This window comes from Pseudomonas sp. UBA5706, from assembly GCF_002419965.1.
GTDB lineage: Bacteria > Pseudomonadota > Gammaproteobacteria > Pseudomonadales > Pseudomonadaceae > Aquipseudomonas.
Genome location: NZ_DIHC01000036.1, coordinates 118,347 through 171,078, shown reverse-complemented (window position 1 = coordinate 171,078; position 52,732 = coordinate 118,347). Strand labels below are relative to the sequence as shown.

Below are 52,732 nucleotides of genomic sequence, written 5' to 3'. Positions count from 1 at the left end.
ACTTTTCGTACAAAACCTAGATCCGAACGTGCTCAATGACAGATAAATCGGGGCAATGCTCGGTTGGCTTGGAAACGAGATAATCGCGTCCTGGTAATCCGGCGGATACGCCGGATAATCAGAATCTGCTCTGTTTTCGGGCCGGGTGGGTACACCCAAACCGCAGGCTTGAGCGTCACACCCTCGAGCGCCGGAATGCCCAGCACCGCATTGGGATCAGCCGCCGGTGTCCAAATAATTTCAATACCGTTGCCCATATCCGCGACCACCTGGTCGCCTCGGGGCTTGGCTTCGATGACCGGCACATTCTGCCAATCCGCTTTACCCCCGGTATAAAACCCGTACAGGTCAACTGAGCCGTCTGGAAGTTGCTTAAGCGTCACCCTAGCGCGGGTGTTGCTTTGAGTCAGTTCGACATATTGCGCCGATGAATAAAACGCGCTGTCGGGTGTGGTCCTGTTTGGCAACACCATGCCAATCATGATTTTCACATTCGGCGGGGCCAGCGCCGACAAGCTGCCCCCCAAGCGCTTTGCCAGCTCAATCGAGCTTCCAGAACCGCCAATCCACTCCAGCACGGTGCCCGCAGCGGAGACCGCGCTACCCGTGCCCAATACCTCGTAACTACCGTACTGCTTCAACGACTCCACAGGCACAAAGCCACTGTGATCGGTCACCCCATCCGGCAACGCGCAGGACTTCGCAAAAACGTAGCCCTTTTGCTCACCCTGCTCCCTCTTCTGCGCCTTCTCCCAGCGCTCATCAGCTTCCCGATCATTGCGCTCGCCTTTGGGCGCCTCTACGCCAGCGGCGCTCCGCTTCCCGCCAGTTGAAAGCAAGCCGTGAACCATCGTCTTTGCCTTCTCCCGGACCGTCCGCCATCACCAAATCAGCGTCCGGCTCTGCATCGACCCGCAACACGTTTTTCAACGTTCCTCCCGTAGCTACGAACCGGCGTTTGTGCGCTTGCCAGGTCAGCTCAAGAAACCATTCAGCATCCGCCGTCATGTCTCCCGGCTTGACGCTGTACTTCAGCGTTTCCGCCACCGCTCGCTGAAGCGCAAAGCCCATCGCATCCAATGACGTCTGGGAACCGTTGGGGATCGTTGCCTTAACCACTCGGACGTCCACAACTGGCACATAGTCCAATGTCATACACTCAGCCCATAGCTCAACCCAACGGACCTGCTTGACGTACTGACGAGTGAACCAACTAGGCGGAACCATCAACGTCCGTGCAAATGCGGATGTGCACTACCATCGCGGCCTCGTGTCACCTCTGTTGTGCGTACCCAGCCGAACACTGGCTTGAACTCGTTACGATCCTTCAATCGCTGCCAACCGGCACTCAAAGCCGTCAGCGTCTCTCCAAGCAATTGCGTACGGTTAGGGTGATGAACAGCCATATGGATGCTCCTGAACGATCCTGGGGAAGGATTGGTGGAACCGGGCTTGCCACATGAGTGAGTGTCTCCGATGGTGAAACAAGTGGGGGACGTGGGAAGACGCTAGTAAGGAAGCTCCTAAATTTTCCCCGCCGATTCACGCGGTAAACAAGGCCTCAGTCGAGGCCTTTTCTATGGATCATCGAACCCGCTCCTTCAGCGTTTCGGCGCCACGCTCCCTGACCCAGAACAATGTCGCTCCAGCCACCGCCGCAGGCATCATCAAGAGATTGACCACCGGGATCAGCAGCACCAGATAAACGATCCCGCCAAAGCTCATGCTTTGCCAGCGCTTGGCGCGCAGCCAGGCGAGCATGTCTTGCCAGCTCATTTTGTGGTTATCCGCAGGGTAGTCGATGTACTGAATGGCCATCATCCACACCCCGAACAACAACCAGAGCGGTGCGGCGATGATATTGACCACCGGGATCCAGGACAGGATGAACAGCCCCGTGGCGCGAGGCAGGAAGTAACCCAGCTTGCGCATTTCCCGGCTCAGGGTGCGAGGGATCATTTCGATCAGCTCACCCCAACTGAATGCGGGAAAGTCATCAGTGCCACGCAGCACCACTTCGACTTTTTCCGAGAGAAAGCCGTTGAAAGGTGCGGCAATGACGTTGGCGATCATGGTGAAGGTGAAGAACACCATCAGAATGACGAGCACCACGAACAGTGGCCAGAGAATGTAATTGAGAAAGCTCAGCCAGCCGGGCAGGGTCGGCATGAATGAGTCGACCCAGAGCCGGAATTCATGACCGGCGAAATAGATCAACGCGCTGAACAGCACCAGATTGATGGTCAGCGGCAGCAGGACGAACACGCGCAAGCCCGGGCTAAGGACCAGTTTCAGGCCCTCGCGCAGGTATTGCGGGCCAGACAGAGCAGGTGCAGGCATGGGGGTCTCCGAGCGATGAAAACGCGCCGACCATACCGGCTTTGCGACAACGGCGGTAGGCGGTTCCGGTCTGTGACATTCGCCGAAACAATCTTGCGTCGGTAAAGTCTATCGACCATACGTCAGCATGTGGATTGCCGGAATAGGGTCAGCCTATGAGCTGGATAATGAAACGGTATTTCCTTAATGTTCGCCGCCCCGATAAGCTTGCGGGCAACTTTTAGACCTATTCCATTCACTTTGAACCTCGAAGGAGTCGTAATGAGCGTTCTGGTAAACAAACAGGCCCCTGATTTCACCGCAGCGGCAGTCCTGGGTGACGGTTCGATCGTCGACAGCTTCCAGCTGTCTTCCCTGCGCGGCAAATACGTCGTGCTGTTCTTCTGGCCACTGGATTTCACCTTCGTGTGCCCCTCGGAAATCATCGCGCACAACAACCGCATCGCCAAATTCCGCGAGCTGGGCGTTGAGGTCGTTGGCGTTTCCATCGACTCTCACTTCACCCACGCTGCATGGCGTAACACGCCGGTCGAGAAGGGCGGTATCGGTGAAGTTGAATTCACCATGGTTGCCGACATCAAGCACGAGATCACTCGCGCTTACGGTATCGAACACGACGACGGCGTGGCGCTGCGTGGTTCGTTCCTGATCGACCAGGCTGGCGTGGTTCAGCACCAAGTGGTGAACAACCTGCCACTGGGCCGTGATGTGGACGATATGGTGCGTCTGGTCGAGGCGCTGCAATTCACTGAAGAGCACGGCGAAGTGTGCCCTGCCGGTTGGCGTCCAGGCCAGAAAGGCATGAAGGCTGACGCCTCAGGCGTTGCCGGCTATCTGGCAGAAAACGCCAAGAGCTTGTAATACCGTTGCTGCGACTGATGTCGCAGCTTCAGGATTTCAGGATGGGTGAGCGATTCTTTTCCTGCCCATCCGTTTATTCCAGCCGGTACGCCGGTTTAGACCACAGTAACTCCGACCACATGTCACGATGGCCGGTCGATAGGAGTGTGTCATGTCTGATGTACGTCATTCCCGAGTGATTATTCTCGGCTCCGGCCCTGCCGGTTACAGCGCTGCGGTCTATGCGGCCCGTGCCAACCTCAAGCCACTGCTGATCACTGGCATGCAGGCTGGCGGTCAATTGACCACTACCACCGAAGTCGACAACTGGCCGGGCGACCCCCATGGCCTGACCGGCCCGGTACTGATGGAGCGCATGCGTGAGCACGCTGAGCGTTTCGAGACCGAGATCGTGTTCGATCACATCAATGCCGTCGATCTGGCCGGTAAACCGTTCAGTCTCAAGGGCGATAGTGCTACCTATACCTGTGACGCGCTGATCATCGCCACAGGCGCCAGCGCGCGCTACCTGGGCCTGCCGTCCGAAGAGGCATTCATGGGCAAGGGCGTTTCCGCCTGCGCGACCTGCGATGGTTTCTTCTATCGCAACAAGCCTGTGGCGGTGATTGGTGGTGGCAACACGGCTGTGGAGGAGGCGCTGTACCTGGCCAACATCGCGAGCAAAGTGACGCTGGTCCACCGTCGTGACACATTCCGCGCCGAGAAGATCCTGATCGACAAGCTGCATGCACGTGTGGCCGAAGGCAAGATCGAGCTCAAGCTTAACGCGACGCTGGATGAAGTATTGGGCGACAACATGGGTGTGACCGGCGCGCGCCTGAAGAACAATGACGGCAGCGCTTCGGAGCTCAAAGTCGACGGCGTGTTCATCGCCATCGGCCATACCCCGAACACATCGCTGTTCGAAGGCCAGTTGGCCCTTAAGGATGGCTACATGGTCGTTCAGGGCGGTCGCGAAGGTAATGCGACGGCAACCAGTGTCAAAGGCGTGTTTGCTGCGGGGGACGTGGCTGACCACGTGTACCGTCAGGCCATTACCTCGGCAGGTGCCGGCTGCATGGCGGCGCTGGACGTTGAGCGTTATCTGGATGGGCTGGCGAACGCCTCGTTCTGATCAGACGCTGCACAGAAAAAAACCGGCTTTCATAGCCGGTTTTTTTTGGACTGCCGGATTGCTCCTTTCAGCGTTTGCGTGTCAGGGGGTTGGCACTGAATTTCACGCCTGCCAGCCCATGGGCAATTAGCGCACGGATATTGCCATGGTCACTTCCCTCAGGGGTCGCTGCTACCGAGCGATAGTGCTCGCCGAACGCCAGCAGGGCTTGTTCATCACTCAAGCCTTCCAGCAGGGCCAGGCCCAGCGTCTTGCAGGATCCTTCATTCTGTCCTGCGGCGTTGTCCAGCGGTCCGTTGCTGAAGGCTTGCGGCTGATAATCGTAGTTTGCCGCCACGAATGCCAAGGTATTGGCAAAAGCGTGGTCGCCGGTGTTCAGGCTGGCGCGCAGGGTGGTCAGGTCAGTCATGTTTCTGTTCCTTGGCGAACGCTGCTTGTTGCTCGGCGCTGGCTTCTTTCTGGTAGAGGGTTTTCCACTCGCTGTAGGGCATCCCGTAAACTACCTCTCGGGCGTCGTCGAGGCTGATGTCGATCTGCTTTTCATCGGCGGCGGCCTTGTACCATTTGGACAGGCAATTGCGGCAGAAACCGGAGAGGTTCATCAGGTCGATATTCTGCACGTCCTTGCGGCTGTCCAGATGTGCGACCAGGCGACGAAAGGCGGCGGCTTCAAGTTCCAGGCGTTGTTGCTCGGTCATGACGGGCTCCGTGCAAATGAAAGATGGGCGGATGATAAGAGTGCAAGGCGGGGTGGGCAAGGTCGGTTCGTCTCGCTCCGGCTTGCGCCAGGGCCGGCAGCCTTCGAGATCGTTATCTGCGGCTACCATACGGCCGCCAGGCAAGCGAACCTAGCGCTGTGCGGCCAGCGTAATCGACACCGAATCGGCAAAGCGCAGTGCATGGGGCTTGTCGACTTCCACTTCAGCGTATTGCACGGCCTTGTGACTCATGACCAGATCGAGCACTTCCTGAGTCAGGCGTTCGAGCAACGCGAAGCGATTGCTTTCCACGTGCTGGATGATCGTCTTGGTAATGGTGCGGTAGTTGAGTGCGTGATCGATATCGTTGTCGCGAACCGCTTCCTGAGCCGCGTACAGGATCGTCAGATTGATCAACACGTCCTGCTTGTTAAGGATTTCGTCTTCGTTGATACCGATGTAAGTGCGCAGGCACAGGTCCTTGACCCGGATGCGCGCGGTGCCTGGTTCGAGTCTAGGCATGGCCTACTTGCTCCGTCCGATCAGTTGCAGAAATTCCATTCGTGTCGTAGTCGATTCGCGGAAAGCACCCAGCATGACCGAGGTGTTCATGGTCGAATTCTGCTTTTCGACACCGCGCATCATCATGCACATGTGCTGCGCTTCGATGACCACCGCCACACCCGCTGCGCCGGTCACCCCTTGAAGGGCATCGGCGATCTGGCGCGTCAGGTTTTCCTGAATCTGCAAACGGCGGGCGAACATGTCGACGATCCGCGCAATCTTCGACAGGCCGAGCACTTTTCCCGTCGGAATGTAGGCGACATGGGCTTTGCCGATGAAGGGCAGCAGGTGGTGCTCGCACAGTGAATACAGCTCGATGTCCTTGACGATGACGATCTCATCGCTGTCCGAGGCAAACAGCGCTCCGTTGACGAGTTCTTCAAGCGTCTGGTCATAGCCATGACACAGGTACTGCATGGCCTTGGCTGCGCGTTTGGGCGTATCCAGCAAACCCTCGCGATCCGGGTCTTCACCCAGGCCAACAAGGATTTCACGATAGTGCTGTGGCAGTGACAGGGTCATCAAAGGTTCCTCGGGGCGGCTTACTTAATGTGCCGTCCGCCGTTTACGGTCAATGTTGTGCCGGTGATGTAAGGGTTATCCAGCAAATAACGCAGGCTTTGGTAAATCACCTCCGGGCCGGGCTCGATCCCCAAGGCCGATTTGGCCAGCGTGCGGGCGCGGTATGCCGCGTCGTCGTCAGGTTGAAACATCAGCATGGCCGCAGCGATGCCGTTGACCTTGATCTTCGGTGCGAATCTGGCGGCAAACGACAGCGTCAGGTTATCCATTCCTGCTTTGCTGGCACAGTAGGCGATGTGCTTGCTGCTGCCCTTGCGCGTGACGTCGTCACCGATGTGGATAATGTCCGCCTGCGCCGAGCGCTGCAACAGGTCAGCGCAATGCAGGTTGATGAGATAAGGCGCGAGCATATGCACATTGAACATACGCATGAACACATCCCCCTCGTCGCCTTCGGTCTCCGCTAGCCATTCGGAAGCGTTGTGTACGATGGCACGCAGTGTATCGGTCTGCTCCTTGAGGCGCGCTATGAAGCCCAGCACGCTGTCCTGCGATGAAAAGTCCGCCTGAATCGTGATCGCCCCCAGGGCCTCCAGCTGTTTTACACCAGGGCGTTCGGAGCGGTAGCTGATGATCACCGGCTGACCTTCACCCAACAACCGTTCTGCGCAATGCAGGCCAATGCGCTGGCTGGCGCCAGTGATCAGGACGGGGGCAAGGGCAGGGGAGGAGGCCATGGCAGCTCGCGCATAATCAGGGAAGAAAAAAACCGAAAGACCACGGGCGTATCGGCTCTGGATCGGAGCGCCGGTTGCTTGCATTGGGCCATCAGAGCTCGAACGCCGAGGGCAAAGTTAACCCAACGGTCAATGGTGCACAACATTTCGCATCGCTCCACGACTATTGCGCGTGACACGGTGCGTGCGAAGGGCTGCGGGTTTACCAGGTCACAGAAAGCGCTGTGCCCACTCTAAAAGATGGATGATCCGTCGTCCCTGGCTGGCTACCGCCGTGTGTACGGTGGGCCACGCTCATGGCCCGTGAAAGAAGCGGTGTCAGCGCGTAGAGGCAGGCTCGGTGGAAGCCGTCGGGAGTGGCGTGCTGCTGTGCAGCCAGCCGGACAACAAATGGGTCGATAGCGGGATGAACCAGAACACCATCAGCGGCGTGAGGATCAGGGTGCTGATCATGATCCGCGGCAGCAGTTCCAGCTGGCCCAGCAGCGGCCCCAGCACATAGTTGAAGATCAGCGACACCGGAAAGAATGCCAGCCAGATGGCGACAGCCTGTTTCCAGCGCGGCGGGCGTTGACCTGCGGTGCCGAACCAGCCATCCAGGCCGCGCGCGCGATGCACCGAGTTGTTCGCAAAAAGTCCGCAACCGCGCACCAACCAGGAGCGCCGGGATGCAGAATGCTCCCATGCGTGCATGGTGGCTTCGTCGGTGAAGCGAAATATTATCTGGAATTCGTCGTCTCCCGGAGGCGGGGCGAGGACGCCGGAACCCAGGTAGCCGGGGAAATCGGTCGCCAGCTGTTCGCCTTCATGCAACCAGGCAATGAGCTCCTGATAACGGCCATGGGCGACGCGACGGGCAACCATCAGCGTGACGGGTGAGGTAGACATTGTGTATCTCCGATAGACGAGTGAGCTTCCCGGGTAGGGAAATCACAGGCGCAACGCCGGGGTGGTGGCGCTGCGTCAGCTTCGCTGGAAGAAGCAAGCAAGGATTATTCCTGAATCCGCGCACAAAGCGAGAAGTCTTTGTCGATCCCGGTCCTCCTGCGTCCGATGGCAGATGTACAATCGAGGCTCCATGACTTCACGACGGACAACTCGATGAACCAGCTGCTCAGCGCTCCGAGCGATGGCAATGACGAACTGCTCCCCATTCGCGAAGTATCGCGCCTGACCGGCGTTAATTCGGTGACGCTGCGGGCTTGGGAGCGTCGTTACGGCTTGATCACGCCGACGCGTACCGAGGGCGGGCATCGCCTATACACCCGGGCCGATGTCGACACCGTGCGCAGCATCCTGTTGTGGAACGAGCGTGGGGTCGCCGTCAGCAAGGTCGGTAAGGTCTTGGCAGGTGCGCGCGCCCTCGATGCCAAGGTGATGGGGCCGCTCAGCGTGGTAGAAGGCGCCGAAGAGCGCAGCTGGCAGGCGCAGATACGGCAAGCGGTCAACGAATTCGATGAACACACGCTGCATGGGATTTACAGCCAACTGCTTTCACTCTATCCGCTGCCAGTGGTGTTCGAGGACGTGTTGATGCCCATATGGCAGGACTTCGTCTTGCGCCACGACGCGTTCGGGCAGGTCAGCGAGTGGTTGTTTTTGGACAGTTTCCTGCGGGTGCGCGCAATTCAGTGCCTAAAGCCGGCCTGTGAGGCTGGTGAATATCGCGTGCTGCTGGCGGCCATTCCCGGCGCTTGTCGGGAGCTGGAGTTATGGGTCGCCGCGCTGCTGATGGCTTCTGACAAAACCTCGGTCAGTGTACTGGCGCCCGGGCAGCCGCTGGAGGAGTTGGGCCTTGTCTGCGGGAAAATGAAGCCCGATGCCCTCGTGCTTTTTTCCGATCAAATGCCTTCGGCGGATCTGACCCGACGCTTGAAGCGCGTCGGTATGGGACTGGGTTGCCCACTGTTGCTGGCTGGAAAAACAGCCGAATTGGCTCAGGACAGTCTGCAAGGCTCGGTCATTGGCTGTCTGGGCAGTGACGCTGTGGTCATGCAAAGGCGTTTGCAGCAATTCCTGGCAGGACGGCTGGATACCTGATCGTCTGCAACGCGTAGGCGCACGGCCAGTGCGTTAAAGATGCATGGAAGGATGGATCTTGCGATGTTCCTGAAGGATGTACTGGCGCAGGCGCTCGGTGTCTTCCTTGCTGTGCTGGCTGAGTCGGTAGGCCGCCAGGCCCTGTTCCGTAAGGCGTTCAAAAGTGCCGCGCAGGGCGATGGGCGCAAGGCCTGCGGGCGTGAACCAGGCGGAAAACATTTTCGGCGGTTTGGTCTGCTTGCGAATTTCCAGCAGGATGCCCTTGAACGAAATTTCATGAACCCACAACGCAGTCAGCGCGCCTTTTTCGGTCTCCAGCGCGACGGGCTCAGGCAACGTCAGACGCCAGGGGCGAATGCGCGGGCCTTCTTCGAAAATGCTGGGAGCACCTAGCTCCAGGTGCAGCGCATGGAACTCGTCCTCAACCAGGTGCAGCGGAAAAGTCATCTGCTGGTTGTCAAATTGTGCCTGCAGGGTGACCTGCTCATGGGCCGCCAAACGCGTCAGCAGATCCTGAATCTGCACACCGCCATTCACCATCAAGCTACGGGAGCGGGATTTTTCCCGAACGTTGAGCTTGGGGTTGCGCTGCATGTTCTGGATGAAGGTGAGCTCATCCTGCGTGAGGATATCGTCGCGCTGCATGATCAAGCTCGATTAGGCGGTTATTAAGAAGATGACATCACGGCCGTTCATTGGTTACTGCCACTCGTCAGTTACAGAATGTTAGCGCTTTAACGCCTCAATCTCTAATCGGGCTTGTGCCAGTTCTGCCTGCAGTTTGACAACCTTCTGTTGCGTCAGCACGTGTTCGGTCACGTCTTTCTGAATACCAATGAAGTACATGAGCTTTTCAGCGTCGTTCAGCACCGGTGTGATCGACAGCTCATTCCAGAAAGAGCTTCCGTCCTTGCGATAGTTGCGCAGAATCTGACGACAGGGTTCACCTTTGTTCAACGCCTCGCGAATAACCCGCCGTGCGAACTGATCGCGATCGTCGCCCTGCAGCATCCGGCAGTCCTGATAAAGCACCTCGTCAGCGCTGTAGCCGGTCAGGCGCTCGAAGGCTTTATTGGCGTAAATGAGAATATTATCGTCACCCTCATGCTCAGCGATCACAATTCCATCGTTCGAGGCATCGACTGCCATTTGCATTAGCTTTGCGTTGATCATCGGAGGCTTCCGTGCGGTTTTGCAGAGCTGGCATTCTAAGACATTGTGTCGGTCTGGGGCATAATGCCGCACGATTTCAATCAGCCACAGGATCACACAATGAAAGTCGCCATTGTCTCGGGCTCGGTATACGGCTCTGCCGAAGAAGTTGCCCGACATGCCCAGCAGATCATCAGCAACGCCGGTCACGAGGTGCTGTTCAATCCGCGCGCAACGCTGGCCGATCTGCGCGCTTTTACGCCTGAAGCGTTTCTCGCCGTGACCTCGACCACGGGCCTGGGCGAGTTGCCGGATAACATTCTGGCGTTGTACTCGCAAATTCGTGACGTGCTGCCGGCTGAGTGGCGTGGTCTGCCTGGCGGTGTCATCGCGCTGGGAGATGCCAGCTACGGCGACACATTTTGTGGCGGTGGCGAGCAGATGCGCGAGTTGTTCATGGAGTCGGGCATTGAACAAGTACAGGAAATGCTGCGTCTGGACGCCAGCGAGACGGTCACACCGGAAAGCGACGCAGAACCTTGGCTGGCCGAATTCATCGTTAAAATCGGCGCCTGAGCCCCCGTGCCGGCGTTGTTCACGTGCAGGCTACTGACGAACGAGGGCCAGCCAGGCCTGCGCGGCTTTGGACAGATACGCGCCTTCGCGCCAGATAAAGGCGATGTCCCAGCGCAGGTTTGCCGGCGCCTTGAGCGTCACATGAACAACCCCGGGCCGAACCAGCGCGCGTGCCACTACCTGAGGCAACAGCACCACACCTTGCCCGGCAGCGACCAGCGCCGCCAAAAAGTCTGCCTGCCCGCTGCGTCCGCCCTCGCGAGGCGTGAAACCGACCTGCTGGCAGGCCTGAAGCAAGCGGTCGTTGAGCACGAAGCTGCGCTGATAAAGAAGAAAAGGTGTATCGGCGAGCTCACTCAACGCCACTTGCTTTGAATGTGCAAGCGGGTGGTCGGCGGGAAGCAGCGCATCCAAGGGTTCATCGCAAAAGGGCTGTGAAGCGAAGACCGGGTCATCCGGAGTCAGGCTCGCGCCCAGCTCCAGTTCGCCACTCATGACCGCCTGCTCGATGGCCCGGCTGCCGCCTTCGATCAAATGTACAGTGACGTTCGGGTACAGCCGTCGATACTCGGCGAAGGCCTTGGCGAATAGCGTGTCACTGCCCAGCATAGGCAAGCCCAGGCGCAGCTCGCCTCTTGCGAGATTGCTGAGATCGTCCAGTTCACGAAGCAAGCCATTGCGCAGGATGAGCATTTCTTCGGCGCGATGAAGCACCACCTTGCCCGCCGCAGTCAGGGCAACATGTGAGCCCTGCCGATCGAGCAGGGTCACGCCCAGGCTGTCCTCAAGTTGCGCGACCTGCTTGCTGACAGCCGACTGACTGATGAACAACGTTCTGGCCGCCTGGGTAAAACCACCCTCGCGGACCACCTCGATGAAACTGCGCAGCTGTTTGAATTCCACGTGAACACCGCTCCACTGAACTGCAGGATAAAGAGAGTCTGGAAGATAAAATTCCATTTTGGAATAGGGCCAAGTCTAACAATTCGTTTTTGGGATGGATCGTCAGTGGATAAACTGCGATTCCTGGAGGACTGAATGATCATGAAACGTTTGTATCGTCTCGCTCGGTTGATCGGTGAACTTGTTGCCTTGGTAGCGATTTACCAAGTGGGCTGCGAGATCGCACTGTGGCTGAGCCTGCCGATTCCCGGCGGGGTCATCGGCCTTGCGTTGCTGTTACTGGTTTTCGCCACCGGCTTGGTCAAGCCCTCGGCCTTGCAGACTGGTGCCGGTTTGCTATTGGCAGAAATGCTGCTGTTTTTCATACCGCCACTCATGAGTCTGCTGGACTACGGAACGCTGGTGCGCAACGAGGGCTGGAGGATCATGCTGGTGATCGGCTGCAGCACGCTGATGGTCATGCTGGTGACGGCATTCACCGTTGAGCTGGTATGCCGCATGAAGGATTCTTCGTCGCAGAGCGACGCATGAAATTCGAGCTGATGCCGATTTTCTGGCTCGTTGTGACCATCGCCGCTTACCTCTGTAGTCGCTGGCTGTATCGGCGCACGGGCCGCTATTTGCTGTCACCGTTGATTTTGGTCCCGACCGTGCTACTGGCCATTGCCGCACCGATGCACACCGCCTATGCCGAATACTCCACCAATACCCATTGGCTGATGCTGGTGCTTGGGCCGGTCACGGTCGCGTTCGCCGTTCCGATCTGGCAGCAGCGCGCGTTGCTCGCGCGCCACTGGCCGGCACTATTGGTCGGCATGCTGGCGGGCAGCGCGGCGTCCATTGCCACCTCGTTCGGGCTTTCCAAGGTGTTGTCGCTGGACACCTCGGTGGTGATGTCGCTGGTGCCGCGTTCCATTACCACGCCGTTCGCCATGCCGCTGGCCCATGATTTGGGCGGTGTGCCTGAGTTGACCGCCGTGTTCGTGATGTGCACCGGCGTATTCGGCGCGGCGCTGGGTGGCGTGCTGCTCAAATGGCTGCCGCTGCGTACGGCGCTGGCTCGCGGCGCTCTGTTCGGCGTCGGCGCGCACGGGGCCGGTGTGAGCCGCGCCCGGGAAGTGGGCGGCGAGGAGGGGTCTGTAGCCGGGCTGGTCATGGTGCTTACCGGCCTGCTCAACCTGTTCGCGGCCCCGCTGTTGGTCTGGATGCTCTAACGGACGTGCGATAGGGCCTTCTCGCTGCGTCTGACCCGGCAGGTCACTAAGCTGGCTGCCAAGGCAAGTACCGCTTTTATCCCGGCTGGCTAGACTGCTGATCCACTAGAGCAGAACAAGTGCCGGGGAACGTCGATCGTGAAAGTCGTGCAGGTAGCTACCGATACTGTCAGTTACATCAAGCGGATCGTGAAGGATCGGGTCAGCGCCGCTGAAGGGCAGGCGGACACCCCCTTGCCGGGGCGCACGCCATGATCGCAGGCGTCACCTGCAGCGTCGGAGACAGGGGTGGGCAGTCGGCATGGCCGGCGTTGTTGCGCAAACTCGAGCAGTCTTCGCCGCGGTACGCCCAGTAATGCGGCTTGCGGAAATACCCCTCTGCGTCTGGCGCACCCGCGGCCATGACTTTATGTTTCGCGGGCAGAAAATTCGTTATTGGACGGCGGGGCACGGCGCCCCCTTGCTGCTGATACACGGTTTTCCTACCGCCAGTTGGGATTGGCACTACCTGTGGCAGCCCTTGTCCCGGCAGTACCGAGTGATTGCTTGCGACATGCTCGGTTTCGGCGATTCGGCCAAACCTCGCAATCGACACTACAGCCTCCTGGAGCAGGCCGATCTGCAGCAGGCGTTGCTCGATCACCTGCAGGTCCATCACCCCGTGCACCTATTGGCCCATGACTACGGCGGCAACGTTGCCCAGGAGTTGCTGGCGCGCCATGACGAGGGACTTTTCGACGTCGCGAGCTGCGTATTTCTCAACGGCGGGCTGTTTCCCGAAAGCCACCGGCCACTGGGCGTTCATAAGCTGCTGCTCAGTCGACTGGGCTGGCTGGCGAGCCGGCTGTTCGACCGTGACAGCCTGGATCGGTATTTCACCCGCACCTTAGGCGCCGATACGCGGCCAAGCGAAAGTGAGCTGGATGACTTCTGGAGCCTGATCTCCGCAGGACGCGGTCATCACATCCTGCACCGGTTGATTCGCTACATGCCCGAGCGCATGGCCCTGGGTGATCGCTGGGTGCAGGCGATGCAGCGCAATCGGGTACCTATGCGATTCATCAACGGCGGCGCTGACCGGGTCTGCGGCCAGCACATGCTTGAGCGCTATCGTGAGTTGATTCCCAACCCTGACACCGTCTTGCTGGCAAACATCGGCCGCTATCCCCACACCGAGGCGCCTACGCTGGTCCTGCGTGGCTACCAGGCGTTCCGTGCCACCTTTGCCGACACGCTTGCTGACATTGCCGTGCCGCACTTAACGCAAAACGGCAAGCCCGCGAATCATCCCTTTACGTTATCGAGCGCCATTCAGGGCGCCTCGTGTTGATTGTGACCCGCCCTTGAGTAGCTGACACTCGTGACAGTTAGCTCGGGCTCGAGCCTTGCGCCCAGCGGCATTGGGCCGCCAGTTGGCGCGAACAAACACCACCGCGGGAAGAACGGGATGAGTGAAACCTTACATTTCAACGACAAGGTCGTGATCGTTACGGGCGCCGGCGGCGGGCTGGGCCGCGCGCACGCTCTGCTGTTCGCCAGGCATGGCGCGCGAGTGCTCGTCAATGACCTGGGTGGATCGGCCCACGGCGGCGGGGCCAACACGTCGGCCGCAGATCGAGTAGTGGCAGAGATTCAAGCATTTGGCGGCCAGGCCGTGGCCAACTATGATTCGGTTATCGAGGGCGCCAAGATCGTGCAGAACGCTATGGATGCGTTCGGTCGCGTCGATGTGGTGGTGAACAATGCGGGCATCCTGCGCGACAAGAGTTTCGCGAAGATGGAGGACACCGACTGGGACCTGGTTTACCGGGTGCATGTCGAAGGTGCTTACAAAGTTACCCACGCTGCCTGGCCATATCTTCGCCGGCAGAATTACGGTCGGGTCATTTTCACCTCGTCCACCTCCGGCATCTACGGCAATTTCGGCCAGTCCAATTACGGCATGGCCAAACTAGGCCTTTACGGCTTGACCCGTACCCTGGCCCTGGAAGGGCGCAAAAACAATATCCTGGTGAACGCCATTGCGCCCACCGGCGGCACGCGCATGACCGAAGGCCTGATCCCGCCCGGCGTGTTCGAACGGCTCAAGCCGGAGCTGGTCAGTCCGCTGGTGGTCTATCTGGGCAGCCATCAATGCCAGGACAGCGGCGGGCTTTACGAGGTGGGTGGCGGGTGGATCGGCAAGGTTCGCTGGGAACGAAGCCTGGGCGCCGGATTCGACCCTCGTTCAGGTTTCTCTCCAGCAGACGTCGCTGAGCAGTGGGCCACGATCAACGACTTCAGTGACGCCGCACACCCGACGGACAACGTGGAGGCGTTGAAGGAAATGATGGCGAACTTGCAGAAGTTTGCGGGGTAATGAGCTGGTTGAATCGGTCAGTTCGGGGATCGGACTGGCCGTTTTTGCACGGGGTATTTACTTATTTGTAGGAACACTTTTCTTATCGGCAATGATTCCGTGTTCAGTTCTTTTCCTCATATTCACCTCCGATGTCCTACAGGTTCTGAAGACCGACGGGGTCTTTGGCGTGGTTGACCAAACATTTTACTAAGTTCAGGAGCCGCTCAGAGAATATGCAGTGGCTCCAGACCCCAGGTTTAACGTTAAGTCGAAGCTTAGTCCTGTTGAATAGATGGTTTAGCAAAAGGCCGACAGTATTGAGCGGATGAAAACGTTTCCAAGGTCAAAAAACGTGGAGGGTTGAATATGACCTGCTGGTTTGATGCTGGGCATGCCGGTAACCGCCGCTGAGAGAGATCGCGGCCAGATCGGCGGCAAGCGGCAAAGGTTAAGGGTTGACACCGCTCTACCGTCAGTACGTCTGATTCCAGGCAAAAAAAAGCCGCTGCAGCGGCAGCGGCTAAACAAGACGTCAGATCCAGGAGCTTGAAAATCTACGTCGGGAAATCCTGATAAAAGGCTGAGGCGTTATCGCAATCAGACAAAAAATCGGAATCTCCAGTTCACGGCGGGGTAGCCGCGAAGTGGGAGAATCATAATTTTTTTCGCGATGCATAAACATAGTCTTTTATGACATGGAGTATTACTCAGTCGGCAACAATTGCGGCGTTTTCCCAGCCTTCCCCGTGCTTTTTCCTACACCTACTAGCGCAGGTTAAGAGCTGAAAATATAAATATGTAACGCAGTCCCGTTCTAGGCTCCTCTTCTAATAGCGCCTCACTTTCATCGCTCATCGTTGTTCCCGACCGGCTGGATGCCGCAACGGGATGAGCGATTTACATTGGAGCTACCCATGCACGCCCTTATTGATTCTTCCTCTACCTCAAGAGCATCTCAAACCTTCGATCAGATCGCCCAGCAGTTAACGAAACTGGCGCAAGCCAGTTCAGGTTGCCAGCAGGTCCTGGCCCAGCGCCAGAGCTTGCGAGGGTGGGCATCGTCGCTGCTTCGTGAGCGAATCAGGCATTCTCGTCCGCACATCGGGCTGCGCGTTTCCAACCCCGACGCGCTTTTTTTCAACCAACGTAGCGCTGATGGCTCGGTGTCCTCGGTCGCCATGACCGACTTGCTGATCGACGCGATGCGCAACCTCAAACCTGTGACGCAAGCAGTAGGCGCCGGCTTTCACACGCGGCACGCAACACTTGACCGCGCCTATGCCCTTCCCGACACCCAGAACACGCAGTTGATAGAGGTTATTAACAAGCTCATGCCCACCCTGTGCGCGGCTTATGAGCAGTATCATCGCGGACAGTGGCAATGCCGGGTTGCCCACCCTGTCGATTCGCAGCGTACGGACACAGCTGTGCGGATGGTGGAGCAGCTACAGCGCGAAGCACTGATGAGCGAGATTGAATTGCTCGGCTTGACCGCAGCCATGAGTGCTGCAGAGCAGAGCCGCTTGTCCAGCGTCGTGCATGGCGGTAACACCGATGGCGTCTTCGGGGTGTCCTGTACGCTGGCGAACGGTAGGCAAATTACGCTGCCGTCCGTGTACGTCGTCACTCAATCTGCCCAAACGTCGAACGAGCCTTCAGGTGTGGTGTTCCTGGTGTTGCCATGCCGGGGAATCGAACGCGTGGAGTCGATAGCAGTTCTGCGCGAGACCCTGAGCCGCCGGTTAAGCGGCGCGGATCCCGATCCGCACTATGTCGATAACCTATGGCTGTACGACAAAGGTCGGCTCATCAACGAACAGTTTATCTCTCCTGACGCCTGGAAGTTCACGCCGCGCAACTGTTCGTTGCTGGACGATCATGTGAAATCGGTGCAACGCAAGCAGGAAGGGGATCTGAACTTCCTCATGCAGCAACCGAGTCTTGATGATGCCGATTTTCACGCCAGTCTCGAACGCGTGCAGCTGTGCACTTACCTGGACGACGCAATGGGGCATCGCTTCAATCTGCTGTCAGTCAGGGCGGAGGCCTTGGTGCAACCTGATTGGCGCAAGTACGCCAAGCTTTCGGACAAAAACCATCTGCTGGCGCTAGAAGAAAAGCATCGGGCACTCAAAGGCAACGTTGCCGAACGCTTGGCGGACATAGAGTCATTTGCCGTCTTTGCTTACAGCGAGCTCACTCACTACATGCAGAAGACTCTGGGCTGCATGATCGACCCCACCAAGGTGATGATTACCCTGCAGGACAGCATCCGGCTTGGCGGCGGACAGGACCTGAAACCGAGCTATCGGAAATCACTGTTCGAATTCGCCGTCGAGGGCATGCCGGGCCTCGACGGGAAGGTGGGCTTCGAGCCTGCGGTTGATCAGATTCACGCCGACTTTTCCTACGAATTCGTCACGACGATGATGAAAGACCTGAACCTCCATCATCGCTACGGGACTGCTATGCGTGACGCTTATGCCGACCCGGAGAACCTGCGGGCAATGGTCATGCATCGTGACAGTGCCATCGCGTTGAGCGCGTTCACCGCGTCGATGCAAGGCCACATGATTCAGGACCGCAGCCATGAGCTTCTGGCCATGATCCGCGGCGATAAAAGCAAGCTAGGCTCCAGCTACAGCATGGGCAGTCTTTATCTGCTGGAAACCCATACACGGTTCAATGACCTCATTGTCTTTGCGGACAAGACTCAGACCTCCGAGCATTTCGTTTTGTATGCGCCCGGCGCTCCAGGTGGCCAGGACTTCTTCGAGTTCAGTTCCTGGCGCCAGCTATGTTTCGGCGTTGGGGGCTGGTTGGCAACGGGGTCTGGCCGGGCCTACATTCACGAGCAGCTGGCCAGCCCGACAGAACGCGGACACAGTGCGGCGGTCAACGATGTTCAACTCAAGCCTGCGCTGTGGGGGGCCAATAGTTGTCTTTTCGTGCGCTGCCAAGGCACGACGTTTGAAAGCAATCTGGCTCAACTGATCACTCAAAAAGTGGCGCGATCGGTGCACGCGGCGCAAGTCACCGCGCCGCAAACCGACAGCGAGAACTCATTTGCCAGCCCAGCCGTTGTGGCGCTGATGGACGCCCGCATCGAAGCGCTTAATGCCGAATTCATAAAGCTCAGCCCTGGCTTGATCGACTTCCGCAGCTATGTTCACCAGCAGACATCCCGCTTGCTGAACGATTTTTTGTGTGGCGCGGGTTACACGCGTCACGTTGATCCTGACACCCTCTATGTCGGTCTCGGTTTGCCTCGCCGTGACACCCCGGAGTTCGGCGATAACTCTGAGTTGCACCAGCTGACTCAACTGATGATGGAGGGGAGCAAGGACATCCTTTCGCATCGGCCACACATTCATCTTTATTCCTCGACAGGGCTGGATGTCAGCGAGTTGCCGATTCGCCTGATCCACTTCATGGACAAGCAGGTTCGCGGCGCAGACATGGGCGCCCGGTACATGGACTTTCTGGAAGAGACCTTTCTGAGCCGCAATGACCCTGTGTATGCCCGCCGCAAACTGCTGATGGCCAAGCGTGTTCAATACGAAATGACGCGAGGGGCGCTCAAAGAGTTTATGCGCGGGGAATTGACAGAATCCCAGTATTCCTGGCTGCGGCAGACCATTGTCGCGCTTGACCAGAATGCCCTGCCTTCGAGTAAGACCACAGGTGTTTCAGCGTTCAGGATCGCCAACCAGATTATCGAAGGCGTGTTCATATTTCGCGATTTCAGCCGAAACGATCCGGCCTACAACCTTCTTTACACACCTAACGCACCAGACGGCATCCACTTCAGGCCCGTAACTGATTATGCCCGGTTGCTGGAATCGGCTCAGATGCAGAATTACTGCTATCGCCGTGTTGCTTACATGGGACAGCCGATGGTCGGAACCTTTCTGGAACGGCTGCAGCGGGGCGGCAAATTCGATGAAGGATTCATCCGGATCGTGAATCGCTTCGAATACCGGATCATGGATGCGGAACGCCTGTACGGCGACATGATTGAACGCATGATTGCTGACGTCGATGCGCAGACGGTGAGCCTGGCCGAAGTGCGACTCGCCACCGCATGGACCGTCATCCAGTGGTTGGGCAACGTGTTACTGGTCCCATTCCCCGCAGCCCGTATCGCTTGGGGAATTTTCACCAGTGCCGTCAAGGTTTACCAGGGCGTGGACGCCTACCTGTCCGGGGACCGTGCGGCCGCTTTACCGTTGTTGATTGACGGTGTGATAGGCATCGTTTCCGGCGGGAACAAGTTCCGAAAACTATTCAGTGCTGCGCAGCTTGCTGCGACGGGGGGCGGGGTTCCTGTGGGTGTCTGGATCTGGAGCAAGCGAGAGTTCGAGTCAAAGATGCAGAAAGCCGTCAATGAATACCTCCGAGGGCAGGCAAAGTCACTAATCTTTGGGTAAGCCTGATCCGCTGTATCGGGTCGTCGCTTAGCAACAGCGCGTGCTCCAGGTCGTAACGTTCGGCCTGTGGACACTCCAGGGTTTGGTACAGGCTGGCACGGGCGAGGTAATCGCTGGTGTTGGCCTGTCCCAGTTCGAGGACACGGTTTGCGTCCTTCAAGGAAGCCAGCGGATCGTTATTAATCTGATGCAGATAACGCAGATTGCGCGAAAGACGCTGCAACATCGCTTGGGGAGTTGCCATACGCAGATGTTCGGCCTGCAGTCGCATGTCCGGTCCGAATTGGCGTAGCAGCAATTCGCGACAGTCCTTGGGGTACAGTCTGCGCCCCCCACAAGGGTCCAGGGCATGGTCGGCGCCGGGTACCCGCAACAGGAAATGACCGGGGAAGTTCACCCCTTCCAGAGGGATCTCCAGGCGACGCGCAAGCTCAAGTGCAACCATCGCCAGCCCTAGCGGCTGGCCCCGCCGTCGATCGACGATCTTGTCCAGCAAGGCCACCTGCGGTTTGGGCTGGGCGAAGTCATCTTGCTGAAAGCCAAGCGTGGCCATCTGTCGCAACAGCAGTTGAGCGAGTTCTGGGGGCGCAAGCATTGGCAACGTGGCGCTGACCTGCCGCTGGAGTTGGTCGACCCGCTGCAGCGTTTCCCGAGGATGGATTTGGGCATCATGCTCCACGGATATCCACAATCCCGCTTCAAAGGTCAAAGGCGGCTCGGCACGTACGCAGTCGAGGCATTGCTGGCGTGGATTCATCGGCTTCTCAAGTCGGATCAGGCGTCTGACATGTGATCCTGGAAGGTTTCGTTGTAGCCCCCGTCGCCGTGTTCGTCCAGTACCGATTGCCGGTCCCGCTTTTTCGCCGGTGGCGCAGAACGCATTAGGGTTTGAATGACTGGTGCGACGTAGCCGTCTTTTTTCTAGCAGCGCCTATACTCGCAATACAAGATTCGGGAGCACTGCCAATGTTCGCTCTCATGCACAACTCGCGCATTCAATCACTGCACATGATCGTCGATGCCCACACGGGCCTCAAAGCAGTGATCGCGATTCATAGCAGTCAGAAGGGCCCGGCTCTGGGTGGCTGTCGCTACCTGTCCTATCCAACCGAGGAAAGCGCCGTGGAAGACGCTATTCAGTTGGCCAGAAATATGAGCTACAAAGCCGTCCTGGCTGGTCTGTCGCTAGGCGGGGGAACGGCGGTCATTTTGCGGCCTGCCCACTTACCGAATCGCGCCGCGCTGTTTGAAGCGTTTGGTCGTTTCATCCAGGCGCTGGATGGCCGCTACATCGCCGCTATCGACAGTGGTACATCGCGTGAAGACATGGACTGCATCGCGCAATACACGCAGCACGTCACGACCACTACCCAATCGGGCGACCCGAACCCCTACACCGCCATGGGCCTGTATACCGGGCTTCGGACCACCGCGATGGCGCGGCTGGGCAGCGACAACCTGGAAGGGCTGCGGGTGGCAATTCAGGGGTTAGGGCATGTGGGCTGGGCGTTGGCAGAGCAACTGCATACCGCAGGCGCGGAATTGCTGGTGTCCGACCTCGACAGCGGCAAAGTCCAACTGGCGATGGAGCGAATGGGCGCCAAACCGGTCGCCTGCGAGGCTTTGCTTAACACACCTTGCGACATTCTCGCCCCATGTGGATTAGGTGGCGTGCTTAACAGTCACAGCGTGACCAAGCTACGCTGTGCTGCCGTCGCCGGAGGTGCCAACAACCAGCTCAGTTGCGCAAACATCGCTGACCAGCTCGAAGCGCGCGGCATCCTTTACGCGCCCGATTACGTCATCAATTCAGGTGGTTTGATCTACGCCGCGCTGCAACATCAGGGAGAAAGCCCAAGCACCATCACCACACATCTGGCTCAAATAGGCACCCGGCTGACTGAAATATTTGCCCACGCCCAGGCTGAAAAACGCTCCCCTGCACGGGTGGCAGATGCATTGGCAGAGCGGTTATTAACTATTGAGTAAACCTTCGGATTTACGAAAGTTTGCGATTCGACTTGAGATTTAGAAGCGTGGCGATTGTGCCGCTGCCACGGGCCTTAAATCGCGCCATTATAGAGGGGCAGCGGTGCGGGAGCCCTCAAGGCATGAGTAAAGTCACGGAGAAGTGAGAGATATGCGCATACGGAGCGGATCTGTAGCACGGCCTGCCGACTGGGATGTATTCATGTCCCTTGGCAGGCCGGACTGCTACTGGTAATTGACGCCGCCGACGTGATTATTTTTCTGCCGAATCGCCGAACAGTTCGTTCAACGCATCTGGCTGATTCTTGAATGCACGAGCGAAAACGTCGCGATTTTTCGCCATAAAGATGCCAGCTTCTTCAATCTGAGCTTCCGACAGGGAAGGCACAGCTTTGCCTAATACACTGGACAGCAGCTCTGCGAGTTCGAGCATTTTGTCATGACGGTCAGCTTCGGCTTTATCCATGAACAAGCGCTCCAGATCTCGGCTGCTGCGGTATACCACTTCGACGGCCATTTACCACCTCATATGCCTTCACGATAGTTATCTTGAACGGGTACTGTGTTTTTATACAGTACGCAGCATAAGGGAATCGTCGCTGCTTGGGTAGTGGCAATTCACGGGCCAGCGATCCACTTGCGACAACCGGTCACGTTCTCAACCTCGGCCGATGACCCCTTTAATGCCTGCCTGCACATGCATGCCTCGAGCGCAGCAAAAGCGTCATGCGTGCGCGGCATCATTCGTTCCGAGCCATTCAAGGAAGCACATCGTGAAAATCAACTGGGCCGACTCCCTCCGTCAGCACGTCCATGGCTGTGCCGAGTCGCTGGGCAACCTCTTCGTCGAAACGTTCCACTACCTGGCGCTGTTTGCCATCGGCGGTGTCACCGCCTGGGCCGCAGTCATGGCATTTCTCGGCATGCTGGATAAAGGGCATATCGCGGTCGATGACATCCTGCTGCTGTTCATCTACCTGGAGTTGGGTGCGATGGTGGGCATCTATTTCAAGACCAATCACATGCCGGTGCGCTTCCTCATCTACGTCGCGATCACCGCCCTGACCCGCTTGTTGATCTCCGACGTGTCGCACCATGCGCCGCCGGATCTGGGCGTCGTGTACCTCAGCGGTGCAATCCTGCTGCTCGCCTTCGCGATTTTGGTGGTCCGATACGCCTCTTCGCAGTTTCCGTCGGTGAAGGTGCCAGATCCGCATGGGCAGACTAAAGGGGCGGTCGTTGAGGAGAAGGGGGAGATTTGATGGATAAGCCAGCCTCAGCAGCAGGCCTCTACAGCTTAGTCAACATACTTAAGTGGTATCTCTGGCATCTTAAATACGTGCAGTACACCGTCAGGTGTTAACTCGTTGGTAATCAGTACACTATTAAAAAGTGTCGCCCAACCGTAAATGTAGTGTAAAGAGTGTGGGTAGGCAGCTGTTGAGGTGGTGTATGTAAGGTTTTCAATTAATCGTATCTGTGATGATGATGGGAGGATGCACGATAAGAAACATCATTATAAATAACATGCTGAGCAGGTTGCAGTTTGCTCACTATGGTGCATTGCAAGGCATGCAAGAAATTCGGGTTAGAAAGGAAAATTTTCTTTTGGTTGGCTTTGATCTGCCTGTGTCGGACCCTTTGCTTCGCAACTATATCAGGGAGGGTGGACGTATGTATTAAAAATCCACCCTCAAGGTTTGTGCGTATTTAAAGATTTAATTGCTGGTGTTGATGCTGCACACCTCCTCGTGGTCACGGCATTTTCCCGCTTCAACAGCTGATGATTTCCGGGGCGTGCCATAGAATGTCTATCTCTGTGCTAAGGGTTGCAAGACTCAGTGTCGTCGTCTGATTGGCGTCTCGTTAAAGCGCTTGCATATAACAGAGGTCTTCGGTTTTCGAGGGTTGTGTAATGATCGTCTGCATTGTAGCAAACCTCGGATTCCCGACTTGGCTATTTTGGTTTTTTGACATAGATGACGACGTCCATCTCGTTTTTTGAGTGAGGGAGAGTATCTTCGAATATGTCCACAGCCCAGGTGAAGTAGTTATTGAAGATGGTTATGTTCTGTAAGTCTTTCGCGGTGATTTCCGAAAGATATTCCTGTACCTCGGTGCCGGAACTACAGTAGATGTAGGATTTTGTTACTTTTTTGAATTTTTCCTGAATGTATTGAGGCATAAAATAGACCTTTGGCTCATCGGATAAAAAAGCCGCATTTCTAAGATTTGAAAGCGTTTCCAAGTTGTTTTCAGTATGGTAAGAGCCAAACATAGGTCTTAATGTGTTAAACCAGAAAAAATTCTTCTTGGTCCAGGATTTATCATTGACGTCATATCTGGGTCTTTTATGAATATTGTTTTTTATGAACTTGTAAATATAGCATTTCAGGATTCTGAAACCAATTTCGTCGTCAATCAACTGTCCAGGGTAAGGTGTCATCATTTAGTCCTTGAAGAAAATATGGCCAAGATCTTCTGTACCGTCTCGCCACTTTATGTGTGGAAGATCATTTCCTACCCGTACTTCTCCTGCCTCCCATGATCCCGGCCTAGAGCCGTGCTGAGGCTTGTGAGTTTCATATCCTTTTGAATATTTTTGATTTTTATATGAGTACATTTTGCGAGCGTCCATATTTCCTCTGCTCTCTTTGAGGAGCGCCTTAGCATGCGCTGCATTTGCCACACGGATGTCGCCACGGCCTCCTTTTCTAATCGCATTAACCGCGTCGTTCCACGCCTTTGAGCCGGGTGTAATTATAGGTAGCTCGCTGGCCTTGCTATATTGTTTTCCGGTCAGGCGACACTTTGGATTGAGACCCCACGGATCCACCCACCCAACCGGATTCGGCGCGTACTGATACAGGTTTATCCCACCCGCTAACCCAATGGGATCCGGGGTGGTAAATCGTCCCACATCAGGATCGTAGAACCTGAAGGTGTTGTAGTGCAGTCCGGTTTCGCGATCAAGGTATTGGCCCTGAAACCTTAGATTCTGTTGTTCAATGAAGTGCGGCTTGCGGTTTTCTTCCGTGGTGTTGCCCCAAACCAGGTAGTGCGCCTGCCATACGACCTGACCGTCGGCATCGGTGAGCTGCTCCGGCAGGCCGTTGAGGTCATTGTGGTAGTAGCGGACTGTATGCTGGGCGCCGATGCCGTCGACGCGGGCGAGGGGCTCGTGGCTGTCGTCGGTGTAGAGGTAGAGGCTCTGCAGGTGATTGCATTGTTCGCGTAGCAGACGCAGGCCTTCCCAATCGAAGCGTGTTTCGCCAATCGTGTTGCCGTGCGGGTCGTGTTCGGTTTTGGCAATGCGCCGACCGAGCGGGTCGTATGCCATGCGGACACGGTTGCCGTTTTCGTTGCGGACTTCGATCAGGCGGTGTTCGGCGTCGTAAGCAAATTGTTGGTAGCCGTAACGCCTGCTGCGTTTCTCGATCATCCGGCCGAAGCCGTCGTAGCGATAACGTTTGTCTTGGTACGTCAGTAATTGATTGTGTTTTATCCGTCCGGCATTGGACTGTGGACCGTCGAGCAGGTTGGCCGCAGCGTCGTAAGCGAAGGTTTCGGGATGCCCAACGAGATCGTCTTGACTGGCCATGATGCGTGCGGTCGCGTCGTGGTGCAGGGCAGTGCGCGACTCACGCGCTCCCTGGCGATTGACTCGGCCGATCAGGTTGTCGGCAGGGTCATGGACGTATTGTTTTTCTCTCTCAGCGGACGGATGAGTGGGCTGGCCTAGGGTTCGCCGTGTTCTTGAGCGCAGGCGTCCGCAGTGATCGTAATGGCTGCGTGTGCTGATCTGACCCTGGCTGCGCAGCACCTCGCGATGAAGCCGGTCACGCTCGAAGTCACTGATGACCTGCCCGTCGAGGTTGATCTGGTGCAGATGCCCGCTGCCGTAATGCAGGCGATTGAGCCACCGGCCATCGGGCAGTTGCGTCTGCGTCAGGTTGCCCAGTTCATCGTAGCGGTGGTGTAGTGGGCCTGATGCACCGGTTTCACCGAGCAATTGCCCCAAGGCATCGTAGGTGAAGCTGACACCTTGCTGCTCACCTGTCAGGTCGGTGAACACGACCTCGCGCAGTTGATCTAGGGCGTCATAGCGATAGTCGGTGGAGCCCTCGGTGGTGGTCTTGGTCACCAGGCGACCCAGCACATCACGTTTCAGCCGGCACACGATGGGCTCTTCACCTCGCTCGCTCGTATGAGGCGAAGGCCGGTGTTCGATCTGTACAGGATGACTCAGCGGGTCATAGACGTATCGTCGCTGGCTGCCGTCCAGATCCTCCTGCTGCATTAACCTGTCGGCTGCATCCCAGGTGAATCGATAGCGTTCGCCGTTCTCGTTGGTCAGTCCCTGCAACCGGCCATAGACGTCATAACTGAATTGCACGTACCGACCGTGGGCATCGATCCGTTGACGCACCTGCCCGCGCGGGTTGTACTGGTAGGTTGTGATGTGGCCTGCAGGATCCGTGTAGGCAGTCAGTGAACCGCCGGCATCCCGTTGATAGCGTTCGACACGCCCGTCAGGCAGTTCGGTCTGCAACAGTCGACCCTGGCTGTCGTACTGGTAAAGGGTACGTTCCCCGAGTGCATTGGTGATGCCTTGCAGAAAACCGCGCCGGTCATAGCTCATTGATGTTGGGTAACCGGCGCAGTCAATGTGCTCGGTCAAGCGTCCGAGCGCATTCCAGCGCAGCTTCTTGCTCTTGCCCGCGGCGTCGATGATCTCGACCACCTGACCGCACTCGTCGTAGCGGTACTGAGTGACATGCCCCAGTGGATCGACTTCGTGGGTGCGGTTTCCGCGAGCGTCGTAGCGGTATTGCCACGTGTTGCCCGCTGCGTCGGTTTCCGTTTTCGGCAGTGACCAGTGTTCCAGCCAGTCGGTTAAATCGCTGCGCCCGAGCGGATCCTCTGTCGAAGTGAGACGTCCGGCTTCGTCATAGCGGTAGTGCCATTGACCGCCTTGGGGATCGATCGCGCCGAGCAACTGGCGTTCGTTGTTCCATGAAAACTGCCAGGTCTGACCCAGGTTGTCGGTGTATTCGGTGATCTGATGCTGATTGTTCCAGCGGCGAATGCTGACCCGGCCCAGGCCATCAGTGATGAGCGTGCTGCCAGCCGCGAGGTCGTAGTCAAAGTCGTACTCTTCACCGTCATCGGTGCAATGGCGAATGACCCGCCATTCGCGGTTTTCGATCAGCGCCCATGCGTAGAAACACCGCAAGCCAGTGGGCAATTGATGTTCGACCATGCGCCGCCCACTGTCGTAGGCGAAGCGCCTTTGCACGTTGCCGGATGCATCGCGCACTTGCGCCAGATCGCCACAAGCGTCGTAGGCATAGGCGGCCAGAACCTCGACCTGCAGATCGCGGTATACCCGCTCGATACGTTCAAGGCGACGAGGCCATTGCACGGAATAAACCAGCTCAACCTGCAACGTCTGCTGACTGTCGTGCAGCCGCGTGAGTCGATGCTCGACGTCGTAGTCCAGATAAATCCGGTTGTCGTTACGGTCACCCACTTGCGCCAGGCGCAACGTTGCGACATCCGCCGGTGCCGGCTCGAACAGGCGATACAGCCCGTCCTCGCTCTCGATCAATATCTGGCCATTGGCATGCCGGTGCACTGCCAGACCTTCTCCTGCACTGAACACCGCATGCCCCAATGGGATAGAACCCATGTCGATGCGGCGTGCCTGTTCGTCGATGTAGATCAGCCGTTCAGCGCCGCAGAGATCGACCTCGATGCAGACGCCGACCTCATACAGGACACTCCAGCCGGCTCCGAACAGGCCGTCCTGACGTTCATCCCGGCTGTTGTAAAAGCGTTGCCACTCAATGGGCAGGACGCCCGGCAAGGCGAAGTCCAGCTCTTCGGCCCCGCTCAGTACCTTCGCGCCCGTCGCGGCATGTACCGGATGCGGTGAGCCCGATACCGCGCGGCTTAACGCCCCTGCTGCCTGGCTGACACCGTATGCATTGATTCCGCCCAGCACCATGCACGGCAGATTGCCGATAAATTTGCGCAGCCCACCCTTGAGCATCATCAGTGTGTTGACCGCCAAACCCACGCCGGGCGTTTTACCGCTGCGAACCGGTCGTACTACCAGTTTGTCTCCACCAATGCGCACATTCGGGGAGATATGCACCGAAGACACCACTGTTGCATCGCACGTACTGCGATCACCACTGCGCACTGCAGGTTGACCGTTGATGAACACCCGGTCCGAACCTTCGGCCAGGTATTGCACCGGCATCGGCGCATGGCGCTCGCAGTTCACATGATCCATCGCCTTCGGTAATGCGCCAGCGGCAGGCGATGCGAGCGTGGGCCGCCACAATTCCGAGAAAAACCCCTGTGCCATGTCAAGAAAGGTGCCTTCGGGGGCGTCGTCAGCGGCAAGGTCAGTTGCGTCGGAGGAAATGCCACCTGCAGCTCGCGCCGCAGCCAGGCCGTTTATAAAGACATTGGAAGAACCGCTGCTGATACGCGCGTATACGGTCGGAGGGAACAGGGCGTTGGCCAGGCTTGCGCTGAGCTGGCTGATGCCTTGGTCGGCACCGATGAGGTTCATGCCCACGCCGACTGCCACGCTGATGACAGCGCCCAATACGCACGCGCCAAGTCCACCGGTTGCCAGGGTCAGGCCGGCTGCGCCGACCACCGCAGCTCCCACCAGTGCGCCGATGGCGACACCGGCCGCCACCTCCAATACGCCACTCAGGATATCGGCCAGGATCGAGCTGTGGGCGAGGGCGTCACCCTGGCGGGCGGCCCAGAGGGCATCAGGCATTGAGTTGTGATCCGCGCTGGGAAAACGGCGGAATCTAAGGGCTTTGAGCCTTGCTGTCTGAGCGCAGAAACACAAAAAGCGCGGAGTGCGCGCTTTTCAGAAAAGGACTACAGCTGACAGGTTTTGAGTCTTAGTCAGGGGGAGGAAACACCTGAGCTACAGGCGATCAGTTCACCCAGACGCCGACGTGATAGTGCCAGCCATCACCGCGGCTCTCCCAGTAAGGATGCTGGTAGCGATAACCCGGTCGCACGGCTTCCCAGTGTCCGTGAACAGGGACATAGCGATTGCCGTTCCAATGCCAAAAGCCACGGGACCAGATATAGCCAGGACGGGGCGCCGGTTCTTCCTCGATGATGCGTTCGGGGGGCGCCTGCGGAGCAACGACTTCGACGTACTCGGCGCGCGGTGCGGGGCGCTCGACGACGCGCCGCTCATGCACCACTCTTTCCTGCACACACCCGGCGGCCATGAGCAGCGCGCCAGTTAGTGCGATGTAACGTAAAGACATATCCTCACCTCGGACATCGAAACCGGCCATCACCGGCCGGATAACCGGTGATCCACTTGCTACGTGTTTGTTGTAACAGGTCGTTTCTGTCTGCGGGCTGAATCGCTGGAGAGTCTTCAGGTTGAGGTGATCGCCGGTCAAAGTCGTAGCAGGCTATGCAGTTAGACAGATCCGATCAGCGCTGCAGGCGCGGTTCCACGGAGTCCGCCAGCTGCGTCAGGATCAGGCAGCACGACACCGCGCCGGCATCCAGCATGCCGACCGAGCGTTCGCCCAGACGGCTGGCCCGACCGATTTTCGCCATCCGGCCCCGGGTCGATTTCCGGCCCCGGGATGCAGCGGCGTTGGCCTGTGTCAGCAGCCGCGCGAATGACGCCCCTTCACGGCTGGCTTTTTCGGCGGCCTCGACGGCGGGAATCAGCGTGTCCATCAGGCGTTTGTCGGACAATGTGTTTCTGCCGGTCAGTCGCAATTGCACGTTCGTCTGCGCTATTGGCGGTTCACTGAAGGCTGGCGAGTACATGAGTCCGGACCACATCTGCCGGCGTATGGCATAGCGCCTCGGTGCCGAGAGTGAAAGCCTTTACGCGCCAGCGCTGGTGGCCAATCCGGAACTGCGCAGTGCCCTGATCAGCAACAACACGTTGTGCTCGACGCTGGACCGCGATCGTGCCGATATCGCGTTGATCGGCATTGGCGGCTTGAGCGAAAACAGCAACAGGGTACGCATGGGCTGGTTCTCGCCGCAGGAAGTCGCGCAGGCGCGTCTGTACGGAACGGTCGGCGACATGATGGGTTTGACTTCATCGATATCCACGGCCAGCCGGCGATCACTGCCATGCAGGGGCGGATCATCGGTCTGAACGTGCAGGAACTGGCGCGTATTCCTGATGTGGTCGCCATAGCCAGTGAAAATACCAAGGCGGCGGCGACGCTAGGGGGCTTTACGGTCGGGAGTGATCAACACATTGGCGACGACGGTCACTCATGCTCACACCATTCTTGCGCTGGACGATGCACCGCGCAAAGCACCAGTCGATTGAGGGGGAACGCATGACGGGGGGGCGATTTGTCGCGTCGCGCTCCGTCAGCGCCCTGTCATCGTTAGATGCCCACGTTCAATTGCGGGCGGTTGAGAAAATGGTTGCGTGCAGGTGGCGGCGACAACTGCTTGAGATCGCCATCGGTCATGGCCGCAAGGATTTTGATCGCGCTATGGCCTTGCTCGATGGCGATGCCGAACTGCACGCTTTCGATCAGGCGACGCAAGCGCTTGGGGGAATTACGTTGCTCGGCGCTGATCAAGCGTTTTGCAACCACGCCCGAGTCGTTGGAAAGCGTCAGCATGATGGTTCCGTCAAGGCCCTGGATACTCAGATTGACCCGGTAGTCCGGGTGAAACGCATCAGTGATCTGTTGAAAAGGATTTTCCATGGCCTAATACCTGTTTATCGATCTGCATCATTGACTGAGGTTTAATCCCTTTAGTTCTGAACGCTGGATCAACGGTAGAAAAAATTGCTGTATCGCCTGAATGGGCTGCAGACTCCAGTGCGCGTCAATACAGCGCCGGGTTAACGGTTGGCTACCTGGCGTGCCGCTTGGACAAGGTTCTAAAATCTGGAAGCTCTATGTAAGGGAGCTTGCATGGTTTGGGCCACTCAGGCGCGAATGGCGTGCGCAAAGCGCCCGACTGCGTATTGCGGCGAGCGAATGAACAGAATTCGCCTTTTTAATTAACCACTTAGTAGTAGTCCTTGGCTTTCGCTGTGGCGGACGAAGCACTAATACCGTGCTCTGCGCATGCTTTGTGTGCATGCAATGGAGTCTGCGGTGATCTGTAAAGCAAACGGCACAAAAAAGGGCGGGCCTGTCTCCACAGGCCCGCCCTTCAATGTAATGAGCAATGTCTTCAAGCCGTCGGCCTAGCCGTGCAGCGCTTCATCTTTCTCCAGGAATTCTTCCTGCAACAGGGCGTCCGGGTTTTCCGAATCCCCGCCAGCGGTGCTGTCAATCGACGCAACCCCGCCGCGTTTGCTGCGCAACTTGCCGAACAGGTGCTCCAGTGCGTGATCGAGCTTCACGGCGGCACCGTCGACGGCTTGATCCAGCGTATCGGCCTTGTGGGTCACGGAAATGGGTTGGTGTCCTTTTGGCCGGGCTTCCATCTGGCAGCGGATGTCATGCGGGCCGGGCTTATCGCCATTCTCATCGCGAATATGGACTTCGATGCGGGTGAGGTCCTCATCGTAGCGGTCGAGCGTGCTTTCAACGGTGGTTCGTACCCACTCCTCCAGTCGGATGCTGCTTTCGATGTGGTTATCGCTATTGACCTGGATTTGCATAGTTCTTCCCTTACTTTGGCTTGCTCGGGAGAGTCTCGACGACAAGGTTTTCGTCTGCCCTCAGTCACAGTGTTGGCGCCGATGGAGAAACAATTCAACCCCCCAGGCGAGAGAAAATATTTCAGCTTGGATTGAACCTTTACCCGTGTCGGTATGCACCCTGCACGGCAGCCTTCGCGAAGGTATTGCGGAGTAATCTGTCAGACGCTTTGCATATGAGAATATTTATCATTAATATTGCGTTCTTTTTGTGCGCATGCTGCAAACGATACCCGTTTGCTCGCTGAAGTATGGATGATCCCGTCGATGTCGAGTCGCTCAACCAGCAGCCAGGACGCCTGCACTTGCATCAGGCTGCACGCTTGATGGAGGCCCTGTCGGTAAGCGCCCCGATGCCTGAAAAAAGGCGAGGGCAGGTTAAAAGAAACGCCCGGCGTTCCGGCGCGGTTCCCGTTCGCCAGCGCCTGGCGGTGGCATCCCGGGTCGCGGCGGCGTTGATTGGCGGGTATGCGCTGTCGGCGCTGTCGAGCATGTGTCTTGCGCAGTTCCTGCCCCTGGCACGGGCCGAAGCGGTGGTGCTGGCGATGACGCTATCGTTTCTGGTGTATCTGCCTGCCGTGTTGTGGTGCTTTGCATGTCGCACGGCATGGCGCGCCTGGTTCGGTCTGCTGCTGCCCAGCGCTGTGCTGGGAGCGGTGTACGCCAGCGCTCGGTGGCTGTCGTGAAAGAGGGGTTCCGTCAGGCGATGGCGTGGTTGCACACTTGGGCCGGGCTGATTTTTGGCTGGCTGCTGTTCGCCGTTTTCCTCACCGGCACGCTCTCGTATTTCAAGAATGAAATCACGCAGTGGATGCAGCCGGAAATCGTTCCCCACGAGGTCACCGCTGCCGACAGCGTCAATCGCGCCCAGCGTTGGCTGCAGGAAAACGCCGGGGATGCGAAGCGCTGGTTCATTACCCTGCCGGACGAGCGCTCGCCGACTTTGGGTGTGAGCTGGGCCAAAGGCAACGGTGGTTTCGCACGAAAATCTTTGGACGCCCTCAGCGGCAACCCGACGCAGGCGCGCGAGAGCATGGGGGGCGAGTTTTTTTACCGTTTCCATTTCCAGTTGCAGATGCCCTATCCCTGGGGTCGTTGGCTGGCCTCGTTGGCGGCAATGGTGATGCTTGTCGCTCTGGTCAGCGGGATCATCACGCACAAGAAGATTTTCAAGGAGTTCTTCACCTTCCGCCCACGCAAGGGCCAGCGCACTTGGCTCGACGGCCATAATGCCGTGGCGGTTCTGGTGTTGCCGTTTCATCTGATGATCACCTACAGCAGTCTGGTGATCTTCATGACCATGGTCATGCCGTTGAGCATTCTTACCAGCTACGGCAAGGATACCCAGGCGTTTTTCAATGACCTGTTCCCGGCGTTAAAGACCGCACCGGCCGCGACTGAAAGCGCCCCGCTGGCACCTATTGCCTCGATGTTCGAGGTTGCCGCGATGCAATGGCCGGGCAGTCGCATCGGATTGATCACAGTAAACAACCCCGGCAGCGCCAATGCCTCGGTAACCTTGACCCCCAGTGGTGCGGATCACATTGCCAATGAGTCGGGCACCACGCTGGTGTTCGATGGCGTCAGCGGCGCACTCAAGGACCAAAGCACCACCAGTGCCGCCGCGCTGCTGCTGGCAGGGGGGCTTTATGGCTTGCATATGGGGCATTTTGCCGGGCCGTTGTTACGTTGGCTGTATTTCCTTGCGGGTATCGGCAGCACGGCGATGATCGCTACGGGACTGGTGATCTGGCTGGGCAAACGCAAGCTCAAGCATGCAAAGAGCGACGTTCTGCCGTTGGGGCTACGGTTGGTGGAAATGCTCAACGTCGCCAGCATGTCGGGGCTGATGCTAGCGGTGGTGAGTTTCTTCTGGGCCAATCGCTTGTTGCCCGTCAGCCTCAGCGGGCGTGGAGACTGGGAAGTTCGGGCATTTTTCTGCGCTTGGGGGCTGGCCGCGCTGCATGCCGTCGTGCGCGTGGTGGTGCGCAACGGTCGCACTGCGTGGCGCGAGCAGTTGACCCTGGCTGCCATGCTGTATTGCACATTGCCTGTGCTGGATATGCTGACGGCGGGCGAGTATTTGCTGGCGTCTCTAAAGCAGGGAAACATGACCCTCGCGGCGCTGGATCTGACGGCGCTGATCACGGGAGTTTTCCTGGCGTGGGGAGCCATCCGGTTCCGCGATCGCGGGAAGACAATGGCCGCGAGCAAGTTCGTTCGTGAGCGCGTTGGCACCGATGCCACCGTTCAGGAGGCTAACTGATGCTGCTCGTCACACTGCTGTGCTACGTCGGTTTTACTGCCTTATGCCTGTCCATGAGCCGCCACTACAGCGAGCTCGTCGGCGGCTCGCTGACCTTGGGTCGTGGCAGGGTCCTGAAGCTTTCAGGCTGGGCGGTGTTGCTGTTATCACTTCGGTTTGCCGTGATTTCGCAAAACCCGGGCCAGGCCTTGGTGCAGTGGTTCGCTGCGCTGATGGGCAGTGCGGTGCTGTTGGTATTCGTGATGTCTTATTGGCCAAGGCTGGCCTTGTCGCTGGCGGGTATCGGGGCATTGCTCGCCCCGATTGCCGCCTGCCTTCAACTCCTGGCCTGAGCCCAGCATGATTGACCTCACCCCGCCGACCCGCAAGACGGGCGCCACAGATGCCGATGCCGACACACCCAAGGCTGCACGCGCGCATTTTCTCAACGTGTTTCTTTCCCAACGTCCGCAGATGGAAGCGCTGGTGAGCCGGCGTGTCGGCTGCCGTGCAACGGCGGCGGATCTGGTGCAGGACCTGTTCGTCAGGTTTTGGCGCCGGCCCTTGGTAGACGTCGAGGAACTCAATACCTACCTGCTACGGTGCGCGGGAAATATCGCCATCGATCACCTGCGCAATGAAGGCACCCGTGCGCGACTCAACGAAGGGCTGAGGCTCGACGAGCAAACGTTGCGCGACGATGAGCCTCAGGCCGCGCTTGAAGCCAGCAATGACCTGCGCCACATCGAGGCCGCGCTGCGCGGGTTGCCGGAAAACACCCGGCAAATTTTCCTGCTCCACCGCATTCATGGACGCAAATACGCCGAGATCGCCAAGGTGATGGGGCTTTCGCAAAGCGCTGTGGAAAAACATATGATGCGCGCCTTGCAAGTCTGCAAGGCGAGCCTGGATCAGAACGCCACGGGGGGCGTGCCCGATCGTGCAAAGTTCGAGGACGCTCGTCGATGACAGCGCCTTCGGATTCGAACCTCATGATTACCCCGCAACAGCATGACGCTGCCCTGAAATGGTTGAGCCTGCTGCACGATGCCCCAAGCGCAGCCGACCAAGCGCGATTCAGCCGCTGGCTGCAGGCTGATCCTGCCCATGCCCATGCCCATGCCAAGGCCTATGCCCAGGCGCAGGTGATGTGGCAAGTCAGCGAAGAGCCTGCGGCGAAACTGGCGGCTGAAGATTCACGAGCGCTCGAAGCCCTGCTCCAGGCGATGGACGCTGCGCCCCAGGCTTCCCGCAGTCGCCGTTGCTGGCCGCACTGGAGTGCTGCATTGGCCATGGCGGCCTGCCTGCTGCTGATGATCGGCATCGGTATGGGTTGGCAGCCTCAACGCTGGATCGACGATTTTGGCGCCGATTACGTGTCGGCGCCGGGACAGCTGCGGACAGTGACGCTGGCCGATCAGTCGCGGATAACGCTGGACGCCGACAGCGCCGTCGCCGTGCACGTTGCCAAGGGCGAACGGCATGTGCAGCTGCGACGTGGTGCCGCATTCTTTGACGTCACTCATACGGGAGAACCGTTCGTGGTCGAGGGCGGGCGCGGCGAAACCCAGGTTCTGGGCACCCAGTTTGAAGTCCGACTGCAGCCCGGCGGGGCTCGGGTCACGGTGCTGTCCGGGCGCGTGGCCGTGAAGGCGGGTGCCGACCTGCCGCAGCAGATTCTTACCGGCGGGCAACGGGTCAGTTATGACACCTCCCGTACCACTGCCCCTCAAGCGGTGGACAGCGAAAACCAACTGGCCTGGCGCCAAGGCTGGCTTAACTATTACCGCACGCCGCTGGCCGATGTGATCAGCGATCTGAGTCGCTACTACCCTGGGCGCATTGTCGTGCTCAACGAGCAACTGGCCGCGAGGAAAGTCAGCGGCAGCTTCCCCAGCAATGATCCGCAGGCCGTGTTGGCGGCGTTGAAATCGGTGGTTGGTTTCGAGCAGTACGAGGCATTCGGGCGGGTCATCGTGATCAGGTGAGCGCCGGATGAGCGGCCCATACCCACACCGACGTTTTGTCGCAGCAGGGCGTGTCGGCGGTGGCGCTCCCGACCTATCGCCGTCGATAAGCCGTGCGCCTGGAGGCGATCTCTGGATCTCGGGCAAGGCATGTACATTCATTTGGGGCAATCAAATTGAAAGTCTGGTTCGGCATTCCCGTACTTGCTGTCTGTAGCGCGTGCGTTCAGGCGGCGGAGCCGGCCTACGACTTTTCGATCCCTGCTAAACCCTTGCCCCAGGCGCTAAGCGATTTCAGCCGCGTCACCGGCCAAGGCATCATCTACACCCAAGACACGCCCTATAGCATCCAGGCCCCGGCGCTCCAAGGCCGGTTCGATGCTGAACACGCCTTGCGCTTGCTGCTGAGCCATTCCGGCCTGAGTTTTCGTCGTGCTACTGAACACGCCTTCAGCCTCGAACCCGCACCCGCCGAAGGCGCGATTACCCTTGGCCTGACCCAGATCGATGCGCAGCGAACCACCGAGCAAAGCTACCAACCGCCCGTCAGCACGACGGTGACGCGTGCCGGGACGCCACAGCTGGAAAATCCGCAGGCCATTAACGTCGTGCCGGCGCAGGTCTTGCGCGATCAGGCACCGCGTAACCTTGACGACGCGCTGAGCAACATCAGCGGCGTCACCCAGGGCAATACCCTCGGCAGTACCCAGGACACCTTGATGAAACGCGGTTTTGGCGATAACCGCGACGGCTCGATCATGCGCGATGGCATGCCGGTGGTGCAGGGGCGCAGCCTTAACGTCAGTGCCGAACGTGTCGAAGTCCTTAAGGGTCCGGCCTCGCTGCTGTACGGTATCCAGGACCCCGGCGGGGTCATTAACGTGGTCAGCAAACGCCCCGAATTACAGCCTTATCATGCGCTGACTGCACGCGGTTCAAGCTATGGCTCGGGCAAGAACGGCAGCGGTGGAACGCTCGACAGCACCGGTCCGGTGGGTGATTCGACCACGCAAGGCGTGGGCCTGGCGTATCGGCTGATCATCGATCACGAAGACGAAGATTATTGGCGCAACTACGGTGTGCATCGAGAATCGTTGGTCGCGCCTTCGCTGGCCTGGTACGGCGATGACACCCAATTGCTCGTCGCCTACGAGCACCGCGAGTTCCTCTCGCCGTTCGATCGGGGCACGGCCATCGACCCACGTACTCGTCACCCGCTCAACATCCCGGCCACGCGGCGTCTGGATGAGCCATTCAACAGCATGGAAGGGCGTTCGGACCTGTATCACATCGAGGCCGATCATCAATTCGACGAGACCTGGACAGGCCATTTGGGCTACAGCTACAACCGTGAAACCTATGATGCCAGTCAGGTGCGGGTGACCGCCGTCGACCCGGTCAACGGTACGCTGACACGCTCGATGGACGGCACCGGCAATGCCCTGAGCACGGATCGTTTCACGACCCTGACGCTGAACGGCAACGCCGATTTTTCGGGTATGCAGCACGATCTGCTGTTTGGCCTGGATGACGAGTACCGCAAGATCTATCGCGGCGAGCTGATTCGGCAGAAGAGCCTCACAACGTTCAGTTATGTAAATCCGCTTTATGAGCAGGAAGCCGAAGGCACGCGCGTTAGCGCGCCGGACAGCAGTCAACTGGACATCCTGCGTAGCGATTCGCTGTTCTTTCAGGATTCGATTCATCTGAGCGATCAGTTGATTTTCGTGGCGGGTGCACGTTATCAGCTGTTCGATCAACAGGCGGGTAAGGGTATTCCGTTCACCCGCAACACTGATCTGAACGGCGAAAAATGGATTCCCCGCGCCGGCCTCGTCTACCGCTATAACGATGAGCTGTCGTTCTATGGCAGCTACACCGAAGCGTTCAAGCCCAACTCCAGCATCGCTGCGCTGGCGGGGGGCACGGTGCTGGACTCTGCGACCCTGCCTGAGCAGTCCAACGCCTGGGAACTGGGTACCAAGTGGGATGTAGACGATCGCATCAGCGGCACACTGGCGTTGTTTGACATCCAGAAGCGCAACGTGCTGGTGGCCAATTTCGATTCGCTTACGGCGACCACCGTTTACACCAACGCAGGTGAAGTGCGCTCGCGGGGCGCCGAGCTGGATGTGAGTGGGCAGCTGTCGGAACGCTGGAGTCTGATCAGCGGCTATGCGTTCACCGATGCATGGGTGGTAGAAGACCCGACGCTGAAGGGTAATCGGCTGCAGAACGTACCAAAGCACAGCGGTTCGCTGTCGGCAGTCTATGACCTGGGCTCCGTGTTGGGGGGCGATCGGTTGCGGCTCGGCGCTGGCGCGCATTACGTCGGCGAACGGGCCGGCAACCCGGACAATGATTTCCACTTGCCGGGCTATACCGTCGCCGATGCCTTTGCCACCTATGAAACCAGGCTGGACGGGCAGAAGGTCAGGCTTCAACTCAACGTGAAAAACCTATTCGATCGCACCTATTACAGTTCGGCGGTGAGCCGCTACTTCGTGTCGATGGGGGACTCGCGGCAGGTGATCCTCGCCACGACGCTGGAGTTTTGAGCGGGCGACCTGTCGCGGATCGGCGCGGATTCCGCAGGCCATAGGAGCCTTGCTTGCGACCTGCGAAACGGCAACCAGTCCAGCAAACTCCGCTGGGTCCGGCGCATCGTGGGCGCTGATCAACTCCCGCTTTGCGGCAGATCGCAGGTAAGCCAGCTCTCACGCTCAGCGGGCAGAATCAAAAGCCAAGTGCATCAGTCGTCACGGCTCAAACGCCAACCGATATTCCCCGGCCGTCGCGCCCATCACCTGCCTGAAGCGATTGCTGAAATGGCTGGCGCTGGCGAATCCGCATTCCAGGGCAATTTCGCCGAACGCCATCCGCGTGCGGCGCAGCAATTCCCGGGCGCGGCTCATGCGCCGTGCCAGCAAGTATTGGTGGGGCGGCAGGCCAAAGCTTTCGCGAAACATCCGGGCGAAGTGGTATTCGGAGAGTGCGCACGTCCCTGCCAGTTGCCCAATACTTAATGGCTCTGCCAGATTCAACTCGATGAACTCCACCAGTTGCCGACGCAGATGCGGGGCCAGTCCGCCTTTCAAGCGTAATCCGTCGCGCAGCCCGACCTGGTTCAGGATCATGTGATCGAGCAGTTCATGAGCCAGGCTGCTGGTCTGCAAGCGTTCGCCCGGCTCGCTCCAGTTCATGCGGATCAGCCGATGAAAGCGCTCGGCTTGCAGCGGGTCATCGAGGAAGGTGTTTTCTTGCAGCATCATCTCCCGAGGCTCGCGGTCCAGCAGCGTGACGCAGTTGAGCGCGAACTGTTCGGGGCTGATGTAGAGATGGGCCAGGCGGATGGCACCGTTGATCACCCATGACGACTGATGCCCGGCGGGGAGCACGCAAAGTTTATCCGGCGCGCCTTTGGTGCCGGGCTGGTCGCGGCGGTAGGTCTCGAAGCCGCCGGAGATGTAACAGGACAGCGTGTGATGACTCGGCCCGTAATAGTCCTGCGCGTCATGGCGGTTATTCCACAAGGCTGCAACCACACCGTCACCCAGGGATGCACTCTGCTCCAGCTGCGCATGGGGCGAGCTGTTGAGTGACTGAAAAACCTGGATCTGATCAAGTGAAGACATGCTGAATCTCTTGGAACGACGATTTTGCGATCGCAGCTGCTGTAGCAGCACGGACGGGCGGCTGGATGGGTTCTGTGACAAGGCAGATTGTCTGTGTTGGGCATCCTACTCCGTAGCGCTCTCGCTGCCAGCGGCCTGGCGATCAAATGCGCAAGTTTTTGCAAGTGCGCTGCAGGACCGACCCCCAGAATGGGGTCTCAATGAGGAGCCTGCCATGAACATCTCGCTGTATCTGTTGACCGTTCTGATCTGGGGCACCACCTGGATTGCCCTGAAGCTGCAACTGGGCGAGGTGGCGATAGCAGTATCGATCGTCTACCGCTTCGGCCTGGCAGCGCTGATTCTGTTTGCCATGTTGCTGATCAGTGGCCAGCTGCAGAAGGTCAATCGTCGTGGGCAACTGATTTGCCTGGCGCAGGGCTTGTGTCTGTTCTGCGTCAATTTCATGTGCTTTCTGCATGCCAGTCAGTGGATCCCCAGTGGCCTGGTGGCGGTGGTGTTTTCGACCTCAACCTTGTGGAACGCGCTGAACGCACGGGTGTTTTTCAAGCAGAAGATTGCCAGCAACGTGCTGGCCGGTGGTGCATTGGGCCTGGTCGGATTGGGTTGTCTGTTCTGGCCGCAATTGTCCGGGCACAGCGCCAGCCGCGAAACCGTCATCGGTCTGGTGCTGGCCCTGGCTGGAACCTTGTGCTTTTCGGCGGGCAACATGCTTTCCAGCCTGCAACAGAAGGCCGGGCTGCGTCCGCTGACCACCAACGCCTACGGGATGCTGTATGGCGCGGCGATGCTGTGTGTGTATTGCCTGATCAGCGGCACGCCGTTCGCGTTCGAATGGAACGCGCGTTATATAGGCTCGCTGCTGTATTTGGTGATTCCGGGCTCTGTGATCGGTTTCACTGCCTACCTGACGCTGGTCGGACGCATGGGACCGGAGCGCGCGGCGTATTGCACGGTGTTGTTCCCGGTGGTGGCGCTGAACGTCTCGGCGGTCGTCGAGGGCTACCAGTGGACCCTGCCCGCGTTGCTGGGGCTGGTGCTGGTGATGCTCGGCAATGTGCTGGTGTTCAGGAAGCCCAGGGTGGTGATGCCGGTGGCGGGCAAGTTAGCCTGAGAAACGAGAAGGATCGTGCCCACACTCTGCGTTGGGCATGCAGCCTGTGACGCTCCGCGTCACCCTTAAGCAGACGCAAGAGCGTCGGGTTCAGCATGCCCACGGGGACCGTGGGAACGATCAGGATCGGTTTCACTGCCTACCTGACGCTGGTCGGACGCATTTGATCGTGCCCATGCTCTGCGTGGGCATGCAGCCTGTGACGCTCCGCGTCACCCTTGGGCAGGCGTAAGAGCGTCGGGTGCAGCATGCCCACGGGGACCGTGGGAACGATCAGGATGGCGAGGATCTTCAGCCCTTCCAGGCTTGCTGATTCACCAAATCCTGCGGTTTCTCGCCCAGCAGCGCCGCACGCAGGTTTTTGTACGCTCGGTCCGCCATCGCCTGGCGAGTTTCATGGGTTGCGGAGCCGATGTGCGGCAAGGTCACGGCATTGTTCAGCGCGAACAGCGGCGACTCAGCCAGCGGCTCTTTCTCATAGACATCCAGACCTGCACCACGAATGGTGCCGTTCTGCAGCGCTGCAATCAGAGCGGGTTCGTCGACGATCGGACCGCGGGCGATGTTTACCAGAATTGCGCTTTTCTTCATCAGCGACAGTTCGCGGGTGCTGATCAGGTGCTTGGTCTTATCACTGAGCGGCACCACCAGGCACACGAAGTCGGACTCGGCCAGCAATTGATCCAGGGTGCGAAATTGCGCTCCCAGTTCCTGCTCGACCGCGGTCTTGCGGCTGTTGCCGCTATACAGGATCGGCATATTGAAGCCCAGACGACCTCGACGCGCCACCGCCGCGCCGATGTTACCCATGCCGACGATACCCAGGGTTTTGCCATAGACATCGGTGCCGAACTGAGGCGCCTCGATGCTGCGCGTCCAGTTGCCGGCTTTGGTGTAGGCGTCCAGCTCGGCCACGCGGCGGGCGCTGCTCATGATCAGTGAAAAGCCCAGGTCGGCGGTGCTCTCGGTCAGCACGTCCGGTGTATTGGTGAGCATGATGCCGCGTTCGGTGAAGTAGCCGACGTCGTAGTTGTCGTAGCCCACCGAGATGCTGGAGACCACTTCCAGTTGGCTGGCGCTCTGCAGTTGTTCGCGGCCCAGCGTGCGCCCGGCGCCGATCATGCCGTGGGCATGGGGCAGCGCTTCGTTGAACTGCTCGTTTAGATCACCCTTTTTCGGGTCCGGGATGATCACGTTGAAGTCTTGCTGCAGGCGCTCGGCCATTTCCGGGGACACGCGGCTGAAGGCAAGGACGGTCTTTTTCATCGGATAGCTTCTCTCGGGCGGTTCAGATGGACATTGCGTAGCACGCTAACATTCTTGTCGTCGAATTGGCGAGGGTGTTGCCGCATGCCTGAAAGCTGGGCCGGCTTGATCCGAGCGCAGGACCTGTGGGCTGCTGAACCGCATGACAGCGGTGAACGCGCAGTGGCAGCAAACTTCACTTGCGGCTGATCCACTGCGTTCGCTGCCATCGTAACTTCCGGCGTCGCCAGTGGGGTTCGTGGTGTGCTCGTGAGGTGTGATCTCCAAACCAGCGCCCCGTGGTTGCTTACACACTCTGCGGCAGCAAGTGGGTCTGCAAATCCGCTTCGTGGGCCGCCATGATTTCCGGCAGCGAGCCGCGCAGATACTCGACCCACGTTTTGATCTTGGCATCCAGGTACTGGCGCGAGGGGTAGATGGCGTACAGGTTCAGCTCGTGGGAGCGGTATTGCGGCAGTACCCGCACCAGCGAGCCGTTACGCAGGCCCTCGATGGCTGAATAGATCGGCAGGATCCCGATGCCCATGCCGCTGCTGATCGCAGCCTTCATCGCATCGGCCGAATTGACCAGGAAGGGCGAGCTGGTGATGGTGACGGTTTCCTGGCCATCTGGACCGTCGAACGCCCATTTCTCCAGAGGAAACACCGGGCTGACCAGGCGCAGGCACGCGTGATTGAGCAAATCGGCCGGCTTGTGCGCCACGCCAAAGGCGTTGATGTAGGCAGGCGAGGCGCAAACGATGCTGTAGGTGATCCCCAGGCGCTGCGACACGAAGCCCGAATCCGGCAGCTCACTGGCCAGCACGATGGAGACGTCGTACCCCTCTTCGAGCAGGTCCGGTACGCGGTTGGTCATGGTCAGGTCGAACGACACGTCGGGATGGTTGCGCCGATAACGGGCAATGGCATCGATCACGTAATGCTGACCGACACCGGTCATCGAGTGGACTTTCAATTGCCCGGCCGGGCGCGCGTGGGCGTCGCTGGCTTCGGCTTCGGCTTCCTCGACATAGGTCAGAATCTGCTCGCAACGCAGCAGGTAGCGCTTGCCCGCTTCAGTCAGGGCGATACGCCGTGTGGTTCGGTTCAAAAGTCGGGTTTGCAGGTGCGCTTCAAGATTGGAGACTGCGCGCGAAACGTTGGCGGTAGTGGTATCCAGCTGAGCCGCGGCAGCCGTGAAGCTGCCCGCCTGCGCCACACAACTGAAGGCGCGCATGTTTTGCAGAGTGTCCATTGGCCGTTCTCTGTTGAGATAGCAAATTGTGACATGAAGTTACTGATCCATGTCAGCTATACCAAAGGATTATCTTCCGTTCGGTAATAAAGATTCGCAGAAGTCCCGGCTTATCGCCGAAACAGGCGCACCCTAGAATCGCGGCTCGATTCATTCCTCCTCATTCGGGTAATTGCAGCTGTGCCGCGTAGCATCGTCAGAGGGCTCAAGCCCCTCAGTGTCTGGGCTTTAACGTTACTCATCAGCGGCTGCATCGGAACCGGCGGAATCGCCCCTCAAGGCACCTCGATGTCGCCAGACGCTCTGGCCACCGACGATGCTATCAAAGAAGCTGCCAAAGACGCCCACTGGCCGGACGGTCAATGGTGGCGCGCCTATGGTGATGATCAGCTCAACCATTGGATCGAACTGGCCGCCCTCGGGAGCCCGAGCCTGGCGCTCGCCGCAGCTCGCGTGCGTCAGGCCAGGGCCATGGCCGGCATCGCCGAATCGGCCGAGTCGTTGCGCGTCACTGGCGACAGCACACTCAAGCGCCACAACTGGCCGGCCGATCAGTTCTACGGGCCGGGCGAGCTGTCCAATACCAGTACCTGGGACAACAATGCTGCCATCGGCCTGAGCTATTCCCTAGACTTTTGGGGGCGAGAGAGCAACAACACCGAACAGTCACTGGACATGGCGCACGTAAGTGCTGCCGAAGAACGCCAGGCGCAACTGGAGTTGCAGGACAATATCGTTCGCGCCTACATCCAGCTGTCGCTCAACTACGCCCAGCGCGACATCGCCGTAGCGACCCTGGCTCAGCAACAACAGATTCTCGACCTGGCGCAGCGACGATTGATGGGCGGCATTGGCACGCATTTCGAAGTCAGCCAGGCGCAAACACCGCTGCCCGAAACCCATCGGCAGATCGACTCGCTGGACGAAGCCATTGCCCTGAGCCGCAACCAGATTGCCGCACTGGCGGGCAAAGGCCCAGGGGAGGGCGCGAGTCTGCAACGCCCAACCTTGACGTTGAAGACTGCACTCACATTGCCCTCTGCACTGCCCGCACAACTGCTCGGGCAACGCCCTGATGTGGTTGCCAGCCGCTGGCGCGTGGCGGCCCAGGCGCGGGGCATCGATGTCGCCCACGCCGGGTTCTATCCCAACGTCGACTTAATGGGCAGCCTGGGTTACATGGCTACCGGTGGCGGGATGCTGGAGTTTCTGACCGGGAAGAAATTCAACTACAGCGTCGGCCCGGCAGTCAGTTTGCCGATCTTCGATGGCGGGCGTTTGCGCTCGCAGCTGGGCGTGGCCACCGCCGGTTACGACGCGGCAGTGGCGCAGTACAACCAGACACTGGTGAACGCGCTTAAAGGTGTTTCCGACCAGTTGATTCGTCGCGAATCGATGAACAAACAGCAGGAATTTGCCGATCAATCCGTCGCGGCGGCGCAGAAAACCTATGATATCGCCCTGATCGCCTACCAGCGTGGCCTGACGGACTACCTGAACGTATTGAGCGCGCAAACCCTGCTGTTTCATCAGCAGCAGGTGCAGCAACAGGTTCAGGCTACGCGGTTGACCGTGCATGCCGAGTTGGTTGTGGCGTTAGGCGGCGGTTTGATGGCAGGCAATGATTCCCCGACCGCCGACAAGACCACCGCGCCGAAAACCCCAGCGTCGCTTGCGGTGTTTGACCGGTGAGCCCGATAGATAGAATTCGCCCATCCCGCACCCTTTGCGAGCAACCTCGCTCCCACAGATGGGGTGGGAGCGCGCAAGTGTCAGCACGCTCCCGCAGCTCAACTTGCGCGGCACAGGTGTTAGCACATTCCCACAGCTGGATGGGTTTGGCGCAGATGTCATTGGTCACCGACCTTCCCTGTGAGAGCAAGCTGGCTCGCGAATCGATCTGCCGGTCAGCACAGGCCTTGAACTGAAATGACCCAAGCCCTGCATTGGCTCAAATCACTGGAATGGCGTCGCGAACTCAATGGCTGGGCGCGCAGCGACGGGGTGACCTGGATCTACATCTTCAAGGTGCTGATCGCCGCATTCCTGACCTACTGGATCGCAATGCGCCTTGAATTGCCGCAGCCGCGTACGGCAATGATCACGGTGTTCATCGTCATGCAGCCGCAGAGCGGGCATGTGTTCGCCAAAAGCTTCTATCGCTTGCTTGGCACGCTGGCCGGTTCGGTGGTGATGGTGACATTGATGGCCTTGTTCGCGCAGAACAGCGAGTTGTTCCTCGGCAGCCTGGCGATTTGGGTCGGCGTCTGCTGTGCCGGTGCGGCGCGCTATCGCAACTTTCGCGCCTACGGTTTCGTGCTCGCCGGCTATACCGCTGCAATGACCGGCCTGCCTGCGCTGGCCCACCCTGAAACCTCGTTCATGGCCGCCGTCTGGCGGGTGATGGAAATCTCCCTGGGTATCATCTGCTCGACCCTGGTCACTGCTGCCATCCTGCCGCAAAGCTCGGGTGCGGCCATGCGCAATGCCTTGTATCAGCGCTTTGGCGTCTTCGCCCGGTTCGTCATCGACGGCCTGCGCGGCGACAGCGATCCGGCGGCGTTCGAGGCCAGCAACGTACGCTTCATTGCCGATGCCGTCGGCCTGGAAGGCCTGCGCGCTGTCACGGTGTTCGAAGACCCGCACATGCGCCGTCGCAACGGCCGGCTGAACCGCCTGAACAGCGAGTTCATGACCATCACGACGCGCTTCAATGCCCTGCATCAACTGCTTGAGCGCTTGCGCCGCCGTGGTGTGACGCCTGCCGTGGCGGCGATCGAGCCGGGGCTTGATGCCGTGGCGCAGTTGCTGCAGGACTTCGCCGCACGTGCGCTGACCAACGCCGATGCGGCGCTACTGGCCACCCGCTTGAGCGCGTTCAAGGCCGATTTGCCGGAACGGGTTCGCAGCCTGCGTGCCGAGTTCGTCAAAACCGACCCCAGTGACGACGATTTGCTGGATTTCCACACCGCCTACGAGTTGCTGTACCGCTTCGTCGATGACATGCACGACTATTCACAGACCCATGCGTCGCTGGCCGATCACAGCCACGCGAGGGAAAAATGGGTCGAACCGTTCGTGTCCACCACCAACTGGATGTCGTCGGTGGCATCAGGCCTTCGCGCGACGTTCATTCTCGGGCTGATGTCGGTGTATTGGGTGGCCACTGCCTGGCCCAGCGGCGCTTCGATGACGCTGGTGTCGGCAGCAACCGTTGCCTTGTCTGCCACCACGCCGAACCCCCGGCGCATGTCATTCCAGATGGCGTGCGGTACTTTGCTCGGCGCATTTCTCGGGTTTTTCATCACGTTCTTCGTGCTGCCCCGGATCGATGGCTTCCCGTTGTTATGCATGGTGCTGGCGCCGGTGTTCGTATTGGGTACATTCCTGACCATGCGCCCACAGTGGGTCGGCTACGGCTTGGGTCTGCTGATCTTTTTCTGCATCGGCTCGGCACCCGACAACCTCACCGTCTATAACCCCTACGCGTTCATCAACGACTACATCGCCATGGTGCTCGGCATGCTGCTGTGCGCGGCGGCGGGGGCGATCATTCTGCCGCCTAACAGTCGTTGGCTGTGGCAGCGCCTTGAGGTCGATCTGCGCCAGCAAGTCGGATTCGCCATCAGCGCGCCGATGCGCGGAATTGGCTCGAACTTCGAAAGCCGCACGCGCGACCTGATGCACCAGGCTTATGGGCTGGCGACCGGTCAGCCCCAGGTGCAACGCAACCTGCTGCGCTGGATGTTCGTGGTGCTGGAAATCGGTCACGCGATCATCGAGCTGCGCCGCGAGCAGGACCTTGTGCCGGTTCACCCCAGCTACGCCGAGTGGCAGCCGTGGCGTCAATCAGTCCGCGCCATGGGCCGCTCGCTGATACGCCTGTTCATCCAGCCGGACCGGCACAATCTGGCCCGCAGTCTGTATGCGGTGGATCACGCCATTATCTGCGTGCAGAACAGCGATGAGCCATTCGCTCCGCACTTCGATACCTCGCCGTTACGACGGGTCAAAAGCTACCTGCACTTCATCCGCACCTGCCTGCTCGACCCGCAATCACCACTGGCCGCCTACGCACCTGCCCAAGCGGCGCAAGGACTTGACCATGCCTCGTGAGATCGCCTTCCACGGCGTTTATATGCCCACGGTGACCGTGATGTTCCTGGTCGCCATGGTGCTGTCCTGGGCGCTGGACCGGCTGATGTCCGGCCTGGACCTGTACCGTTTTTTCTGGCATCCGGCGCTGCTGCGCCTGAGCCTGTTCAGCTGCATGTTTGGCGCAATGGCGCTGACCGTTTACCGTTGAGGCACATGTGAATTCGAGATGAAAAAGCTCATCAGTCTGATCGCGACATTATTGATTCTGGCGCTGGCCATCTGGATCGGCCGCCTGTTGTGGATTCACTACATGGACACCCCGTGGACGCGTGACGGGCGAGTGCGTGCGGACGTGATCAACGTCGCCGCCGACGTCAGCGGTGTGGTCATCGACGTGCCGGTCATGGATAACCAGCCGGTGAAGAAGGGCGACTTGCTCATGCAAATCGACCCTGAGCACTATCAGCTGGCGGTCAAGCAGGCCGCAGCGATGGTCGCCTCGCGCAAGGCAACCTGGGAAATGCGCAAGGTCAACGCCGCTCGCCGCAAGGACATGGACGCGCTAGTGATCTCGGCCGAAAACCGTGAAGACGCCTCCAACGTCGCCAACTCCGCGCAGGCTGACTATCAACTGGCCGTGGCCCGGCTCGAAGCGGCGCAACTGAACCTGCAGCGCACCAAAGTACTGGCGGCTGTCGATGGCTATGTGACCAACCTCAACGTGCATCGCGGCGACTACGCGCGCATCGGTGAGGCCAAGATGGCGGTGGTCGATAAGCATTCATTCTGGGTTTACGGCTTCTTCGAAGAAACCAAGCTGCCGCATGTCCGCGTCGGCGACCCGGCGGACATGCAATTGATGAGCGGCGAAGTGATGAAGGGCCATGTCGAAAGCATCGCCCGTGCGATATACGACCGCGATAATCCGCAAAGCCGTGAGCTGATCGCCGACGTCAACCCTACCTTTAACTGGGTACGCCTGGCGCAGCGTGTGCCGGTACGTATCCACCTGGATAACGTACCGGACAGCGTGGTGCTGGCAGCGGGGATCACCTGCACGGTAATCGTTAATCCGCAGTGATCAGGGCGTGCTGCCGACCGAGATGCGGTGATTACTCGGACAACTTCTCAAACACCTTTTCCACGACTTTGTCGATGATTTTGCTGGAGTGATCGGTGCCCGTTGCCAGTTCGGCAATCGGCCCCACCATCGCCTTGATGGTGTCGGCCAACGCCTGGTTGTAAAATGCCAGTGCCTCGTCAGGGTAGTCCGCTGTTACACCGCGCAGCGTCTTGATCGACGTTGCGCCCGCTGTCGCCAGGAATCCGACCATCGCACGCGTCAGCGCAAGCGAAGGCCCGGCGGACAATGTCGTCACCAGCGCAAGCGCCTCGAGAACCTCGGCGCTCACTTTCAGCAGGTCGTCGGTCAGGCGTTCACTGTCGGTGGACACCAGTAAGTCGATGTCCATGTTCAGACGCATGACTCTCTGGTTGTGCAGGGCACCGAACACGTCGGCTGTGCTGCGGAACTGCAGCGGGCTCGTCAAGCTATAGGTAGGCCCGTTGTATGTTCTGTAATACCTGAGCATCGTATTGCCCGACATGCTTTGGGTGTACAGCGGCAAACGGCGCAGCACCAGCTTGTGAAGCGACGTTGAACGTTCGATGAAGGCCCGACGCTTGGCCCGACGCAGGATCACCACCGCATCGTCCTTGGGGGCGCCAAGAAATACCAGCAGCCCACCCTGACTTTCCTTCGGATAGCGCAGGTAGATCGTTTGCGGAACAAGGGTGCGGCTCAATCGGCTTCCGAATTCGACAAGTTCAAGCTGCACCTTGTCATTGAAATAATCTTCCACCAGGTTTTGATAGAACTCAGGAGTATTGGGATCGTCAGCGAAGTCTCGAAGGTGCTTTTCCACCTCTAGCCGGGAGTGCAGCTTCCACAGGAATCTGGCTTCAGGCGTATTGAGGCGCTGCTCGATTTCTTCCTGGTAACGGGCCTGCAAATCTGCCGACTCAAGTGCTTGAATCAGGTCTTCAGGGAAATCCTCGGGCCAGGCAACGTTGTTCCACGCACTGGCTTTGCGGCGATAGCGGTCGGTAACGATCTCTTCGAGGCGGAAATCGCGTCGTTCCTCAGACAGGTCGTCGCCGTATTCTTCCCAGCTTTCAGTGAACGGTAGGCCCAGTACCGAATACACAGGGATCCAGGTTTGACTGTCGACGCGTGCTTTCACTTCATCCGACGCACTGGAGGCATCGATGATCGTGCGGATCGACGTGCGGATGAAGCGCACCGGGTCGAGCAGGTCTGGATCGTACATGCCGGCAAACAGATCGCTCATGTCGCTGACAAGACGGCCGACGCCCTCCGAGTTAAGTTCAAGGATGCCTTCAGGCGCGTCCGAGCCCGGTTCGACCGGGGCAAAATCATATTCCTCGAAGTCGTAATAGTCGTCGAGGGTTCCAGTGGATAACAGTGGGTTCATGGTGTCTTCCTTGACAGCGAGCCGGCCTCGGGGAAGGCCGGACAGTTAGGCCCCTTACTCAGGGCAACTGCAGGAAGTATCCAGTGATGTTGAAGCGTTTTCTGTAGCCGGTTTCCGTGACTGACCGAGGATGAGGCGCTTTTTGGAAGAGGCTTGTTCGCGTGACTGCGCAGGATTTGCGGTCTGCACTTATTACACCTTACAGCGGACCCTTCAGCCTGAAGCGTCTGCTCAAAATCCGTTCAAGCAGTGCCTTGGGCAGCAGCCGTGCCATCAACGGCAATGCGTAGCAACCCGTGCCGCAGCGCAGCAGGCGCACGGGATTTGTTTTTTGCACGGCATCGAATACGTTGCGGGCCACCTGGCTTGCCGGTGTCGGATGGGTTTGCGAGGCGTTGGCCCGCGCGCGGATACCCTCGCGCAAGGGCCACCACGCCGAGCCCTCGTGAATCACCTGCTCGGCTTCATGGTTGGCGTGTTTGGCGAACTGCGTGTCGATGGCACCGGGCTGGACCTCCATCACGCGCATGCCGAACGGCGCCAGCTCCATGCGCAATGCATCGCTCAGGGCGCTGACCGCCGCTTTCGATGCGCAATAGGCGCCGCCAAAGGGCGTCGTCAGTACCCCGGAAACGCTGCCGATGTTCACCACCAAGCCTTTGTTGCGTCGCAGCAAGGGAAACAGCGCGCCGGTGACGCCCACGATGGAAAACACGTTGGTTTCGAACTGCCTGCGCATCGCCTCGACGCCACCATCGAGTAGCGGCCCGATGCCGCCGTAACCGGCGTTGTTGATCAACACGTCCAGCCCCTTGCCGCGTTGCTCAAGCGTTGCGGCGAGTCGTTCGAGCGCAGCGCTGTCGTTCACATCCAGTTCCACCGCCCTCAAGCCGGCAGCTTCCAGTGCCTGCACATCGGTTGTCTTGCGCGCCGTCGCCCAGACCTCATGACCTGCGGCGTGGAATACGTCCGCCATGGCGCGGCCGATGCCGCTGGAACAACCAGTAATCAGAACGACAGGCATGGGGTTTGATCCTTGGAGAAGGGCGTATCAGTCGGAGAAAGTGCCTTGCAGGCGTTCGGCACGGAATTCCAGGGTCTGCGGGCGATAGCCTGCGCGCAGTGGCGGCAGTGGCAGGCAGTCCTGCCATTGGCTGCCGGGCAACAGCTCGCCGGGGCCGCGGTAGCGCGGGGCGGCGTAGGTGTCGTCGGCGAGATTGACGGTGTCCCGGGAGCATAGGCCGCGACCTTCCAGCGCAACGCCTGGAGGGGCACATCGTTGCCATTGTCGACCAGGACCAGCAGTGGACGGCCGCTCGGGCATTTTTCCGGCGTGTAGTCCAGGCGCAACTGCAAACGGTTGAGGCGCTGGGCGTCACGTTTGTCCTGCCAAACCACCACGCCCGCCACTATCCCCAGCCCGACCGCGGCCGCCAGTGACACTGGCAAGGCTTTGGCGGGGTAGCGCAGGAGGAGGATCAGCCAGGTGAAAATCAGGATGGCGCCGATAATCATCTTTCGGTCTCGCGAGTGCAGGTCAGCGCATCGTACCGAAAGGCGTGTGATTGACCAAATGGCTCAGGGTCCGACCTTTCAGCCTCTTGTCGCAGCGCGGCTTGCCGAGCGCGCACGCGAGCACTGCCGCCGGCAAGCCTTACTGCCAACGCAGATGCCAAAAGGTATCGGAGTGCGCAAAAAAAAGCCCCCACCCGTTCCCTGCGGATGGGGAATACGCAGGAAACGGGCGGGGGCACTGCAACGGTGCTAGCGGTGAATCAGCGAGCGATAGTCTGGGTTTTCACGCCGGCTTCGATGCCTGGAGTGGAGCGTCCGTAGACGTCTTCGAAGCGTTCGATGTCATCTTCGCCCAGATAGCTGCCCGATTGCACTTCGATGATTTCCAGCGGGATCTTGCCTGGGTTGCGCAGACGATGGACCGAGGCGATCGGGATGTAGGTGGACTGGTTTTCGGTAAGCAGGAACACGTTCTCGTCGCAGGTGACCTGAGCGGTGCCCGACACGACGATCCAGTGTTCGGCGCGGTGATGGTGCATCTGCAGCGACAGGCTGGCACCCGGCTTGACCGAGATGCGCTTGACCTGGAAGCGGCCGCCCATGTCCACCGAGTCGTACGAACCCCACGGGCGATAGACTTCCAGATGGTTCTGGGTTTCAGTGCGGCCCTGCTCGTTGAGCGTATTGACCATTTGCTTGACGCCCTGAACCTTGTCCTTGTGGGCGATCATCATGGCGTCCTTGGTTTCGACGACGACGATGTTGTCCAGGCCGATAACGGTGACCAGTTTGCCGTTGCCCTGAATCATGCAGTTGCGGCTGTCCTGGATAACCACATCACCTTTGGTGACGTTGCCGTGTTCGTCTTTCTGATTGACGTCCCACAGCGACGACCAGCAGCCCACATCGCTCCAGCCGGCGTCCAGCGGCACTACGCAGGCACGCTGGGTTTTTTCCATGACGGCGTAGTCGATGGAGTTGTCCGGGCAGCAGGCGAAGCTGGCCTGGTCCAGTTCGATGTTGTCGTCTTCACGCTTGCTGCGCTCAAGGGTCAGCAGGCAGTTGTCGTAGATGTCCGGGTCGTGCTTTTTCAGCTCTTCCAGATAACGGCTGGCGCGGAACAGGAACATACCGCTGTTCCAGTAGTAGCCGCCGGCTTCGACGAATTCGTTGGCGCGTTTTTCGTCCGGTTTCTCGACAAACTGCGCGACGCGGCTTACGCCTTCGGGCAGCAGGGCATCGGCGGTGGATTTGATATAGCCATAACCGGTTTCCGGTTTGGTCGCCGGTACGCCGAACAGCACCATTTCGCCACGCTCTGCGGCCACGGTGGCCAGTGCCAATGCGCGTTGCAGGGATTTCTGGTCGTCGATGACATGGTCGGCCGGCAGCACCAGCATCAGCTCGTCGCGGCCTTCGTTGATCAGCATCATCGCCGTGATGGCCACGGCAGGTGCGGTGTTACGACCAAACGGCTCCATGATGATGGCCTGAGTGTCCAGGTTCAATGCATCGAGCTGTTCGCCGACGATGAAGCGGTGGTCCTTGTTGCACACCACCACCGGGTGCTGCATGCCATCGAATTGCAGGCGCTCCAGGGTCTGCTGGAACAGGGTATGTTCGCCGGTCAGTGCCAGGAACTGTTTAGGAAACTGTTTACGCGAAAGAGGCCAGAGTCGGGAACCGCTGCCACCTGACAAGATCACTGGAATCATTTTAATTCTCCAAATAGCAATAGCGTTAATGGGCTATACGTCGGTTGTTCTGTCGTTTCGTGTGTCTTGTTGTTGTTCGCTACGGTCGGCGCCCTCACGGTGTACGGATGCGTATCACCTGGCACCGACTGCTGATCTAGCTTGTATTGCAGGCCTGGGAGCTGCCGGGATGCTCTGCCGTCAGCGATCGGCCGGGACCGGTCGCAAGGTCTGAAAATGCGGTCTTTCTGAATCACCGCATTTACCGGGTTTACTGCCGGTTCCCGG

At 58.9% G+C, this 52,732-nt stretch carries 48 protein-coding genes and 5 pseudogenes; 24 read left to right on the top strand and 29 right to left on the bottom strand.

All coding sequences use genetic code 11. The features are described from left to right. From B3I26_RS28910 to cysZ, 4 genes and pseudogenes are all read right to left on the bottom strand, one after another. Positions 1 to 473 (bottom strand): annotated as a pseudogene (locus B3I26_RS28910) (S-type pyocin domain-containing protein); the annotation flags it as partial. A 301-nt stretch (positions 474 to 774) separates the two neighbouring features. Then, entirely contained in the window at positions 775 to 1,227 is a 453-nt protein-coding gene (locus B3I26_RS17775; protein WP_296259499.1) for a protein rep, read from the bottom strand. Beyond that, entirely contained in the window at positions 1,227 to 1,406 is a 180-nt protein-coding gene (locus B3I26_RS17770) for a protein rep (RefSeq protein ID WP_296259498.1), read from the bottom strand. The genes B3I26_RS17775 and B3I26_RS17770 overlap by 1 nt, the downstream gene beginning before the upstream one ends. 178 nt (positions 1,407 to 1,584) lie before the next feature. Continuing rightward, positions 1,585 to 2,340: a sulfate transporter CysZ gene (cysZ, locus tag B3I26_RS17765; protein ID WP_296259497.1), complete on the bottom strand. Its 756-nt coding sequence runs from the start codon at positions 2,338 to 2,340 to the stop codon at positions 1,585 to 1,587. Between the two features lie 261 nt (positions 2,341 to 2,601). Between cysZ and B3I26_RS17760 the strand changes: the two genes are divergently transcribed. Both B3I26_RS17760 and trxB read left to right on the top strand, forming a co-directional pair. Next, positions 2,602 to 3,201, top strand: a complete 600-nt coding sequence (locus tag B3I26_RS17760) for a peroxiredoxin (RefSeq protein WP_296259496.1) — start codon at positions 2,602 to 2,604, stop codon at positions 3,199 to 3,201. 151 nt (positions 3,202 to 3,352) lie between these two features. Further along, positions 3,353 to 4,315: a thioredoxin-disulfide reductase gene (gene trxB, locus B3I26_RS17755; RefSeq protein WP_296259495.1), complete on the top strand. Its 963-nt coding sequence runs from the start codon at positions 3,353 to 3,355 to the stop codon at positions 4,313 to 4,315. A gap of 67 nt (positions 4,316 to 4,382) precedes the next feature. Here the strand turns inward: trxB and B3I26_RS17750 are convergent, their stop codons facing one another. The 6 genes from B3I26_RS17750 to B3I26_RS17725 all read right to left on the bottom strand — a co-directional run bounded on the left by B3I26_RS17750 (position 4,383) and on the right by B3I26_RS17725 (position 7,724). Next, a complete protein-coding gene (locus B3I26_RS17750; RefSeq protein ID WP_296259494.1) occupies positions 4,383 to 4,724 on the bottom strand; it encodes a HopJ type III effector protein in 342 nt (113 codons plus the stop codon). After that, entirely contained in the window at positions 4,717 to 5,013 is a 297-nt protein-coding gene (locus B3I26_RS17745; protein WP_296259493.1) for a DUF1244 domain-containing protein, read from the bottom strand. The genes B3I26_RS17750 and B3I26_RS17745 overlap by 8 nt, the downstream gene beginning before the upstream one ends. A gap of 150 nt (positions 5,014 to 5,163) precedes the next feature. Further along, positions 5,164 to 5,535, bottom strand: coding sequence for a dihydroneopterin triphosphate 2'-epimerase (folX, locus tag B3I26_RS17740; RefSeq protein WP_296259492.1), 372 nt, complete (start codon positions 5,533 to 5,535; stop codon positions 5,164 to 5,166). Between the two features lie 3 nt (positions 5,536 to 5,538). Continuing rightward, the gene (gene folE, locus B3I26_RS17735) at positions 5,539 to 6,099 is read right to left on the bottom strand and encodes a GTP cyclohydrolase I FolE (RefSeq protein ID WP_296259491.1); all 561 of its coding nucleotides are present in this window, start codon (positions 6,097 to 6,099) and stop codon (positions 5,539 to 5,541) included. 20 nt (positions 6,100 to 6,119) lie between these two features. Continuing rightward, positions 6,120 to 6,836, bottom strand: coding sequence for a dihydromonapterin reductase (folM, locus tag B3I26_RS17730; RefSeq protein ID WP_296259490.1), 717 nt, complete (start codon positions 6,834 to 6,836; stop codon positions 6,120 to 6,122). A 318-nt stretch (positions 6,837 to 7,154) separates the two neighbouring features. Beyond that, positions 7,155 to 7,724 (bottom strand): antibiotic biosynthesis monooxygenase, encoded by a 570-nt coding sequence (locus tag B3I26_RS17725; RefSeq protein ID WP_296259489.1) that lies wholly within the window; start codon positions 7,722 to 7,724, stop codon positions 7,155 to 7,157. Positions 7,725 to 7,937: 213 nt separating this feature from the next. Here B3I26_RS17725 and B3I26_RS17720 point away from each other — a divergent pair, with 213 nt between their 5' ends. Beyond that, positions 7,938 to 8,876, top strand: coding sequence for a MerR family transcriptional regulator (locus tag B3I26_RS17720; RefSeq protein ID WP_296259488.1), 939 nt, complete (start codon positions 7,938 to 7,940; stop codon positions 8,874 to 8,876). Positions 8,877 to 8,909: 33 nt separating this feature from the next. Here B3I26_RS17720 and B3I26_RS17715 read toward each other — a convergent pair whose 3' ends face one another. Together B3I26_RS17715 and B3I26_RS17710 are read right to left on the bottom strand one after the other, a co-directional pair. Then, positions 8,910 to 9,521, bottom strand: a complete 612-nt coding sequence (locus tag B3I26_RS17715; protein ID WP_296259487.1) for a hypothetical protein — start codon at positions 9,519 to 9,521, stop codon at positions 8,910 to 8,912. A gap of 81 nt (positions 9,522 to 9,602) precedes the next feature. Then, positions 9,603 to 10,049, bottom strand: a complete 447-nt coding sequence (locus B3I26_RS17710; RefSeq protein ID WP_296259512.1) for a PAS domain-containing protein — start codon at positions 10,047 to 10,049, stop codon at positions 9,603 to 9,605. Positions 10,050 to 10,148: 99 nt separating this feature from the next. On the opposite strand from B3I26_RS17710, the gene B3I26_RS17705 reads away from it, so the two are divergent. Further along, positions 10,149 to 10,604 (top strand): flavodoxin, encoded by a 456-nt coding sequence (locus B3I26_RS17705; protein ID WP_296259486.1) that lies wholly within the window; start codon positions 10,149 to 10,151, stop codon positions 10,602 to 10,604. A 30-nt stretch (positions 10,605 to 10,634) separates the two neighbouring features. On the opposite strand, the gene B3I26_RS17700 is transcribed toward B3I26_RS17705, so the two are convergent. Continuing rightward, positions 10,635 to 11,507, bottom strand: coding sequence for a LysR family transcriptional regulator (locus tag B3I26_RS17700; protein WP_296259485.1), 873 nt, complete (start codon positions 11,505 to 11,507; stop codon positions 10,635 to 10,637). A gap of 141 nt (positions 11,508 to 11,648) precedes the next feature. Between B3I26_RS17700 and B3I26_RS17695 the strand changes: the two genes are divergently transcribed. The 6 genes and pseudogenes from B3I26_RS17695 (at position 11,649) to B3I26_RS17670 (ending at position 19,492) form a co-directional block, all read left to right on the top strand. Beyond that, the gene (locus tag B3I26_RS17695; protein ID WP_296259511.1) at positions 11,649 to 12,038 is read left to right on the top strand and encodes a CidA/LrgA family protein; all 390 of its coding nucleotides are present in this window, start codon (positions 11,649 to 11,651) and stop codon (positions 12,036 to 12,038) included. Continuing rightward, the gene (locus B3I26_RS17690) at positions 12,035 to 12,721 is read left to right on the top strand and encodes an LrgB family protein (protein WP_296259484.1); all 687 of its coding nucleotides are present in this window, start codon (positions 12,035 to 12,037) and stop codon (positions 12,719 to 12,721) included. The genes B3I26_RS17695 and B3I26_RS17690 overlap by 4 nt, the downstream gene beginning before the upstream one ends. A gap of 233 nt (positions 12,722 to 12,954) precedes the next feature. After that, positions 12,955 to 13,077 (top strand): annotated as a pseudogene (locus B3I26_RS17685) (class II aldolase); the annotation flags it as partial. Continuing rightward, complete coding sequence (locus B3I26_RS17680; RefSeq protein WP_296259483.1) at positions 13,077 to 14,051, top strand: alpha/beta fold hydrolase; 975 nt, start codon at positions 13,077 to 13,079, stop codon at positions 14,049 to 14,051. The pseudogene B3I26_RS17685 and the gene B3I26_RS17680, both read left to right, overlap by 1 nt. 117 nt (positions 14,052 to 14,168) lie before the next feature. Next, a complete protein-coding gene (locus B3I26_RS17675) occupies positions 14,169 to 15,080 on the top strand; it encodes an SDR family oxidoreductase (protein ID WP_296259482.1) in 912 nt (303 codons plus the stop codon). A gap of 896 nt (positions 15,081 to 15,976) precedes the next feature. After that, the gene (locus B3I26_RS17670; protein WP_296259481.1) at positions 15,977 to 19,492 is read left to right on the top strand and encodes a dermonecrotic toxin domain-containing protein; all 3,516 of its coding nucleotides are present in this window, start codon (positions 15,977 to 15,979) and stop codon (positions 19,490 to 19,492) included. Here the strand turns inward: B3I26_RS17670 and B3I26_RS17665 are convergent. Next, a complete protein-coding gene (locus tag B3I26_RS17665) occupies positions 19,446 to 20,249 on the bottom strand; it encodes a SirB1 family protein (protein WP_296259480.1) in 804 nt (267 codons plus the stop codon). The two genes, B3I26_RS17670 and B3I26_RS17665, sit on opposite strands and share 47 nt — an antisense overlap. Before the next feature lie 209 nt (positions 20,250 to 20,458). Here B3I26_RS17665 and B3I26_RS17660 point away from each other — a divergent pair, with 209 nt between their 5' ends. Next, positions 20,459 to 21,481, top strand: a complete 1,023-nt coding sequence (locus tag B3I26_RS17660) for a Glu/Leu/Phe/Val dehydrogenase family protein (RefSeq protein WP_296259478.1) — start codon at positions 20,459 to 20,461, stop codon at positions 21,479 to 21,481. A gap of 253 nt (positions 21,482 to 21,734) precedes the next feature. On the opposite strand, the gene B3I26_RS17655 is transcribed toward B3I26_RS17660, so the two are convergent. After that, a complete protein-coding gene (locus B3I26_RS17655) occupies positions 21,735 to 21,998 on the bottom strand; it encodes a YebG family protein (protein ID WP_296259477.1) in 264 nt (87 codons plus the stop codon). A gap of 256 nt (positions 21,999 to 22,254) precedes the next feature. Here B3I26_RS17655 and B3I26_RS17650 point away from each other — a divergent pair, with 256 nt between their 5' ends. Next, on the top strand, positions 22,255 to 22,743 hold the full coding sequence (locus tag B3I26_RS17650) for a phosphate-starvation-inducible protein PsiE (RefSeq protein WP_296259476.1): 489 nt from the start codon (positions 22,255 to 22,257) through the stop codon (positions 22,741 to 22,743). A gap of 695 nt (positions 22,744 to 23,438) precedes the next feature. On the opposite strand, the gene B3I26_RS17645 is transcribed toward B3I26_RS17650, so the two are convergent. The 4 genes and pseudogenes from B3I26_RS17645 to B3I26_RS17630 form a co-directional block, all read right to left on the bottom strand. Continuing rightward, positions 23,439 to 23,927 (bottom strand): hypothetical protein, encoded by a 489-nt coding sequence (locus B3I26_RS17645; protein ID WP_296259474.1) that lies wholly within the window; start codon positions 23,925 to 23,927, stop codon positions 23,439 to 23,441. A gap of 3 nt (positions 23,928 to 23,930) precedes the next feature. Next, positions 23,931 to 28,286 carry an RHS repeat-associated core domain-containing protein gene (locus B3I26_RS17640; RefSeq protein WP_296259472.1) on the bottom strand — a complete coding sequence of 1,452 codons (4,356 nt, stop codon included), beginning with the start codon at positions 28,284 to 28,286 and terminating at the stop codon, positions 23,931 to 23,933. A gap of 166 nt (positions 28,287 to 28,452) precedes the next feature. Continuing rightward, entirely contained in the window at positions 28,453 to 28,797 is a 345-nt protein-coding gene (locus B3I26_RS17635) for a YXWGXW repeat-containing protein (protein WP_296259471.1), read from the bottom strand. A gap of 175 nt (positions 28,798 to 28,972) precedes the next feature. Continuing rightward, positions 28,973 to 29,245, bottom strand: a pseudogene (locus B3I26_RS17630) (dihydroxyacetone kinase family protein); the annotation flags it as partial. Here B3I26_RS17630 and B3I26_RS17625 point away from each other — a divergent pair. Beyond that, positions 29,238 to 29,840, top strand: a pseudogene (locus B3I26_RS17625) (sugar-binding domain-containing protein); the annotation flags it as partial. The pseudogenes B3I26_RS17630 and B3I26_RS17625 sit on opposite strands and share 8 nt — an antisense overlap. 61 nt (positions 29,841 to 29,901) lie before the next feature. Here the strand turns inward: B3I26_RS17625 and B3I26_RS17620 are convergent. Continuing rightward, on the bottom strand, positions 29,902 to 30,231 hold the full coding sequence (locus B3I26_RS17620; protein WP_296259469.1) for a DUF3509 domain-containing protein: 330 nt from the start codon (positions 30,229 to 30,231) through the stop codon (positions 29,902 to 29,904). A gap of 491 nt (positions 30,232 to 30,722) precedes the next feature. After that, positions 30,723 to 31,142 carry an HPF/RaiA family ribosome-associated protein gene (locus tag B3I26_RS17615; RefSeq protein ID WP_296259468.1) on the bottom strand — a complete coding sequence of 140 codons (420 nt, stop codon included), beginning with the start codon at positions 31,140 to 31,142 and terminating at the stop codon, positions 30,723 to 30,725. 365 nt (positions 31,143 to 31,507) lie between these two features. Between B3I26_RS17615 and B3I26_RS17610 the strand changes: the two genes are divergently transcribed. The 6 genes from B3I26_RS17610 to B3I26_RS17585 all read left to right on the top strand — a co-directional run bounded on the left by B3I26_RS17610 (position 31,508) and on the right by B3I26_RS17585 (position 37,951). Next, positions 31,508 to 31,867, top strand: a complete 360-nt coding sequence (locus B3I26_RS17610; RefSeq protein WP_409521962.1) for a DUF3649 domain-containing protein — start codon at positions 31,508 to 31,510, stop codon at positions 31,865 to 31,867. Beyond that, the gene (locus B3I26_RS17605) at positions 31,864 to 33,447 is read left to right on the top strand and encodes a PepSY-associated TM helix domain-containing protein (RefSeq protein ID WP_296259466.1); all 1,584 of its coding nucleotides are present in this window, start codon (positions 31,864 to 31,866) and stop codon (positions 33,445 to 33,447) included. Before B3I26_RS17610 ends, B3I26_RS17605 begins: the two co-directional genes overlap by 4 nt. Beyond that, positions 33,447 to 33,779 (top strand): DUF3325 domain-containing protein, encoded by a 333-nt coding sequence (locus B3I26_RS17600; RefSeq protein ID WP_296259463.1) that lies wholly within the window; start codon positions 33,447 to 33,449, stop codon positions 33,777 to 33,779. Before B3I26_RS17605 ends, B3I26_RS17600 begins: the two co-directional genes overlap by 1 nt. 7 nt (positions 33,780 to 33,786) lie before the next feature. Continuing rightward, the gene (locus B3I26_RS17595; protein ID WP_296259461.1) at positions 33,787 to 34,395 is read left to right on the top strand and encodes an RNA polymerase sigma factor; all 609 of its coding nucleotides are present in this window, start codon (positions 33,787 to 33,789) and stop codon (positions 34,393 to 34,395) included. Continuing rightward, positions 34,392 to 35,414 (top strand): FecR family protein, encoded by a 1,023-nt coding sequence (locus B3I26_RS17590; RefSeq protein ID WP_296259460.1) that lies wholly within the window; start codon positions 34,392 to 34,394, stop codon positions 35,412 to 35,414. Before B3I26_RS17595 ends, B3I26_RS17590 begins: the two co-directional genes overlap by 4 nt. Before the next feature lie 149 nt (positions 35,415 to 35,563). Beyond that, positions 35,564 to 37,951, top strand: a complete 2,388-nt coding sequence (locus B3I26_RS17585) for a TonB-dependent siderophore receptor (protein WP_409521964.1) — start codon at positions 35,564 to 35,566, stop codon at positions 37,949 to 37,951. A gap of 201 nt (positions 37,952 to 38,152) precedes the next feature. On the opposite strand, the gene B3I26_RS17580 is transcribed toward B3I26_RS17585, so the two are convergent. Further along, positions 38,153 to 39,028 (bottom strand): helix-turn-helix domain-containing protein, encoded by an 876-nt coding sequence (locus tag B3I26_RS17580; protein ID WP_296259459.1) that lies wholly within the window; start codon positions 39,026 to 39,028, stop codon positions 38,153 to 38,155. Between the two features lie 214 nt (positions 39,029 to 39,242). On the opposite strand from B3I26_RS17580, the gene B3I26_RS17575 reads away from it, so the two are divergent. Then, positions 39,243 to 40,142: a DMT family transporter gene (locus B3I26_RS17575; protein ID WP_296259458.1), complete on the top strand. Its 900-nt coding sequence runs from the start codon at positions 39,243 to 39,245 to the stop codon at positions 40,140 to 40,142. A gap of 291 nt (positions 40,143 to 40,433) precedes the next feature. Here B3I26_RS17575 and B3I26_RS17570 read toward each other — a convergent pair whose 3' ends face one another. Both B3I26_RS17570 and B3I26_RS17565 read right to left on the bottom strand, forming a co-directional pair. Beyond that, the gene (locus tag B3I26_RS17570; RefSeq protein ID WP_296259457.1) at positions 40,434 to 41,408 is read right to left on the bottom strand and encodes a 2-hydroxyacid dehydrogenase; all 975 of its coding nucleotides are present in this window, start codon (positions 41,406 to 41,408) and stop codon (positions 40,434 to 40,436) included. 286 nt (positions 41,409 to 41,694) lie between these two features. Beyond that, entirely contained in the window at positions 41,695 to 42,642 is a 948-nt protein-coding gene (locus B3I26_RS17565) for a LysR family transcriptional regulator (RefSeq protein WP_296259455.1), read from the bottom strand. A gap of 180 nt (positions 42,643 to 42,822) precedes the next feature. Between B3I26_RS17565 and B3I26_RS17560 the strand changes: the two genes are divergently transcribed. The 4 genes from B3I26_RS17560 (at position 42,823) to B3I26_RS17545 (ending at position 47,821) form a co-directional block, all read left to right on the top strand. Further along, on the top strand, positions 42,823 to 44,334 hold the full coding sequence (locus B3I26_RS17560) for an efflux transporter outer membrane subunit (RefSeq protein WP_296259454.1): 1,512 nt from the start codon (positions 42,823 to 42,825) through the stop codon (positions 44,332 to 44,334). Positions 44,335 to 44,571: 237 nt separating this feature from the next. After that, on the top strand, positions 44,572 to 46,758 hold the full coding sequence (locus B3I26_RS17555) for an FUSC family protein (protein ID WP_296259453.1): 2,187 nt from the start codon (positions 44,572 to 44,574) through the stop codon (positions 46,756 to 46,758). Further along, a complete protein-coding gene (locus tag B3I26_RS17550) occupies positions 46,748 to 46,948 on the top strand; it encodes a DUF1656 domain-containing protein (RefSeq protein WP_296259451.1) in 201 nt (66 codons plus the stop codon). The genes B3I26_RS17555 and B3I26_RS17550 overlap by 11 nt, the downstream gene beginning before the upstream one ends. An 18-nt stretch (positions 46,949 to 46,966) precedes the next feature. After that, positions 46,967 to 47,821, top strand: a complete 855-nt coding sequence (locus B3I26_RS17545; RefSeq protein ID WP_296259450.1) for an HlyD family secretion protein — start codon at positions 46,967 to 46,969, stop codon at positions 47,819 to 47,821. Positions 47,822 to 47,852: 31 nt separating this feature from the next. Here B3I26_RS17545 and B3I26_RS17540 read toward each other — a convergent pair whose 3' ends face one another. The 5 genes and pseudogenes from B3I26_RS17540 to B3I26_RS17520 all read right to left on the bottom strand — a co-directional run. Continuing rightward, on the bottom strand, positions 47,853 to 49,235 hold the full coding sequence (locus B3I26_RS17540) for a hypothetical protein (RefSeq protein ID WP_296259449.1): 1,383 nt from the start codon (positions 49,233 to 49,235) through the stop codon (positions 47,853 to 47,855). Positions 49,236 to 49,434: 199 nt separating this feature from the next. Then, positions 49,435 to 50,259: an SDR family oxidoreductase gene (locus B3I26_RS17535; protein WP_296259447.1), complete on the bottom strand. Its 825-nt coding sequence runs from the start codon at positions 50,257 to 50,259 to the stop codon at positions 49,435 to 49,437. 27 nt (positions 50,260 to 50,286) lie between these two features. Then, positions 50,287 to 50,750 (bottom strand): annotated as a pseudogene (locus B3I26_RS17530) (multidrug transporter). Positions 50,751 to 51,010: 260 nt separating this feature from the next. Continuing rightward, positions 51,011 to 52,465: a mannose-1-phosphate guanylyltransferase/mannose-6-phosphate isomerase gene (locus B3I26_RS17525; RefSeq protein ID WP_296259446.1), complete on the bottom strand. Its 1,455-nt coding sequence runs from the start codon at positions 52,463 to 52,465 to the stop codon at positions 51,011 to 51,013. After that, positions 52,462 to 52,732 (bottom strand): hypothetical protein (locus B3I26_RS17520; protein ID WP_296259444.1); only part of this gene is annotated, 271 nt, incomplete at its 5' end. The genes B3I26_RS17525 and B3I26_RS17520, both read right to left, overlap by 4 nt.

What these genes read in the sequence shown, in the direction of transcription:
- B3I26_RS17775 (WP_296259499.1), bottom strand. Translation starts at nt 1,227, where the DNA reads ATGGTTCCGCCTAGTTGGTTCACTCGTCAGTACGTCAAGCAGGTCCGT.
- B3I26_RS17770 (WP_296259498.1), bottom strand. Translation starts at nt 1,406, where the DNA reads ATGGCTGTTCATCACCCTAACCGTACGCAATTGCTTGGAGAGACGCTG.
- cysZ (WP_296259497.1), bottom strand. Translation starts at nt 2,340, where the DNA reads ATGCCTGCACCTGCTCTGTCTGGCCCGCAATACCTGCGCGAGGGCCTG.
- B3I26_RS17760 (WP_296259496.1), top strand. Translation starts at nt 2,602, where the DNA reads ATGAGCGTTCTGGTAAACAAACAGGCCCCTGATTTCACCGCAGCGGCA.
- trxB (WP_296259495.1), top strand. Translation starts at nt 3,353, where the DNA reads ATGTCTGATGTACGTCATTCCCGAGTGATTATTCTCGGCTCCGGCCCT.
- B3I26_RS17750 (WP_296259494.1), bottom strand. Translation starts at nt 4,724, where the DNA reads ATGACTGACCTGACCACCCTGCGCGCCAGCCTGAACACCGGCGACCAC.
- B3I26_RS17745 (WP_296259493.1), bottom strand. Translation starts at nt 5,013, where the DNA reads ATGACCGAGCAACAACGCCTGGAACTTGAAGCCGCCGCCTTTCGTCGC.
- folX (WP_296259492.1), bottom strand. Translation starts at nt 5,535, where the DNA reads ATGCCTAGACTCGAACCAGGCACCGCGCGCATCCGGGTCAAGGACCTG.
- folE (WP_296259491.1), bottom strand. Translation starts at nt 6,099, where the DNA reads ATGACCCTGTCACTGCCACAGCACTATCGTGAAATCCTTGTTGGCCTG.
- folM (WP_296259490.1), bottom strand. Translation starts at nt 6,836, where the DNA reads ATGGCCTCCTCCCCTGCCCTTGCCCCCGTCCTGATCACTGGCGCCAGC.
- B3I26_RS17725 (WP_296259489.1), bottom strand. Translation starts at nt 7,724, where the DNA reads ATGTCTACCTCACCCGTCACGCTGATGGTTGCCCGTCGCGTCGCCCAT.
- B3I26_RS17720 (WP_296259488.1), top strand. Translation starts at nt 7,938, where the DNA reads ATGAACCAGCTGCTCAGCGCTCCGAGCGATGGCAATGACGAACTGCTC.
- B3I26_RS17715 (WP_296259487.1), bottom strand. Translation starts at nt 9,521, where the DNA reads ATGCAGCGCGACGATATCCTCACGCAGGATGAGCTCACCTTCATCCAG.
- B3I26_RS17710 (WP_296259512.1), bottom strand. Translation starts at nt 10,049, where the DNA reads ATGATCAACGCAAAGCTAATGCAAATGGCAGTCGATGCCTCGAACGAT.
- B3I26_RS17705 (WP_296259486.1), top strand. Translation starts at nt 10,149, where the DNA reads ATGAAAGTCGCCATTGTCTCGGGCTCGGTATACGGCTCTGCCGAAGAA.
- B3I26_RS17695 (WP_296259511.1), top strand. Translation starts at nt 11,649, where the DNA reads ATGAAACGTTTGTATCGTCTCGCTCGGTTGATCGGTGAACTTGTTGCC.
- B3I26_RS17690 (WP_296259484.1), top strand. Translation starts at nt 12,035, where the DNA reads ATGAAATTCGAGCTGATGCCGATTTTCTGGCTCGTTGTGACCATCGCC.
- B3I26_RS17680 (WP_296259483.1), top strand. Translation starts at nt 13,077, where the DNA reads ATGCGGCTTGCGGAAATACCCCTCTGCGTCTGGCGCACCCGCGGCCAT.
- B3I26_RS17675 (WP_296259482.1), top strand. Translation starts at nt 14,169, where the DNA reads ATGAGTGAAACCTTACATTTCAACGACAAGGTCGTGATCGTTACGGGC.
- B3I26_RS17670 (WP_296259481.1), top strand. Translation starts at nt 15,977, where the DNA reads ATGCACGCCCTTATTGATTCTTCCTCTACCTCAAGAGCATCTCAAACC.
- B3I26_RS17665 (WP_296259480.1), bottom strand. Translation starts at nt 20,249, where the DNA reads ATGAATCCACGCCAGCAATGCCTCGACTGCGTACGTGCCGAGCCGCCT.
- B3I26_RS17660 (WP_296259478.1), top strand. Translation starts at nt 20,459, where the DNA reads ATGTTCGCTCTCATGCACAACTCGCGCATTCAATCACTGCACATGATC.
- B3I26_RS17655 (WP_296259477.1), bottom strand. Translation starts at nt 21,998, where the DNA reads ATGGCCGTCGAAGTGGTATACCGCAGCAGCCGAGATCTGGAGCGCTTG.
- B3I26_RS17645 (WP_296259474.1), bottom strand. Translation starts at nt 23,927, where the DNA reads ATGACACCTTACCCTGGACAGTTGATTGACGACGAAATTGGTTTCAGA.
- B3I26_RS17640 (WP_296259472.1), bottom strand. Translation starts at nt 28,286, where the DNA reads ATGCCTGATGCCCTCTGGGCCGCCCGCCAGGGTGACGCCCTCGCCCAC.
- B3I26_RS17635 (WP_296259471.1), bottom strand. Translation starts at nt 28,797, where the DNA reads ATGTCTTTACGTTACATCGCACTAACTGGCGCGCTGCTCATGGCCGCC.
- B3I26_RS17620 (WP_296259469.1), bottom strand. Translation starts at nt 30,231, where the DNA reads ATGGAAAATCCTTTTCAACAGATCACTGATGCGTTTCACCCGGACTAC.
- B3I26_RS17615 (WP_296259468.1), bottom strand. Translation starts at nt 31,142, where the DNA reads ATGCAAATCCAGGTCAATAGCGATAACCACATCGAAAGCAGCATCCGA.
- B3I26_RS17610 (WP_409521962.1), top strand. Translation starts at nt 31,508, where the DNA reads ATGGAGGCCCTGTCGGTAAGCGCCCCGATGCCTGAAAAAAGGCGAGGG.
- B3I26_RS17600 (WP_296259463.1), top strand. Translation starts at nt 33,447, where the DNA reads ATGCTGCTCGTCACACTGCTGTGCTACGTCGGTTTTACTGCCTTATGC.
- B3I26_RS17595 (WP_296259461.1), top strand. Translation starts at nt 33,787, where the DNA reads ATGATTGACCTCACCCCGCCGACCCGCAAGACGGGCGCCACAGATGCC.
- B3I26_RS17590 (WP_296259460.1), top strand. Translation starts at nt 34,392, where the DNA reads ATGACAGCGCCTTCGGATTCGAACCTCATGATTACCCCGCAACAGCAT.
- B3I26_RS17580 (WP_296259459.1), bottom strand. Translation starts at nt 39,028, where the DNA reads ATGTCTTCACTTGATCAGATCCAGGTTTTTCAGTCACTCAACAGCTCG.
- B3I26_RS17575 (WP_296259458.1), top strand. Translation starts at nt 39,243, where the DNA reads ATGAACATCTCGCTGTATCTGTTGACCGTTCTGATCTGGGGCACCACC.
- B3I26_RS17570 (WP_296259457.1), bottom strand. Translation starts at nt 41,408, where the DNA reads ATGAAAAAGACCGTCCTTGCCTTCAGCCGCGTGTCCCCGGAAATGGCC.
- B3I26_RS17565 (WP_296259455.1), bottom strand. Translation starts at nt 42,642, where the DNA reads ATGGACACTCTGCAAAACATGCGCGCCTTCAGTTGTGTGGCGCAGGCG.
- B3I26_RS17555 (WP_296259453.1), top strand. Translation starts at nt 44,572, where the DNA reads ATGACCCAAGCCCTGCATTGGCTCAAATCACTGGAATGGCGTCGCGAA.
- B3I26_RS17550 (WP_296259451.1), top strand. Translation starts at nt 46,748, where the DNA reads ATGCCTCGTGAGATCGCCTTCCACGGCGTTTATATGCCCACGGTGACC.
- B3I26_RS17545 (WP_296259450.1), top strand. Translation starts at nt 46,967, where the DNA reads ATGAAAAAGCTCATCAGTCTGATCGCGACATTATTGATTCTGGCGCTG.
- B3I26_RS17540 (WP_296259449.1), bottom strand. Translation starts at nt 49,235, where the DNA reads ATGAACCCACTGTTATCCACTGGAACCCTCGACGACTATTACGACTTC.
- B3I26_RS17535 (WP_296259447.1), bottom strand. Translation starts at nt 50,259, where the DNA reads ATGCCTGTCGTTCTGATTACTGGTTGTTCCAGCGGCATCGGCCGCGCC.
- B3I26_RS17525 (WP_296259446.1), bottom strand. Translation starts at nt 52,465, where the DNA reads ATGATTCCAGTGATCTTGTCAGGTGGCAGCGGTTCCCGACTCTGGCCT.